50 protein-coding genes (2 of these 50 running past the window's edge) are annotated in these 56703 nt (G+C 67.8%); 27 read left to right on the top strand and 23 right to left on the bottom strand.

What is annotated here, in order from left to right; translation table 11 throughout:
* Positions 1-1141, bottom strand: partial view of an RsmB/NOP family class I SAM-dependent RNA methyltransferase gene (locus tag ACW178_RS02975; RefSeq protein WP_191559059.1) — the 5' portion only. Its footprint begins 215 nt before the window's first position; only the first 1141 of its 1356 coding nucleotides appear in the window; the start codon lies at positions 1139-1141; its stop codon lies beyond the left edge, outside the window.
* Between the two features lie 47 nt (positions 1142-1188).
* Positions 1189-3165: a potassium transporter Kup gene (locus tag ACW178_RS02970; RefSeq protein ID WP_287103662.1), complete on the bottom strand. Its 1977-nt coding sequence runs from the start codon at positions 3163-3165 to the stop codon at positions 1189-1191.
* Between the two features lie 167 nt (positions 3166-3332).
* On the opposite strand from ACW178_RS02970, the gene ACW178_RS02965 reads away from it, so the two are divergent.
* Together ACW178_RS02965 and ACW178_RS02960 are read left to right on the top strand one after the other, a co-directional pair.
* Positions 3333-3803: an Rrf2 family transcriptional regulator gene (locus ACW178_RS02965; protein WP_054766795.1), complete on the top strand. Its 471-nt coding sequence runs from the start codon at positions 3333-3335 to the stop codon at positions 3801-3803.
* A gap of 7 nt (positions 3804-3810) precedes the next feature.
* Positions 3811-4608 (top strand): SDR family NAD(P)-dependent oxidoreductase, encoded by a 798-nt coding sequence (locus tag ACW178_RS02960; protein ID WP_287103664.1) that lies wholly within the window; start codon positions 3811-3813, stop codon positions 4606-4608.
* A gap of 18 nt (positions 4609-4626) precedes the next feature.
* On the opposite strand, the gene lpdA is transcribed toward ACW178_RS02960, so the two are convergent.
* Genes lpdA through ACW178_RS02920 form a run of 8 tightly spaced genes read right to left on the bottom strand, consistent with a single transcriptional unit; the run spans position 4627 to position 11062 of the window.
* On the bottom strand, positions 4627-6024 hold the full coding sequence (gene lpdA / locus ACW178_RS02955) for a dihydrolipoyl dehydrogenase (protein ID WP_492024844.1): 1398 nt from the start codon (positions 6022-6024) through the stop codon (positions 4627-4629).
* On the bottom strand, positions 6024-6212 hold the full coding sequence (locus tag ACW178_RS02950) for a hypothetical protein (protein ID WP_287103668.1): 189 nt from the start codon (positions 6210-6212) through the stop codon (positions 6024-6026). The genes lpdA and ACW178_RS02950 overlap by 1 nt, the downstream gene beginning before the upstream one ends.
* Before the next feature lie 32 nt (positions 6213-6244).
* Positions 6245-6358: a 2-oxo acid dehydrogenase subunit E2 gene (locus ACW178_RS02945; protein WP_492025044.1), complete on the bottom strand. Its 114-nt coding sequence runs from the start codon at positions 6356-6358 to the stop codon at positions 6245-6247.
* Positions 6359-6375: 17 nt separating this feature from the next.
* Positions 6376-6741 carry a type II toxin-antitoxin system VapC family toxin gene (locus tag ACW178_RS02940; protein ID WP_492024843.1) on the bottom strand — a complete coding sequence of 122 codons (366 nt, stop codon included), beginning with the start codon at positions 6739-6741 and terminating at the stop codon, positions 6376-6378.
* Positions 6735-6953 (bottom strand): ribbon-helix-helix protein, CopG family, encoded by a 219-nt coding sequence (locus tag ACW178_RS02935; RefSeq protein WP_492024842.1) that lies wholly within the window; start codon positions 6951-6953, stop codon positions 6735-6737. Before ACW178_RS02935 ends, ACW178_RS02940 begins: the two co-directional genes overlap by 7 nt.
* A gap of 44 nt (positions 6954-6997) precedes the next feature.
* On the bottom strand, positions 6998-8686 hold the full coding sequence (locus tag ACW178_RS02930; RefSeq protein WP_492024841.1) for a dihydrolipoyl dehydrogenase family protein: 1689 nt from the start codon (positions 8684-8686) through the stop codon (positions 6998-7000).
* Position 8687: 1 nt separating this feature from the next.
* Complete coding sequence (locus ACW178_RS02925) at positions 8688-9812, bottom strand: alpha-ketoacid dehydrogenase subunit beta (RefSeq protein WP_224762295.1); 1125 nt, start codon at positions 9810-9812, stop codon at positions 8688-8690.
* Positions 9813-9814: 2 nt separating this feature from the next.
* Positions 9815-11062, bottom strand: coding sequence for a 3-methyl-2-oxobutanoate dehydrogenase (2-methylpropanoyl-transferring) subunit alpha (locus tag ACW178_RS02920; protein WP_191559063.1), 1248 nt, complete (start codon positions 11060-11062; stop codon positions 9815-9817).
* Positions 11063-11212: 150 nt separating this feature from the next.
* On the opposite strand from ACW178_RS02920, the gene ACW178_RS02915 reads away from it, so the two are divergent.
* The 6 genes from ACW178_RS02915 (at position 11213) to ACW178_RS02890 (ending at position 18496) form a co-directional block, all read left to right on the top strand.
* Entirely contained in the window at positions 11213-11701 is a 489-nt protein-coding gene (locus tag ACW178_RS02915; protein ID WP_054764449.1) for an Lrp/AsnC family transcriptional regulator, read from the top strand.
* Between the two features lie 39 nt (positions 11702-11740).
* Positions 11741-12679, top strand: a complete 939-nt coding sequence (locus ACW178_RS02910; RefSeq protein ID WP_287103640.1) for a pirin family protein — start codon at positions 11741-11743, stop codon at positions 12677-12679.
* 100 nt (positions 12680-12779) lie between these two features.
* Complete coding sequence (locus tag ACW178_RS02905; protein WP_287103642.1) at positions 12780-13745, top strand: WD40 repeat domain-containing protein; 966 nt, start codon at positions 12780-12782, stop codon at positions 13743-13745.
* Entirely contained in the window at positions 13745-14437 is a 693-nt protein-coding gene (gene mtgA / locus ACW178_RS02900; protein ID WP_152949282.1) for a monofunctional biosynthetic peptidoglycan transglycosylase, read from the top strand. The genes ACW178_RS02905 and mtgA overlap by 1 nt, the downstream gene beginning before the upstream one ends.
* 102 nt (positions 14438-14539) lie before the next feature.
* Positions 14540-16444: a M2 family metallopeptidase gene (locus ACW178_RS02895; protein WP_191554808.1), complete on the top strand. Its 1905-nt coding sequence runs from the start codon at positions 14540-14542 to the stop codon at positions 16442-16444.
* 111 nt (positions 16445-16555) lie between these two features.
* Positions 16556-18496, top strand: coding sequence for a pilus assembly protein TadG-related protein (locus ACW178_RS02890; RefSeq protein ID WP_224762294.1), 1941 nt, complete (start codon positions 16556-16558; stop codon positions 18494-18496).
* Between the two features lie 12 nt (positions 18497-18508).
* Here ACW178_RS02890 and ACW178_RS02885 read toward each other — a convergent pair whose 3' ends face one another.
* A complete protein-coding gene (locus tag ACW178_RS02885) occupies positions 18509-19420 on the bottom strand; it encodes an isopenicillin N synthase family dioxygenase (RefSeq protein ID WP_182715108.1) in 912 nt (303 codons plus the stop codon).
* Between the two features lie 229 nt (positions 19421-19649).
* On the opposite strand from ACW178_RS02885, the gene ACW178_RS02880 reads away from it, so the two are divergent.
* Both ACW178_RS02880 and ACW178_RS02875 read left to right on the top strand, forming a co-directional pair.
* On the top strand, positions 19650-20324 hold the full coding sequence (locus ACW178_RS02880) for a YiaD family glycine zipper/OmpA-like lipoprotein (RefSeq protein WP_287103646.1): 675 nt from the start codon (positions 19650-19652) through the stop codon (positions 20322-20324).
* A gap of 131 nt (positions 20325-20455) precedes the next feature.
* Positions 20456-20626 (top strand): hypothetical protein, encoded by a 171-nt coding sequence (locus ACW178_RS02875; RefSeq protein ID WP_191554806.1) that lies wholly within the window; start codon positions 20456-20458, stop codon positions 20624-20626.
* A gap of 186 nt (positions 20627-20812) precedes the next feature.
* Here the strand turns inward: ACW178_RS02875 and ACW178_RS02870 are convergent, their stop codons facing one another.
* The 3 genes from ACW178_RS02870 to ACW178_RS02860 form a co-directional block, all read right to left on the bottom strand.
* Entirely contained in the window at positions 20813-21973 is a 1161-nt protein-coding gene (locus ACW178_RS02870) for an outer membrane beta-barrel protein (RefSeq protein WP_492025043.1), read from the bottom strand.
* Between the two features lie 225 nt (positions 21974-22198).
* A complete protein-coding gene (locus tag ACW178_RS02865; protein ID WP_191558311.1) occupies positions 22199-22660 on the bottom strand; it encodes a MaoC family dehydratase in 462 nt (153 codons plus the stop codon).
* A gap of 66 nt (positions 22661-22726) precedes the next feature.
* A complete protein-coding gene (locus ACW178_RS02860) occupies positions 22727-23707 on the bottom strand; it encodes a threonine ammonia-lyase (protein WP_191558312.1) in 981 nt (326 codons plus the stop codon).
* Between the two features lie 58 nt (positions 23708-23765).
* Here ACW178_RS02860 and glpK point away from each other — a divergent pair, with 58 nt between their 5' ends.
* Both glpK and ACW178_RS02850 read left to right on the top strand, forming a co-directional pair.
* Positions 23766-25262 (top strand): glycerol kinase GlpK, encoded by a 1497-nt coding sequence (glpK, locus tag ACW178_RS02855; RefSeq protein ID WP_191558313.1) that lies wholly within the window; start codon positions 23766-23768, stop codon positions 25260-25262.
* 48 nt (positions 25263-25310) lie between these two features.
* Positions 25311-26402, top strand: coding sequence for a phosphotransferase family protein (locus ACW178_RS02850; RefSeq protein ID WP_492024840.1), 1092 nt, complete (start codon positions 25311-25313; stop codon positions 26400-26402).
* A 12-nt stretch (positions 26403-26414) separates the two neighbouring features.
* On the opposite strand, the gene ACW178_RS02845 is transcribed toward ACW178_RS02850, so the two are convergent.
* From ACW178_RS02845 to ACW178_RS02830, 4 genes are all read right to left on the bottom strand, one after another.
* A complete protein-coding gene (locus ACW178_RS02845) occupies positions 26415-27197 on the bottom strand; it encodes a DUF1223 domain-containing protein (RefSeq protein WP_054764438.1) in 783 nt (260 codons plus the stop codon).
* Positions 27198-27266: 69 nt separating this feature from the next.
* Positions 27267-29474, bottom strand: coding sequence for a prolyl oligopeptidase family serine peptidase (locus ACW178_RS02840; protein ID WP_492024839.1), 2208 nt, complete (start codon positions 29472-29474; stop codon positions 27267-27269).
* Between the two features lie 149 nt (positions 29475-29623).
* A complete protein-coding gene (locus ACW178_RS02835) occupies positions 29624-31783 on the bottom strand; it encodes a prolyl oligopeptidase family serine peptidase (RefSeq protein ID WP_492024838.1) in 2160 nt (719 codons plus the stop codon).
* 91 nt (positions 31784-31874) lie between these two features.
* The gene (locus ACW178_RS02830) at positions 31875-32669 is read right to left on the bottom strand and encodes a potassium channel family protein (RefSeq protein WP_287103777.1); all 795 of its coding nucleotides are present in this window, start codon (positions 32667-32669) and stop codon (positions 31875-31877) included.
* A 41-nt stretch (positions 32670-32710) separates the two neighbouring features.
* Between ACW178_RS02830 and dapF the strand changes: the two genes are divergently transcribed.
* The 5 genes from dapF (at position 32711) to ACW178_RS02805 (ending at position 38154) form a co-directional block, all read left to right on the top strand.
* The gene (dapF, locus tag ACW178_RS02825; protein WP_287103775.1) at positions 32711-33541 is read left to right on the top strand and encodes a diaminopimelate epimerase; all 831 of its coding nucleotides are present in this window, start codon (positions 32711-32713) and stop codon (positions 33539-33541) included.
* A 139-nt stretch (positions 33542-33680) separates the two neighbouring features.
* Complete coding sequence (locus ACW178_RS02820; protein WP_492024837.1) at positions 33681-36038, top strand: NADP-dependent malic enzyme; 2358 nt, start codon at positions 33681-33683, stop codon at positions 36036-36038.
* A 2-nt stretch (positions 36039-36040) separates the two neighbouring features.
* Positions 36041-36913 (top strand): 16S rRNA (cytidine(1402)-2'-O)-methyltransferase, encoded by an 873-nt coding sequence (gene rsmI / locus ACW178_RS02815; RefSeq protein WP_336969429.1) that lies wholly within the window; start codon positions 36041-36043, stop codon positions 36911-36913.
* Positions 36910-37329 (top strand): YraN family protein, encoded by a 420-nt coding sequence (locus ACW178_RS02810; RefSeq protein ID WP_007390284.1) that lies wholly within the window; start codon positions 36910-36912, stop codon positions 37327-37329. Before rsmI ends, ACW178_RS02810 begins: the two co-directional genes overlap by 4 nt.
* A 9-nt stretch (positions 37330-37338) precedes the next feature.
* The gene (locus ACW178_RS02805) at positions 37339-38154 is read left to right on the top strand and encodes a transglutaminase family protein (RefSeq protein ID WP_287106270.1); all 816 of its coding nucleotides are present in this window, start codon (positions 37339-37341) and stop codon (positions 38152-38154) included.
* Here the strand turns inward: ACW178_RS02805 and ACW178_RS02800 are convergent.
* Positions 38151-39404, bottom strand: a complete 1254-nt coding sequence (locus ACW178_RS02800) for a UbiH/UbiF/VisC/COQ6 family ubiquinone biosynthesis hydroxylase (protein WP_492024836.1) — start codon at positions 39402-39404, stop codon at positions 38151-38153. The two genes, ACW178_RS02805 and ACW178_RS02800, sit on opposite strands and share 4 nt — an antisense overlap.
* Before the next feature lie 133 nt (positions 39405-39537).
* On the opposite strand from ACW178_RS02800, the gene ACW178_RS02795 reads away from it, so the two are divergent.
* The 4 genes from ACW178_RS02795 to ACW178_RS02780 all read left to right on the top strand — a co-directional run bounded on the left by ACW178_RS02795 (position 39538) and on the right by ACW178_RS02780 (position 46763).
* Positions 39538-41973 (top strand): DNA translocase FtsK, encoded by a 2436-nt coding sequence (locus tag ACW178_RS02795; RefSeq protein ID WP_492024835.1) that lies wholly within the window; start codon positions 39538-39540, stop codon positions 41971-41973.
* Positions 41974-42160: 187 nt separating this feature from the next.
* Complete coding sequence (locus ACW178_RS02790; RefSeq protein WP_287104979.1) at positions 42161-42859, top strand: LolA family protein; 699 nt, start codon at positions 42161-42163, stop codon at positions 42857-42859.
* Between the two features lie 256 nt (positions 42860-43115).
* A complete protein-coding gene (locus ACW178_RS02785) occupies positions 43116-43913 on the top strand; it encodes an exodeoxyribonuclease III (RefSeq protein WP_152949271.1) in 798 nt (265 codons plus the stop codon).
* Positions 43914-44045: 132 nt separating this feature from the next.
* Complete coding sequence (locus tag ACW178_RS02780; RefSeq protein ID WP_287104977.1) at positions 44046-46763, top strand: TonB-dependent receptor; 2718 nt, start codon at positions 44046-44048, stop codon at positions 46761-46763.
* An 87-nt stretch (positions 46764-46850) separates the two neighbouring features.
* Here the strand turns inward: ACW178_RS02780 and yczR are convergent, their stop codons facing one another.
* Entirely contained in the window at positions 46851-48335 is a 1485-nt protein-coding gene (yczR, locus tag ACW178_RS02775; RefSeq protein ID WP_444571539.1) for a MocR-like transcription factor YczR, read from the bottom strand.
* Between the two features lie 60 nt (positions 48336-48395).
* Between yczR and yczE the strand changes: the two genes are divergently transcribed.
* Entirely contained in the window at positions 48396-49031 is a 636-nt protein-coding gene (gene yczE, locus ACW178_RS02770; protein ID WP_191558321.1) for a membrane protein YczE, read from the top strand.
* A 22-nt stretch (positions 49032-49053) separates the two neighbouring features.
* Here yczE and ACW178_RS02765 read toward each other — a convergent pair whose 3' ends face one another.
* Positions 49054-49740, bottom strand: coding sequence for a response regulator transcription factor (locus ACW178_RS02765; protein ID WP_054764424.1), 687 nt, complete (start codon positions 49738-49740; stop codon positions 49054-49056).
* A gap of 62 nt (positions 49741-49802) precedes the next feature.
* On the bottom strand, positions 49803-50543 hold the full coding sequence (locus ACW178_RS02760; RefSeq protein WP_287104300.1) for a YggS family pyridoxal phosphate-dependent enzyme: 741 nt from the start codon (positions 50541-50543) through the stop codon (positions 49803-49805).
* Here ACW178_RS02760 and ACW178_RS02755 point away from each other — a divergent pair.
* Positions 50542-51198, top strand: a complete 657-nt coding sequence (locus tag ACW178_RS02755) for a thiamine phosphate synthase (RefSeq protein WP_492024834.1) — start codon at positions 50542-50544, stop codon at positions 51196-51198. The two genes, ACW178_RS02760 and ACW178_RS02755, sit on opposite strands and share 2 nt — an antisense overlap.
* Here ACW178_RS02755 and ACW178_RS02750 read toward each other — a convergent pair.
* Positions 51188-51580 carry an NtrZ family periplasmic regulatory protein gene (locus ACW178_RS02750; RefSeq protein WP_287105454.1) on the bottom strand — a complete coding sequence of 131 codons (393 nt, stop codon included), beginning with the start codon at positions 51578-51580 and terminating at the stop codon, positions 51188-51190. The two genes, ACW178_RS02755 and ACW178_RS02750, sit on opposite strands and share 11 nt — an antisense overlap.
* A gap of 358 nt (positions 51581-51938) precedes the next feature.
* On the opposite strand from ACW178_RS02750, the gene ACW178_RS02745 reads away from it, so the two are divergent.
* The 4 genes from ACW178_RS02745 to holA all read left to right on the top strand — a co-directional run.
* Entirely contained in the window at positions 51939-52391 is a 453-nt protein-coding gene (locus ACW178_RS02745; protein ID WP_183216381.1) for a DUF3576 domain-containing protein, read from the top strand.
* Positions 52392-52646: 255 nt separating this feature from the next.
* Entirely contained in the window at positions 52647-55211 is a 2565-nt protein-coding gene (gene leuS, locus ACW178_RS02740; RefSeq protein WP_287105456.1) for a leucine--tRNA ligase, read from the top strand.
* Positions 55211-55690, top strand: a complete 480-nt coding sequence (gene lptE, locus ACW178_RS02735; RefSeq protein ID WP_287105458.1) for an LPS assembly lipoprotein LptE — start codon at positions 55211-55213, stop codon at positions 55688-55690. The genes leuS and lptE overlap by 1 nt, the downstream gene beginning before the upstream one ends.
* Positions 55687-56703, top strand: the 5' portion of a protein-coding gene (gene holA / locus ACW178_RS02730; protein ID WP_287105461.1) for a DNA polymerase III subunit delta. The gene runs 36 nt beyond the window's last position; 1017 of the gene's 1053 nt are visible here — the first part of the coding sequence; it begins with the start codon at positions 55687-55689; its stop codon lies off the right edge, out of view. Before lptE ends, holA begins: the two co-directional genes overlap by 4 nt.

Raw genomic sequence — 56703 nt, 5'->3', positions numbered from 1 at the left:
TGCAATAGACCAGACGGCCGCCCGGCTTGACCCGTTCGGCGGCGGCGTCGAGCAGCCGGTGCTGGACGTCGGCCAATTTGGAGACCTCGGCCGGCTTGGTGGCGCGCAGAACCTCCGGATTGCGGCGGAAGGTGCCGGTAGCGGTGCAGGGGGCGTCCAGCAGCACGGCGTCGAAGGCGCGGTCGTCGCCCCAATCCTCGGCCGGAACCGCTATGACCTCAGTGGTCAGGCCGGTGCGTTCCAGGTTCTGGGTCAGGCGTTTCAGACGCGGGGCCGAACGGTCCAGGGCCACCACCGAAGCGCCGGCGGCCGCCAGCTGCAGGGTCTTGCCGCCGGGGGCGGCGCACATATCCAGGGCGGTCTCGCCGGGCTTGACGTCCAGCAGGCGGCCGGGGACGGCGGCGGCGGCGTCCTGAACCCACCAATCGCCGGTCTCGAAGCCGGGCCAGGCGGCGACATCGCCGCGCCGGCCGGTGCGGACGGTTCCGCCCCCGCGACCGGCGTGCAGGACCTCGCCCTCAACCGCCTCTGCGACGGCGGCGGGATCGACGCCGGGCTTTAGGCTGAGATCGGTCGGCGGCTCCTCGCGCGCGGCCAGGGCTAGGCCGGTCAGGGCCGCCTCGCCATAGGTCGCCCGCCAGCGGGCGGCGATCCAGTCGGGCAGATTGCTCTCGGCCGTGGTCAGGCCGGGGCCGTCGCGGCCCACGCCGCGCAGCACGGCGTTGACCAGGTTCTTGTACGGCCGTGTCTTGGGGTCGCGTTCGGCCAGTTTCACGGCCGTGGAGACGGCGGCGAAGGCCGGGGTCTCCAGCACCAGGGTCTGGGCCAGGGCGATGCGCATCAAGGTGCGCACGGCCTCGGGTGGCGACTTCTTCAGACGCCGGTCCAGGATCTGGTCGATCTCGCCCAGACGCCGTAGGGCCGCCATGGCCACCGCCCGGGCGAAGGCGCGATCGACCGGCGCCAGGGCGCGGGCGGCCGGCTGGGACAGGGCTTCGTCCAGTCCGTTGCGTCGCTCCAGCGCCGCGTTCAGCAACAGGCCGGCGACGAGGCGGGCCTCCACCCCGATATCGTCCTGGTGCGGGGTTTCAGACAAGGCTTCCGAGGCAGAAGCGGGACGCGGCCTGCCCTTGGTCGCCATCCGGCGGCCCCGCGCCTCGGAGTTCTGGCCCGGCCGGGCGCCCGGCCTCAAACCGCCACCTGGGCGCCCAGCTCGACCACGCGGCCGGGCGGGATGTGGAAGAAGTCGGTCGGATTGGCGGCGTTGCGCATCAGGAAGATGAACAGCCGGTCCTGCCACAGGGGCATGCCCTGGCGCGCCGACGGGATAAGCGACCGGCGGCCCAGGAAGAAGCTGGTCGACATGATGTCGAACTTCAGTCCCTGTTTGCGGCACAGACCCAGGGCGCGCGGCACGTTCGGCGTCTCCATGAAGCCATAGGTGATGGTCAGCTTCTTGAAGTCGTCATTGATCGGCTCCATCCGCACCCGATCCGCCTCCTTGACTCGGGGCCGCTCGGAGGTGCGCACGGTCAGGATGACGTTCTTCTCGTGCAGGACCTTGTTGTGCTTGAGATTGTGCATCAGGGCGACCGGGGCGACGTCGGGATCGCTGGTCAGGAAGATGGCCGTGCCGGGCGCGCGGTGCGGCGGCCGGGCCTGAAGCATCTCGATCAGGTCGGTCAGAGGCAGGCTGTCCTTGCGGGTCTTGGTCGTCAGTATCTGAGTGCCGCGCACCCAGGTCCACATGATCAGCACCAGACAGGCCCCCAGCACCAGCGGCATCCAGGCGCCGTCGGGGATCTTCAGCAGGTTGGAGGTCAGGAAGACGCCGTCGATGAAGGCGAAGGGGATCAGGGTTCCGGCGACCGCCCACATCGGCCACTTCCAGCCCTTGGTGATCACCGAATAGCTCATCAGGGTGTTGACCAGCATGGTCCCGGTGACCGCCACACCATAGGCGGCGGTCAGATTGTGCGAGCTCTGGAAGACCACCAGCAGCAGCAGGACCCCGATCATCAGGAAGGTGTTGACCGCCGGCACGAAGATCTGGCCCGCCTGGGTTTCGGAGGTGTTGCGAATGTCGATCCGGGGCAGCAGGCCCAGCTGCACCGCCTGCTGGGTGACCGAGAAGGCTCCGGTGATCACGGCCTGGGAGGCGATGACGGTGGCGGCGGTGGCCAGGATCAGCATCGGCCAATAGGCTATCTCCGGCACCATGTTCCAGAAGGGATTCTCAGACGCGCCGGGATTGTCCAGGATCAGGGCGCCCTGGCCCAGATAGTTCAGGGTCAGGCAGGGCAGGACGAAGGCCAGCCAACCCATGCGGATCGGCGCCTTTCCGAAATGGCCCATGTCCGCATACAGGGCCTCGGCGCCGGTCACGGCCAGAAAGACGCTGCCCAGGATGACGAATCCCAGGAAGCCGTCATTGATCAACAGCATGACGCCGTAGTGGGGCGACAGGGCCCGCAGAATGCTGACGTCGTCGAAGATGTGATAAAGACCCAGCCCGCCGAGGCTGAGGAACCAGACGGCGGTAATCGGGCCGAAATATTTGGCCAGGCTGGCGGTGCCGCCCGACTGAGCCATGAACAGGGCCACCAGAATCCCGGCCGAGATCGGCACGATGAAGGGATCCAGACGTCCAGCCAGGCCCGGCGCGTCCTGAAGGCCCTCGACGGCCGACAGCACGGAAATGGCCGGGGTGATGATGCCGTCGCCATAGAAGAGGGCCGCGCCGCAGACGCCCAGAATGAAGATCCAGGCGCTGCGCCGTCCGACCGCGTGCTGGGCCAGGGCCATCAGGGACAGGGTGCCGCCCTCGCCCTTGTTGTCGGCCCGCATCAGGAAGAAGACGTATTTGAACGTCACCACCACCATCAGGGCCCAGAAGGCCAGGGAGACCACGCCGACCACGGCCAGGTCGCCGCCCACGCCCGACCGGGCATGGTCGATCGCCTCGCGCAGGGCGTAGAGCGGGCTGGTGCCGATGTCGCCGAACACCACGCCGATCGCGCCGACCGTCAGGGCCCAGAAGCCGCCGTGTTTGGCGATCTGGCCTGCTGGAGCTTGGGACTCGGGTCCCGTGGCGTGGGTGGACTTGTTCGGCGGGTTCGACGCGGCGGGGAGAGCGCCCGCGTCGTGGGGAGTGTCCCCGGCCATGCGTATCCTCCGGGTCGTCGACGACAGGTCGAGCCCTTCAAAGCGGCGAGCCTTTAGGCTCATTCCGCGTCCGCTTCAATCGCGGCGCGCGGGATTCGGTTTCTCCAGACGGGCGGAGATTTGTGATTCGGCGCGCGAACGCCTATTTTCCCTTCAGGAACACGATCATGTCAGACAGCCAGCGCTTCCCCGTCGCCGCCCACGCCCTGGCCTATATGGCCCACAAGGGCGCGTTTTCGCCTGACCGCGCGGCGCCCAGCGGCGTTCTGGCCTCCTCCATACCGACCAACCCGGTTGTGGTGCGCCGGGTCACGGCCCTGCTGGCCAAGGCCGGTCTGATCGCCACCCGCCCCGGCGCGACCGGCGGCTCCTGGCTGCTGCGTCAGCCGCAGGACATCCGGCTGGACGAGGTGTTGAAGGCCGTCAACGGTTGCGCCCACATCGGCTCGCCGCCGTCCGGCGCCAAGGGCTGCCCGATCAGCGAACATATCCCGCGCCAGGTGGCCAAGGCCCTGACCGCCGCCGACGAGGCCGCGACCGAGGCCCTGTCCAAGATCACCATCGCCGATCTGCTGGCGGAAAATCCTGTGTCCCTGGCGGCCTTTACGCCGCACAAGTCCTGCCCTGTCGCGGCTTGACGCCCCGATGAGCCGAACGGTCCTGATCACCGGCGCCTCGGCTGGCATCGGCGCCGCCCTGGCCCGGACCTATGCGGCCAAGGGCTGGAACCTGATCCTGACCGCGCGACGCGAGGGGCCGCTGACGAGGCTGGCGGACGAGTTGACCGCCGCCTACGGTGTGACCGCGACCGTGATCCCCGAGGATCTGTCCGATCCGACGGCCCCGCAACGATTGATCGCCGCCGTCGCGGCGCGGGGCCTGACGGTTGACGGCCTCGTCAACAATGCGGGCTTCAGCCGGGTCACAGGCTTCCTCGACACCGACCTCGCCGCCCACCGGGCCATGATCCAGGTCATGCTGACCGCGCCGGTGGAGCTGTCGCGCCTGGTCCTGCCCGGCATGGTCGGGCGGGGCTTCGGCCGGGTGCTGAACGTCGCCTCGCTGGCGGGCCAGATGCCGGCGACGGGCGGCGACACCCTGTATGGTCCGATCAAGAGCTTCCTGATCAAGGCCTCCCAGGGCCTGCATCTGGAGACCCTGGGGACGGGGGTCCATGTGACGGTGCTGAACCCCGGCTACACCCTGACCGAGTTCCACGACGTCAATGGGTCTCGCGATCAGGTGTCGCGCGCCTATCCGGCCTGGATGTGGATGGACGCCGGCCGCGTGGCGCAGATCGGCTACGACGCCTGCGAGGCGAACCGGGCCAGCGTGACGCCCGGCGTCATGAACAATGTCATGGCGGGCCTGGCGCGCGTCCTGCCCGACGGTCTGGCCCTGAAGATGGTGGCGAACCACGCCAGGCGGCTGGAGCGGCTGTAGGACCGCTCCAGGCCGAGGTCAGATATGGATCGCGTGGCCCAGGGCCCGCAGGGACGCCTCGTGGAAGGCTTCGCCCAGGGTCGGGTGGACGTGGATGGTCCCGGCCACGTCTTCCAGCACCGCCCCCATCTCCAGCATCTGGGCGAAGCTGTTGGACAGTTCCGACACATGCTGGCCCACGGCCTGGATCCCCAGCAGCCGGTGGTCGGCCTTGGAGGCGATCACGCGCACGAAGCCGCCGTCCTCGCCGGCCTCGATGGCCAGGGCCCGGCCGATGGCGGCGAAGGGGAAGACGGCGGTGATCACATCGTCGCGGCCCTCGACATCGCTGGGACCCAGACCCGCCGAAACAATCTCCGGCTCGGTGAAACAGACGGCGGCGATCGTCGTGGGATCGAACACCCGGTCGTGGCCGGCGACGATCTCGGCGACCACCTCGCCCTGGGCCGAACCCTTGTGCGCCAGCATCGGTTCGCCCGTCAGGTCGCCGACAGCCCAGACATTCTTCATGCTGGTGGCGCAGCGGTCATCGATCTTCACGAACGGACCGGCCATGGCCACGCCCATGTTCTCCAGACCCCAGCCCTGGGTGCGCGGACGACGGCCGACCGTGACCAGCACCTTGTCGGCCTCCAGCTGCAGCGGCTCGCCGTCCTTGGTCGTGATCGACAGTTTTCCGTCGCCGAAGCCGCCGGCCCGCGCGCCCAGGTGTAGCTCTACGCCGTGCTTCTCCAGCCATTTGGCGACCGGGTCAGTCAAAACCTTGTCATAGAGCGGCAGGATGCGGTCAGCCATTTCGACGATGGCGACTTCGGCCCCCAGCTTCCTGAAGGCGATGCCCAGCTCCAGCCCGATATAGCCGCCGCCGACGACGACCAGCTTCTTGGGGACCTCCGACAGGCTCAGCGCCTCGGTCGAGGAGATGACGTCGCCGCCGAACGGCAGGAAGGGCAGTTCGACCGGCTCCGATCCCGTCGCCAGGATGACGTGTTCGGCGGTGATGCGGATGTCGCCTTCGTCGGTCTTCACAACGCAGGTCTTGGCGTCCTCGAAGGCCGCCCAGCCCTTGATCACCCTGACCTTGGCCTTCTTCAGCAGGGCCGCGACCCCGGCGTTCAGCTTGCGGACGATCCCGTCCTTCCACGCGACCGTCTGTTTCAGGTCGATGGCCGGCTGGGCCGCCGTGATGCCCAGGGTCCCGCCCCCGGCCGCCTTGGCCACGGTCTCGAACTTGCCCGCCGCATGGATGATGGCCTTGGACGGAATACAGCCGACGTTCAGGCAGGTCCCGCCTAGCCCATCGCCGCCGTCCACCAGCACAGTGTCCAGCCCCAGTTGGCCGCAACGAATCCCCGCGACATAGCCGCCGGTGCCCGCGCCGATGATCAGGACTTTGGTTTTGAGATTCTGAGTCATTATTCGTCCGCCGCCAGTTGGAAGTAGCGTTTAGGATAGAGGTAGTCTTCGCCAGACAGATCCCACACACGCCACATGCCGCGTTCAAGAACCGGCGCAGCCCAGTAGACATCCCCAACGATGAGATCGATGTGGGGACCGTCATCTGGAGATGTCCCTTCCAAGATCACGTACTGCGCATTGTTCAAGCAGCGCACTCTGACTAGGCCGTCGGTTCGCATCACATCCACAGTGTCGCGGGCTGCTCCAGCAACCCCTTGATCCGCTGGACGAACACCGCCGCATCATGCCCGTCGACGATCCGGTGATCGAAGCTGGACGACAGGTTCATCATCTTGCGCACGACCTTCATCAGAGTTGGTAGGGCGCACGAACTCCCGGCTCATCGGCCGGAAAGTCCTTGGTGTTGCGGGTGACCAACAGCCGCCCCGTCGTCTGGGCGGCTGCCCAAATGACGGCGTCGGGGAATTTCAATCGGTAGGTCTGACGCAGAACGACCGCTCGCTCGGCCACAGCGTCGTCGAGGCCTATGACTATGAAGCCGTCCAAAAACTGTCGGGTATGGTTGTAGGACTCATCCGCCGCACCGACCATGACTTCAATCCAGGTCACGATGCTGATGGCCGGATTCTCGTAGCGTCCGATCTCGGCGGTCGCCTGTGGGTAGCCCTTCAGGTGATCGACGAGAATATTGGAATCCAGCAGGGCCGCTACCATTCGCTGCGGAGCCGCTCTTGGTAGGCGAGGCCGTCTTCACCGTCCTTGCCCCATATCCCGAAAGACTCTTCGAGGGTCGCTTTCCGACCGTTCCGCGCGACATAGTCGTCGATGGCGGCGCGGATCACGGCGGCGCGCGGCCGCTGCTCGCGCTTGGCGAGCTCGTCCAATGCGGCGACCTGGGTCTCATTGGCGTCCACGAGAATACGCATCTCAAGCCTCCATGATATATGATGTGTATATCATGTCTGCGCACTCACATCCACAAGGTCGCCGGCTGCTCCAGCAGCCCCTTGATCCGCTGAACGAAGACCGCTGCATCATGGCCGTCGACGATCCGGTGATCGAACGACGACGACAGGTTCATCATCTTGCGCACCACCATCTGGCCGTCCTTGACCACGACCCGTTCGGCGATCTTGTTCGGGCCGACGATGGCGACCTCGGGGTGGTTGATGATCGGGGTGTGGACCACCCCGCCCAGGGTTCCCAGCGAGGTGATGGTGATGGTCGAGCCCGACAGTTCCTCGCGCTTGGCCGAACCGTCCTTGGCCGCGCCGGAAACGCGGGCGATCTCCAGCGCCGTATCCCAGGCGTCGCGCGCCTCGGCGTGGCGGACCACCGGCACCATCAGGCCGTTCGGCGTCTGGGCGGCGATGCCCAGATGGACCGGAGCGTGCTGGGTCAGGACGCCCGCCTCGTCGTCATAGGTGGCGTTGATCTGGGGCTGGTCGCGCAGGGCGACCACGATGGCGCGGGCGATGAAGGGCAGGACGTTCAGCTTGGGCTGATCCTTTTGCTTCGTCGCGTTCAGGTGCGCGCGCAAGTCTTCCAGCGCCGTCATGTCGATTTCCTCGACATAGGTGATGTGGGGAATGCGGCGCACGCTCTCGGCCATCTTCTCCGCGATCTTGCGGCGCAGGCCGATGATCCTGACCTCGGTGGTTCCCTCGGCCTTGGTGAAGGTCGTGCCGCCTGAGGCGGGCGCCGTCGTCGGAACTGATCCGCCGCGGGCGATGAAGCCGTCCAGATCCTCGTGGGTGATCCGTCCGGCCGGGCCGGAGCCGGGTACGAAGGTCAGATCGACGCCCAGGTCGCGCGCGCGGCTGCGCACGGCGGGCGAGGCCAGGGGGCGTTCGCCGGGGGCCCGGCCGGTCAGGGCGGGGGCGGCCTTGCCCCCCTCCCCCGCTGCGCGGGTGCTCCCCCCAGGGGGGGGAGATTTCTGAGCGTTCGCCGGCGTCGATCCTCCCCCCTTGGGGGAGGCGACGGAGGGGGCCGGCGCCGGCGCCGCGACATTGCCCTTGCCCGCGACATTGAAGCTGACCAGGGGGCCGCCGACGGGGACGGCCTTGCCCGGTTCGCCGTGCAGGGCGACGACGACGCCCGCCACCGGCGAGGTGATCTCCACCGTGGCCTTGTCGGTCATGACCTCGGCCAGGATCTGGTCTTCCTCGACCGCATCCCCGACCTTGACGTGCCAGCCGACCAGCTCGGCCTCGGCCGTGCCTTCGCCCACGTCGGGCAGTTTGAAAACATGGTTGCCGGTGGGTGCGGCGTCAGCCCCCTCCGTCGCCTTCGGCGCCGCCTCCCCACTGGCGTGGGGAGGAGACGATGCGGCGACTGTCTCCTCCCCGCGCGTAGCGGGGGGAGGTGGCTCGGAGCGAAGCGGAGAGACGGAGGGGCTCTCCTCCGCATTCCCCGCCCCCTCGACCTCGAACTCGACCAACGGCCCGCGTACCGGAACCATGGCGCCGGGCTCGCCGTGCAGGGCGACGACCTTGCCGGACACCGGGGCGGTGATCTCGACGGTGGCCTTGTCGGTCATGACGTCGGCGACGATCTGGTCCTCGGAGACCGTGTCGCCGATCTTGACGTGCCAGCCGACCAGTTCGGCCTCGGCCGTGCCTTCGCCCACGTCGGGCAGTTTGAAGACGAAACGACCCATCTTATCGACCTCCCGACATGACGCTCTTCACGGCGTCTGAAACCCGTTGCGGACCGGGGAAATATTCCCATTCGAAAGCATGGGGATAGGGCGTGTCCCAGCCGGTGACGCGGGCGATCGGCGCCTCCAGGTGATAGAAGCAGCGCTCCTGCACCAGGGCCGACAGTTCGCCGCCGAAGCCCGAGGTCTTGGGCGCCTCGTGAACGATGACGCAGCGGCCGGTCTTCTTCACGCTGGCCTCGATGGTCTCGATGTCCAGCGGCACGAGGGTGCGTAGGTCGATGACCTCGGCGTCCACGCCCGCATGTTCGGCCCCGGCCAGGGCGACCCAGACCATGGTGCCGTAAGCCAGGATGGTGACGTCGTTCCCGTCTTGCATGACGCGCGCCTTGCCGATCGGCTCGACATATTTTCCGGTCGGGACCTGGGCCAGATCCTGCGCCTTCCACGGCGAGACCGGCTTTTCGTGCCAGCCGTCGAACGGGCCATTGTACAGGCGTTTCGGCTCGAAGAAGACGACCGGGTCGTCGTCCTCGATCGCCGCGATCAACAGGCCCTTGGCGTCATAGGGGTTGGACGGAATGACGACCTTGAGGCCCGCGATATGGGTGAACAGGCTCTCGGGGCTCTGGCTGTGGGTCTGGCCGCCGAAGATGCCGCCGCCATAGGGGCTGCGGACCACGATGGGGCTGGTGAACTGCCCGCCCGAGCGATAGCGCATCTTGGCCGCTTCGGAGACGATCTGGTCGTAGGCCGGGTAGATGTAATCGGCGAACTGGATCTCGACGACCGGACGCAGCCCATAGGCCCCCATGCCGATGGCGGCGGCGACGATGCCGCACTCGCTGATCGGGGCGTCGAAGCTGCGGGTCAGGCCGTGCTTCTGCTGCAGCTTGTCGGTCACCCGGAAGACGCCGCCGAAATAGCCGGCGTCCTCGCCGAACGACAGGACGTTCGGATCCTCGCCCATCTTGACGTCGATGGCCGAGTTCAGCGCCTGGATCATGTTCATCGGAACGACGCCGGCGCCGGTCGCCTCCGAGGCGGGAGCGGCGTTCTGATCGACCATGTCCGACTCGACGCCGTCGGTGCGATCCGCTTCGGTGAAGGTCGTTTGCTCGCTCATGGTCAGACCCCCACCTCGCGGCGCTGTTCGATCAGGCGCCAGTCTTCGGTCGCATAGACCTCCTCGAACATGGTCTTCACGCTGGGGCGCGACTGGCCCAGGGTGCCGATGGCCTCAGCCTCCTTGCCGGCGGCGCGAACCCGTTCGACCGCCTCCTTGAGCGCCGCCGTGTGGCGCTCGTCGTCCCATTCACCGATCAGCGTCAGATGCTGGCGCAGCCGCTCGATCGGATCGCCCAGCGGCCATTTCTCGTGCTCGTCGCCGGGGCGATAGCGGCTGGGGTCGTCGGAGGTCGAGTGCGGAGCGCCGCGATAGGTGAACAGTTCGATCACCGTCGCGCCCTGGTTCGAGCGGGCGCGCTCTTCGGCCCACTGGGTCGCGGCCCACACCGCAAGAAAGTCGTTGCCGTCCACCCGCAGGGCCGGCAGGCCGTAGCCGATGGCCTTGGAGGCGAAGGTGGTCTCCAGCCCGCCGGCGATCCCCTGGAAGGAGCTGATGGCCCACTGGTTGTTGACGATGTTCAGAATGACCGGGGCGCGATAGACGCTGGCGAAGGTCAGGGCGTTGTGGAAGTCGCCCTCGGCGGTCGCGCCGTCGCCGATCCAGCTGATGGCGATCTTGTCGTCGCCCTTGTAGGCGCTGGCCATGGCCCAGCCGACGGCCTGCGGCACCTGGGTGCCCAGATTGCCGCTGATGGTGAAGAAGCCGTAGTCCTTGGCCGAATACATGATCGGCAGCTGGCGGCCTTTGATCGGGTCCGCCGCGTTCGAATAGATCTGGTTCATCATCGCCGTTAGCGGATAGCCGCGCGCGATCAGCAGCCCCTGCTGGCGATAGGTGGGAAAGCCCATGTCCTCGCGGCTCAGCAGCATCCCCTGCGCCACCGCAATGGCCTCCTCGCCGGTGCACTTCATATAGAAGCTGGTCTTGCCCTGACGGTGGGCCCGATGCATCCGGTCGTCGAAGGCGCGGGTCAGCACCATGGCCTTCAGGCCCCGGCGCAGGGTTTCGGGGTCGAGCCGGGGGTTCCAGGGGCCGACGGCGTTTCCGTCCTCGTCCAGCACCCGGATCAGACGAAAGGCGTGATCGCGCATCTCATAGGGCGCCGTCGCGACATCCGGTCGATCTACGGCTCCGGCGGGGTCCATCGTCAGATGGCTGAAATCCGGCGCGTCGCCCGGTCGACCCGAGGGTTCAGGCACGCGCAAAGAAAGGGGGCGACTGTTCTTTTGGCTCATTTTGTCGTTCATGCGGGCGTCCGGTTCCGTTCGGAGGATGCGTCCGTGTTTCCTCTGGACGTGTGATAACACGGCCCCTAAGCAGGCGCTCGCTCAAATTGACCTTGCGAAATCCCGATTTAGGGTATTTTATTTCGCCATAACCATAATCGGAGAAACGCATTGGCGGACGAACTCGATCCCATCGACGCCCGGATCCTGGATATCCTGCAACAAGACGCCGGACTGTCGGTCGCCGAAGTGGCGGATCGGGTCGGCTTGTCGGCCTCGCCCTGCTGGCGGCGCATCAAACGGCTGGAAGATTCCGGCCTGATCACCAAGCGCGTCACCCTGCTGAACGCCAAGCTGCTGGGCCTGGATTTCGAGGTCTACGCCATCGTCAAACTGATGCTGCCCTCGGCCGAGAACCTCGACATCTTCGAGGCGGCGGTCGCCAAATGGCCGGAAGTGGTCCAGTGCGCCACCATCACGGGCCGCGAGGACTATGTGCTGCGAATCATCACCTCCGACATGCACGCCTTCGACAAGTTCCTGCGCGAAAAGCTGCTGGCCCTGGGCATCGTCTCAGACTGCGAGAGCCATATCGTCACCCGCGGCGTGAAGAATGTGACCGCCCTGCCTCTTGGCATAGTGACCCCTCACGTCGGATAAGACCGTTCGGCGGCGTCTTCCGCCGAGGGGATGCCGAACATGATCGAACTGGTGATCGACGCGCGCCGTAAGGACCTGGGCGGGTTCGAGGTCGGCCGCGTCCTGCCCTTCCATTCGCGCCGGATGGTCGGGCCCTTCATCTTTCTGGATCAGATGGGTCCGGCCGAGTTCGCGCCGGGGTCGGACGCCATCGACGTGCGGCCGCATCCGCACATCGGCCTGTCGACCCTCACCTATCTGTTCGAGGGCGAGATCCTGCACCACGACAACCTCGGCTATAACCAACCCATTCGCCCCGGCGAGGTGAACTGGATGACGGCCGGCAAGGGCATCGTCCATTCCGAGCGCACCGATCCACTGAAGAAGAGCCGCGGCGGGCCGATGCACGGCATGCAGGCCTGGGTCGCCCTGCCCGACGAGGCCGAGGAGATCGACCCCTCCTTTCATCATCTGGGCGAGGACGCCCAGCCTTCCTATGAGAACGGCGGCCTGTTCGCGCGTCTGGTGGCCGGAGAAGCCTATGGCGCCAAGGCGAGCGCGCCGGTGTCCTCGCCCCTCTTCTATGTGCACTGGGAGCTTCAGCCCGGCGTCCGCACCGCCCCGCCTCCGGGAAAGGGCGGCGGCGGCATGAGCGAGCGGGCCCTGTTCGTGGCCAAGGGGGCGATCGAAGTAGGCGACCGCACCTTCCATGAAGGCCAGATGATCGTTCTGGAGCCGGCGGCCGAGCCGACGGTCAAGGCCCTGACCCAGGCCAGCGTCATGGTCCTGGGGGGTGAGCCGGTGGGCGAACGGCTGATCTGGTGGAACTTCGTCGCCTCCAGCCAGGCCCGCATCGACCAGGCCAAGGCCGACTGGAAGGCCGGTCGGATGAAACTCCCGAGCGAGGACGATCTGGAGTTCATCCCCCTCCCGGAGGAGCCGGTCCAAGCCCAGGCCGCCCCGGCCCCGGTCGAACCCAAGCCGACGGATCCGGTCTGAGGGCGCAGCCGCATTCTCACTCCCCGTTCGGGGAGGGAGAAACGGATGACTTGTCCTCCCCCATTTGCCCCCGCCCCTGCAACCGGCTAACGCGTCGCGCATGAACTTCGCATTCGACGCCCAGGTCACCGCCGCCCTGTTCGACAACACCGGCGCCGTCTTCGCCCTCGGCGACGGCTCGGTCCGGTTCGCCGACGGCGCGACGGTCCAGGCGCATGACGGCGCCGTCCTGTGCGCCGCGGTCCATCCGTCCGGCGACGGCGTCGTCACCGGCGGCGACGATGGTCGGCTGGTCTGGAGCCGCCGCGGCGCCGAGCCGGCCGTCCTCGCCGAGGCGAAGGCCCAGTGGATCGACGCCGTCGACGCCTCGCCAGCGTCGGGCCTGATCGCCTTTTCCTGGGGGCGCACCCTGTCGGTGATCGATCCGTCCGAACCGGGTTTCCGGCGCGACTTCCAGCATGAACGCACCGTCTCCGGCGTGGCTTTCGAGCCCAAGGGGCGGCGCATCGCCGCCTCGACCTACGGCGGCGCGGCCCTCTGGTACGCCCGGATCGAGAAACAGCAGCCGACCAGGCTGAGCTGGGCCGGGTCGCACACCGGCGTGGCCTTCTCGCCGGACGGCGCCTTCGTCGTCACCACCATGCAGGACAATCAGCTTCACGGCTGGCGGCTGAAGGACGCCAAGAATCTGCGGATGGGCGGCTATCCGTCCAAGGTCCGCTCCCTGGCCTTCCTCGCCAACGGCCAACTCCTGGCGACGTCCGGGGCGCAGGGCGCCGTGCTTTGGCCCTTCATCGGCTCCAACGGCCCGATGGGCCGCGAGGCGACCGAGATCGGCTATGACGAGGCCAGCCTGATCAATCTGGTCTCGGCCCGCGTGAACCACGGCCTGTTGGCCGCCGGCCTGACCGACGGCCGGGTCTGGGTCGCCCATCCGGCCGCCCAGGGCCTGAACGTCGTCAAGGCCGACAAGGGCCCGGTCATCGTCGCCCTCTGCCTCAGCCCGGCGGCTGATACGGTCGCCTGGGCCGACGAGGACGGGGCCGCCGGGGTGGCGATCCTCTGATGGCGAGGTGGCCTCGTCCATCCTGGCTCCGGGCGGTCGTCATCGCCGCCGCCATCCTGACCGCCGTGCCGGTCGGCGGCGTCCTCTGGGTCGCCCTCTTCCCGCCCCTGCCCACCATCCTGATGCTGCGCCAGGCCGTGCGCGGCGAGGGGCTGGACTACCAGTGGCGCGGGCTGAAGCAGATTTCGCCCCATCTGGTCGACGCCGCCATCGCCGCCGAGGACGCCCGCTTCTGCAGCCACCACGGCTTCGACATGGAGGCCATCCAGAAGGCGCTGGATCATAACGCCGAGGGCGGGCGCATCCGGGGCGGCTCCACCATCAGCCAGCAGACGGCCAAGAACGTCTTCCTGTGGCCCGGCCGCGACTGGATCCGCAAAGGCTTTGAGGCGGGCTACACCGTCCTGATCGAGACCGTCTGGTCCAAGCGGCGGATCATGGAGGTTTATCTGAACGTCGTCGAATGGGCGCCGGGCGTCTATGGCGCCCAGGCGGCGGCGCAACACTGGTTCGGCAAGGACGCCGCCGACCTGACCCGGCGCGAGGCGGCGCGCCTGGCCGCCATCCTGCCCGCGCCGCGCCGCTACAAGGCGGCCGCACCCGGCCCCTATGTCCGTCGCCGCGCCGCCCGAATCCAGGCCGCCATGGGAACGGTGCGCAATGACGGACTGGACAGCTGCGTCCGGCTCTAGCAGGCCGCAGGCCGACAGCCTGCAACACAGTCGGCTGAACCGCCCCGCTTGACGCGGCGCCGCCCCTGGCCTCTCCTGCGCCCGCTGTTCAGGAGATCCATCATGAAGCGTCAGATGACGACCGCCGCTGCGGTCTGCGCCCTCGCCTTCGCCGCCGGCTGCGCCGCCGCCCCGACCCCGGACAAGGCTCTGCCGCTTCAGGCCGAAGCCGGCGCCCAGACCTTCACTCCCGCCCCGGTCACCGCCACCGGCCTGAGGGCCGACTACCCCACGACCGCCGAAGGCGCGACCCAGTTCGTCGCCGACGCCGAGGCCAAGATGCTGACCTTCGGCGAATACGCCGCCCGGGTGCAGTGGGCCCGGGCCACCAACATCACCTTCGACACCATGTGGCTGGAATCCAAGGTCAACGCCGAGGCGACCGAACTCCAGGTCCAGTTCGCCAACCAGGCGGCCAAGTTCAACGACGTCGCAGTCGATCCGGTGGTCCGTCGCAAGCTGAACCTGCTGCGACTGGGCATCGTCCTGCCCGCCCCCAACCGGGCCGGCGCGGCCGAGGAGTTGTCGCAGATCACCACCCGTCTGGATTCGACCTATTCGACCGGCAAGTTCGACTTCAAGGGACGGCAGATCACCCTGGACGAGGCCTCGCTGATCCTGGCCGACAGCCGCGACCCGAACGAAACCAAGGCCCTGTACGAGGGCTGGCGCACCATCTCGCCGGTGATGAAGAACGACTACGCCCGCATGGTCGAGATCGCCAACGAGGGGGCGCGCGAACTGGGCTTTTCCGACACCGGCGCCCTGTGGCGCTCGGGCTACGACATGCCCGCCGACGACTTCGCCGAGGAGACCGATCGGCTCTGGGCCCAGGTCAAGCCCTTCTACGAGAACCTTCACTGCTATGTCCGCGCCCGGCTGAACGCCAAATACGGCGACGCCGTTCAACCCGACCACGGCCCGATCCGCGCTGATCTGCTGGGCAATATGTGGTCGCAGCAATGGGGCAATATCTATGATGTCGTGGCCCCGACCAGCGGCGGCGCCTCCAGCTACGACCTGACCGAATTGCTCAAATCCGCCGACTACGACCCGGTGAAAATGGTCAGGACGGGCGAAGGCTTCTACGTTTCGCTGGGCCTCGATCCTCTGCCCCAGACCTTCTGGGAACGCAGCCAGATCGTGCGCCCCCGCGACCGTGAGGTCGTCTGCCACGCCTCGGCCTGGGATCTCGACAACGCCGACGACATCCGCATCAAGATGTGCACCAACGTCAACGGCGACGACTTCTACACCGTCCACCACGAGCTGGGTCACAACTACTACCAGCGCGCCTACAAGAACCAGCCGATGCTGTTCCGCAACGGCGCGAATGACGGCTTCCACGAGGCCATCGGCGACTTCGTCGGCCTGTCGGCCCTGACCCCCACCTATCTGAACCAGATCGGCCTTTTGAAGACGACGCCGGGGGCGGAAGAGGACATTCCCTTCCTGCTGAAGATGGCGCTGGACAAGATCGCCTTCCTACCCTTCGGCCTGATGGTGGACCGCTGGCGCTGGGGCGTCTTCTCCGGCGAGACCACGCCGGACCAGTACAACGCCGCCTGGACGGCGGACATGCTGAAGTATCAGGGCCTGGTTCCGCCCGGCCCGCGTCCGGCCAACGCCTTTGACCCCGGCGCCAAATACCATGTGCCGGGCAACACCCCCTACACCCGCTATTTCCTGGCCCACATCTACCAGTTCCAGTTCCAGCGCGCGGCCTGCAAGCAGGCGGGGTGGACCGGCCCGCTGCACCGCTGCTCGGTTTACGGGAACAAGGACGTCGGCGCCCGTTTCAACGCCATGCTGGAAATGGGCCAGTCCAAGCCCTGGCCCGAGGCGCTCGAGGCTTTCACCGGCGAGACGCGGAACGACGCCTCGGCGGTCGCCGACTATTTCGCCCCTTTGAATCAATGGCTGACGGTCCAAAACCGCGGCCATGACTGCGGTTGGTCGCAGGCCTGAAGACGGTCCTTAGGCCGGGTCTGTTAACCGCGATCCGTCAGCCTTCCTTTAACCGCATGAGGCCATTGTGGCCTCATGCGGGCGGCGCGCGCCTGTAAGGAAGCGACGACATTGGCGCCACAACCGATCCATAAGGTCCTCAGCGGCCTTCGGGCCCTGGCCTTCCGGCTGGGCGGCGACCGGCGCGGCAATGTAGCGATCATCTTCGCTCTCAGCCTGCCCGTCATCGTCATGCTGGCCCTGGGCGGCGTCGACATTCACCGCATAACCACGGCCAAGGCCCAGTTTCAGGACGCCCTGGACGCCGCCGCCCTGGCCGCCGCGCGGTCTCCCTATACGACGCCGGAAGAGCTGAAGAGCATCACCCTGGTCAATCTTCGCGCCAATCTGAAGGGGATTGAGCTCGAGCCGGTTCAGGACGGCGACGTTCAGGTCGCCATGAACGACAAGAGCGTCGTCATCGCCACCGCTCAGGGGCGGGTAAAGACCCTGGTCGCCAACATCGTGCTTCCGCCCTACGGCCAACTGCTGGACGACACCCTGCCCGTCTCGGTGCGATCCGAGGTCAACCGCTCCTCGCGCGATGTGGAGGTGGCCCTGGTCCTGGACATCACCGGCTCGATGAACGACTGCGCCGCCAGTTGCTCCAGCGGCCGCAAGATCGACAATCTGAAGTCGGCGGCCAAGGAGCTAATCGACATCGTCGTCCAAGACAACCAGTCGCCCTTCTATTCCAAGGTGGCCCTGGCTCCCTATTCCATGGGCGTCAATGTAGGCGACACCTATGCTGATAGGGCGCGCGGAGCGCTCGGCTCCAGCACCCAGTCCATCACCGCAGCGACCTGGCTGACGGGCTCGGTCAAGACGATCACCGGCATCACCCGCGCCTATACGGCCGTGGTCACCGCCTCTAACCACGGCTTCAAGAACGGCGACATCGTGACGATCTGGAGCGCGGAAACGATGGCACCCCTGAACGGCGTCGCCCTTACGGTGGGCAACGCCACGACCAACACCTTCAGCCTCCTCGGCAAGGACAGCCGCTACTATTCCGCCTTCTCAGGCCGGGCCTATGTCGCCAAATGCGCCCGGGCGGACTGCAACATCGTCATTACAATGGCCCGCCACGGCCTGTCGCCCGATGGGGACGCCGCTGTCCTGAGCGGCATGGGCGGCCTCAGCCAGTTGAATGACATCGGTTTCCGCGTCGCCGGCGTCAGCGCGACCACGGCGACCTTGGCGCTCGACGCCTCTCAAGCCCAATTGGCGAACGCCCCCATGGGCGGAGCCGCCTATACGTCGGGCGGCCAGCTGGTCTGCGGCGTGGACGGCTGTTCGAACCGAGATTTCGTCAATGCGGCAGGAACCTGGACGCGCTTTCCCGGAACGACCTGCGTGTCGGAAAGAGCCGGGGCGCAGGCCTATACGGATGCGGCCCCGTCCACCTCGTCCTGGGTTGGACGAAGCTACGCCGGAACCGGCAACGCCTGCCCGGCCTCCCGAATCGTCCCCCTGACCAACGTCAAGAAGACCCTGACCGACGCCATCAACGGAATGTCGGCGGTCGGATCGACGGCGGGCCATATCGGTTTGGCTTGGGGCTGGTATCTGGTTTCGCCGACCTTCGGCCTGTGGTCAGGCGCAGGCGCGCCCGCCGCCTATGACTCGACCAAGACCTTGAAGGCCGTCGTGCTGATGACCGACGGGGAGTTCAACACCCCCTATTTCCGGGGCGTGATCGCCGGAGACGCAGGGGTCGGCAGCGGCGGGGCGGACACCCATATCAACCAGCCCGCCACCAACGGCTCTTCCTTCGACCAAGCCTATCGGCTCTGTCAAAACATGAAGGCCGCCGGCGTCATCGTCTATACGGTCGGCTTCGATATCGGCGCAGCCCAGAATATGACCGGTCCGATCGATTCCGCCGGCGAGCTGATGGCGCGGTGCGCCACCAACCCCGACCGGGCTTTCCAGGCGTCCAGCTCCACCGACCTTTCCGACGCCTTCCGAGACATCGGACGGGACATCACCCGGCTGCGCATCTCCCGCTAGGGACGACTCGCCTCAGAGCAGGCGGATTTCGCGCAGACGTTCGGTCAGATAGTCCTCTGCCAGAATGGTCTTGCCGGCATAGCGATCGGGATTGTCCGGCGTGATCGTGCTCGGCAGCGTCTCAATCGGGAAGTCCGGGTTGAAATGCAGGAAGAAGGGCGTCGAATAGCGGGCGAAGCCCCGACGTTCGGGCGCGGGATTGACCACCCGGTGCGTCGTCGACGGCAGGACGTGGTTGGTTAACCGTTGCAGCATGTCGCCGATATTGACCACCAGGGCGCCCGCCGGCGGCGCAATGTCCAGCCAGCTGCCGTCCTTCTCCTTCAGCTGCAGCCCAGCCTCTTCGGCGCCCAGCAGCAGGGTGATGACGTTGATGTCCTCGTGGGCGCCGGCCCGCACGCCCGGCGCATCGGCGGGCACCGGCGGATAGTGCAACATGCGAAGGACGCTGTTGCCCATCTCGACCTTGTCGTCAAAATAGTCGTCGCTCAGCTTGAGGTACCGCGCGATGGCCCGGAGAATGCGCCGCCCCAGCGCGTCGAGATCCTCATACATGCCGTAAAGATGGTCGCGGAAACCGGGCACCTCCTCGGGCCAAAGGTTGTCTCGCATGAAGCGGCGGTACGGATGGTCCTGCGGCAGTTCGCGACCAACGTGCCAGAATTCCTTCAGATCCACGGCGGTCGCCCCCTTGGCCGCCTCGACACCGAACGGGGTCAGACCCCGCGCCCCGCCGGTTCCCGGCTGGTGGTACTGGCGTTTGGTGGCTTCCGGCAGGGCGAAGAAGGTCTTGGCGGCGTCGATCGCGGCGGCAATACGCACCTCGTCCAGACCATGGTCGGCCACAACCCCAAAGCCGAACCGGGTGAAGGAGGCGCCCAGCTCATCGCTGAACGCCTGAAAATCCTTGTCATACAAGGTCATGGAGACAGGGGTGATGGTTGAGGCGGCGGTTGGGGCCGAGATCGCGCTCACGGGCGTCGTCCTTGTTCAGACAATGTGCGGCGGTTCCTTACCCCCATTCCGCGCCCCTGTCAGGTTCAAGCCGTCGGTCCCGCAAGAACCGCTCGCCCGTTCACCTAAGGTACAGCTTGGAACCTAGACAGTAGGGGGGCGTTTCTCGCGCCAGACTGCCAATCGGAAGGACCAATCCATGCGCGCCAAGATTTTCGTCGCCGGTGTCTCCATCGCCGCCCTACTGGGCGCGGCGGCCTGCACCACCACCGACCCCTATCGCTCAACCCCCGTCCGCAACAACACCGGAACCGGCGCCATCGCGGGCGCCCTGGGCGGAGCCCTGCTCGGCTATCTGACCAATACATCCAACGGCGAACAGGGTCGTAAGAACGCCCTGATCGGCGCGGGCGTCGGCGCGCTGGGCGGCGCTGCGGTCGGTCAGTATATGGACCGCCAGCAACGCGCCATGGAGGCTCAGCTCTCCGGCACCGGCGTCGGCGTGGCGCGCCAGGGCGACAATCTGGTGCTCCGCATGCCGTCCGACGTCACCTTCGCCACCAACCAGTATTCGATCGACCCGCGCTTCCTGCCCGTGCTCGATGACGTCGCCCGGGTGCTGCAGGAATATGATCGCTCCACCATCGACGTGATCGGTCATACGGATTCCTCGGGTGGCGATGCGATCAACCAGCCCCTGTCGGAGCGCCGCGCCAGCAGCGTGGCGGCGGAACTCGTGCGTCGCGGCGTCCTGGCCGAGCGCCTCTATGTCGCCGGCGCCAGTTCCCGGAAACCCGTGGCGTCCAATGCGACTCCCGAAGGCAAGGCCCAGAACCGCCGCGTCGAGATTCTGATCCGGCCTTTCACCGGCTGAGGCTTTCAGAACAATCCGCAATCCGGAAGGCGGCGTCTCGCGACGCCGCCTTTTGTCCGCCTGACACCGTTCCGTGACTTGCATCCCCGCGCGCGTCGTGATCCTCCCAGAAGGACGTCGGGGGAGGAACCATGACGCCGGATGACCGGGACCTGGCCAAGAGTCTGACACTCGCAGCAGTCGCTGTGATCTGCGCCGTCCTGAGCGCCACCCTCGTGATCACGGCCGGCGAGGCCCTTCTCGCCCCCTCTCTGCCTACATCCGCCGCGCAAGCTCCGGCTCTGGCCAGTACAGCCGGCTGAGACGCCGCGCCGCCCCTCCGTCCTCTTCGCCGCCACATGCTGGAAAACACGGCACGGGGGGCGACCTGTCGCAGACACCCCCTCCGCAAACAGAAACGCCGCCCCCTTTCGGAGACGGCGTTCAGCTCTTCAGCTTCGAGATCGGCGGGATCGACCCGGTGAAACCGGGTCGATCCTTCGCCTGTCTTAGAAGTTGATGTCGATGGTGGCGCGACGGTTGAGCGGTTCGCGCACGCCGTCGGCGGTGGGCTTGGCCAGGGCGGTTTCACCCTTGCCGTCGAGGGCGATGACGCCGCCGTTGACGCCTTGGGCGACCAAGGCGTCCGCGACGGTGCGCGAACGACGGTTCGAGAGGCCGAGGTTATAGGCGGCCGAGCCCGAGGTGTCGGTGTAGCCGACGATCAGGACGCGGGTCGGACGGCCCGTCTTGGCGTAGTTGGCGGCCTGGGTCACGACCGAGCGAGCCTCAGCCGTCAGGTCCGAGCGATCCCAGTCGAAATAGACCACGAACTGACGCGCGGCCGGGGTCTGCGGAACCGGCGGCGGGGGCGGCGGGGGCGGAGGCGGCGGAGGCGGCGGGGGCGGCGGAGGCGGCGGAGGCGGCGGGGCCGCTTCTTCGGCACCGAAGCTGTAGCGCAGGCCCAGGGTCACGGTGTGCGACTGGTCGTAGTCGCCGTCCCATTCGCCGAAGGCGGTGGCGCCGGCGCCCGTGCCGGCCGTGGTCGATTCCCACGAGGCGTCGCCCGTCAGATAGCGGTAGGTCAGGTCGATGTTGGCGCGGTCGCCAATGGCCCAGGCCAGACCGGCGATCGCCTGAGCGGCGAACTTGGTCGAGCTGTCGTCAATGGCGAACGCGGCGCCGCGGTTAGCGCGCAGATTGCCGATGGTGTCGACGTTGACGCGGTTCACGCCGGCGCCCAGGCCGACGAAGGGACGCACGCCCCAGGCTTCATAGCCGAAGTCATAGATGACGTTGGCCATCAGGGTGGCGGACTCGATGTCGCCTTCCGGAGAGAAGCAGCCGCCCGTCGCCGGGGTCAGGTTGCACAGGCCCTGGGTGCCCGAAACGGCGCGCACCTTGCCGATATCGCCCGAGCGGTAGCCGCCTTCGAGCTCGACGCGCCAGTTGGGGTTGAAGCGATAGCCGAGGCGAGCAAAGGCCGCCCAGCCGTCGTTCACTTCATAGTTCCAGTTCGCGCCGGTGGTCGACGACTCGGCGTTGATGTCGTCGATGATGTGGTAGCCGGCGTCGATCGCGCCATACCAACCGTTGGGATCTGCCGAGGCCGCGCCAGCCGACAGGGCCAGGGCGGCCGCTGCGCTGGAGGCCAGCACGATAGTCTTCATACGCATAGGGTATAGCCCTCCGCCTGTTAGAACCTAGGGCGGATCTTACCGCCTAGGCGGCTCTTATCAGCGTTGCCGTGGAAGGTCGAGGCTGAAACTTGACGACTCAAGCCTTGAAATGAGGCGCCGTGCCATTGATGCTACAGACGAAATTGGCCGTCACAAGCGGTTTTCGTCCGCGTTCAGCCGTTTTGGCCTCCGCCTTCCACAGCGGCGCGCAGGTCTTCAACTCGCCGGGGAAACGACCTGCATTCCCAGCCATTCCCCCACCAGAGCCGGCTTTTCGGCACCCTCGATCTCGATCGTCAATTCATGTTTAAGAAGCCAGCGCCCCTCGCCCTTGTCGGTTGCATCCAACAGGCGGAACCGGCCCCGCACGCGAGATCCCGCCGGGACGGGCGCCAGAAACCTCAGCCGGTCGAAACCGTAGTTGACGCCCATGGTCAGACCATCCAGCGGCGCCACGGCGTCATAGCTCATGGCGGACGCCAGACTCAGGGTCAGAAAACCGTGAGCGATGGTTCCGCCGAAGGGCGTCGTCCTCGCCGCCTCGGGATCGACGTGGATGAACTGATGGTCCTCGGTGCAGTCCGCAAAGGCGTCGATCCGATCCTGACCGATCTCGAACCATCGGGACACCCCGACTTCCTGACCGATCAAGGCGTGAAAATCCTGGGTCCGGGTCATGGCCGTCTTCTCCTCCGTCTCTCTATTTTCCAAGACCTTGACCCAGCTCCGGAGCAGTGAAAAGGGTCAACCCTCGAACCGCCCCTCAATGATCGCGGCGTAAAGCGCGGGATCGACATTGCCGCCGGACAGGATCAGGCCTGTCGTGCGGCCCGCGCCCTCGATCTTTCCGGCCAGCAGGGCCGCCAGGGACACCGCCCCGCCGGGCTCCACCACCAGTTTCAGATGGCGGAAGGCGAACCGCACCGCCTCGGCGACCTCGGCGTCGGACACGGTCAGGGCGCCGGCCAGGCGGCGGTTGATCGGCCAGGTCAGGACGCCGGGCATGGGCGCCATCAGGGCGTCGCAGATCGAGGGCGACCCCGCCGGGCGCCCGACCCGTTCCCCGGCCGCCAGCGACCGGGCCGTGTCGTCATAGGCGTCGGGCTCGACCACCAGGACGCGGGTCTCGGGGCTGCGCTCGGCCATGACCAGATTGATCCCGGCCATCAGCCCGCCGCCCGAGGCGCCGCACAACAGCTGATCCATCGGCGCGTCGGCCTGGTCCATCATCTCCAGCGCCGTCGTCCCCTGGCCCTCGATGATGAAGGGATCGTCGAACGGCGGCACCAGGACGCAGCCCCGCTCGGCGGCGATGGCGGCGCCGATTTCCTCGCGGCTCTCGGTCCAGCGATCATACAGCCGCACCTCCCCGCCGAAGCCGATCACCCCCTCGACCTTAACCTTTGGGGAATCGGACGGCATGACGATGATCGCCGGCGTCCCCACCAGGGCGGCGGCTGCGGCCACCCCCTGGGCGTGGTTGCCGGACGAAAAGGCCACCACCCCGCGTCTCTTCTCCTCGGCATTCAGCCGGCTGATGCGGTTATAGGCGCCGCGAAACTTGAAGGCCCCGGCGATTTGCAGGTTCTCCGCCTTCATCAGAACCCGGCCGCCGACCACGGCGTTCAGGGCCGGGCTCTCGATCAGGGGCGTGCGGACGGCGACACCGTCGATCTGGCGGGCGGCGTCGAGAACGCCTTCATAGCTGGGCAGGTGCGTCGTCATATGCTCCCCTTAGCCCGACCGCAGGCGTCGCCCAAGACGGCGCAGGGAGAGAAAGACAATGAGCCTGATCCTCGCCATCGACCAAGGCACGACCTCGACCCGGGCCATCGCCTTCGAGGTCCGGGACCACGACCTGCGCCCGGTCGCCGTCAGCCAGATCGAGCTGGCTCAGCATTTCCCCCGCTCCGGCTGGGTCGAGCATGACGCGGGCGAAATCTGGTCCGCCACCCTCCAGACCTGCCGCGAAGTGGTGCGCCAGGCGGGCGGGGTCGACCGGTTCGCCGCCGTGGGCCTGACCAACCAGCGCGAGACGTCGGTGATCTGGGACGCCGCGACGGGGGAGCCCCTGCACCGCGCCATTGTCTGGCAGGACCGCCGCACCGCCGAGGTGACCGCCCGCCTGACCGCCGAGGGGCGTGAGCCGGGTGTCCAGTCCGCCACCGGCCTGATCCTCGACCCCTATTTTTCCGCGACCAAATTCGCCTGGCTGCTGGACGCCGTGCCCGGCTCGCGCGAGCGCGCCGCGCGGGGCGAGGTGAAACTGGGCACGATCGACGCCTGGCTGATCTGGAAACTGACCGGCGGCCGAGTTCACGCCACCGACGCCGCCAATGCGTCGCGTACAGCCCTGATGGATCTGAAGACGGTGGAATGGCGCGACGACCTGTGCGCCCTGTTCGACGTGCCGCGCCAGGCGCTCCCCGCCATTGTCCCCTGCGCGGGCTGGATCGGCGAGACCGATCCGGCGCTGTTCGGCCGCCCCCTGCCCATCGCCGGATCGGCGGGGGATCAGCAGGCCGCCCTCGTCGGCCACGGCGCCCTTACGCCGGGCGACGCCAAGATCACCTACGGCACCGGCGCCTTTCTGGTGGCCAATGTCGGCGCCGAGCCGGTGGCCTCGACCCGCCGTCTCCTGGGCACCCTCGGCTACCAGGCCGAGGGCCGCACCGCCTATGCGCTGGAGGGGTCGATCTTCTCGGCCGGTTCGGCGATCCAGTGGCTGAGGGACGGGGTCAAGCTGATCTCCGAATCCCGCCAGTCCGAAGCCCTGGCCCAGAGCCTGGCCGACAACGGCGGCGTCTATCTGGTCCCCGGCTTCACCGGCCTGGGCGCCCCCTGGTGGGAGCCGGAGGCGCGCGGGACCGTGGTCGGCCTGACGCGGGATTCGGGCCCGGCCCATTTCGTCCGCGCCGCCTTGGAAGCCCTGGCCTATCAGACCCGCGACCTGCTCGACGCCCTGGCCCAGGACGGCGCTCCGCCCCTGAAGACTCTGAAGGTCGACGGCGGCGTCACCGCAAACAGTTTCGCCATGCAGTTCGTCGCCGACATCTGCGAGGTCGAGGTCGAACGTCCGGCCTTCCAGGAGATGACGGCCCTGGGCGCTGCGCGTCTGGCGGCCCTGGGCGTGGGTCTGATCTCTGATCTTCAGGCCTGTCCGGCCGAGGCCCCGGCCTGCTGGAAGCCCCGAATGAGGCCTCAGGAACGCGACCGTCTGCTTTCAGGCTGGCGTCGCGCGGTCAAGGCCGCCATCATCGCCGCGCCGGAGCGCGCCTAAGACGCGGGCGGCTCTAGGGAAACGCTGAAAGAACCGACTGGGCTGTACATGACCGACGCCTCCGCCGCCGACGCGCCTCTGCAGGATGCTCAAACCGCCTTTTCCGGCACGCGCGAGGTCGATCCCCGCTACCGGCTGGACGAGGCGGGGCTGGACGCCTGGATGACCGAAAACGTCGCGGGCTACGCCGGCCCTCTGACGGTGCGCCAGTTCAAGGGCGGTCAGTCCAATCCCACCTATGAGCTGACCACCCCGACCGCCGCCTATGTGCTGCGCCGCAAGCCGCCGGGCCTGCTGTTGCCCAGCGCCCACGCCGTCGATCGCGAATTCCAGGTCATCTCCGCCCTGGCCGCTCAGGGCTTTCCCGTGGCCAGGCCCCACGCCCTCTGCCTGGACGAGGGCGTCATCGGCTCGATCTTCTATGTGATGGACAAGGTGGAGGGCCGTATCTTCTGGGATCTGAAACTGCCCGGCCTCAGCCCCGCCGAGCGCCGGGCCATCTATCACGCCCAGACCGACGCCCTGGCCCGGCTTCATGCCTTCGATCCCGCCGCCATCGGCCTGGCCGACTATGGCAAGGCCGGCAACTATTTCGCCCGTCAGGTCGGCCGCTGGACCAAACAGTATCGCGCCTCGGAGACCGAGGCCGTTCCCGCCATGGACCGACTGATCTATTTCCTGCCGACCAGCCTGCCGCCGGAGGGTCCCTGCCGCATCGTCCACGGCGACTTCCGCCTGGACAATATGATCCTGGCTGAAGATCGGGCGGACGTCCGCGCCGTTCTGGACTGGGAGCTGTCGACCCTGGGCGACCCCATGGCCGACTTCTCCTATCTGCTGATCGCCTGGGCCATCCCCGCCAGCCTGCGAAACGGCCTCGCCGGCGCCGATCTGGAGGCCCTGGGCATTCCCTCGGTCGAGGAAACGGTGGACCGCTACGCCGCCGCCACTGGGATGCGACCTGCCGATCTCGAGTGGCTCTACGCCTATAATCTGTTCCGTCTCGCCGCCATCTGCCAGGGCATCGCCGGCCGTGTCCGCGACGGCACGGCGGCCAGCGCCCACGCTCGCAGCATGGCCGCCCAGGTCGGGCCGCTCAGCGAGGCGGCCTGGACGTTTGCCAAGAAGGCGGGGGCCTGATCCGCCTCGGCTTCAGCCGTCTCGATCCGCCCCGCCGGACCCGGAGGTCGGCCTGCGGACGGCGGCGCCCAGAATGCGCCGATCCGCCTTGTCCTGAATCATCACGACCACAGCGTCCTCGTCCCGCGTCTGAGGCAGGGGGTACAACATCGGCCGGCCCCGCCAGTCGCCCAGGCGCGTGACGTCGCGGACCACATTCAGCTGGCGCACCTCGCGGCCGCGGTTTTCGCCGCGACCGACCTCGACCACCTGGACGCCGGGCGTATAGGTGACGGCCAGAACCTCGGCCCCGCCCGCCGGGACGCGGCCCGAGCCGACGCCGACCTGATCGCCGCCTTGGCGGAACTCGATCTCGGGCGGCCAAGCGCGGCGGCCCGCCGCCTCGAGGATGGCGGTCTCAAGCTCAGGTCCGCGCACGCCCGAGACCTGTCGGCGGCCGTCGATGACCACCTGGGGCGTGGAGACGCCGCGCTGACGCAGGGCGGCGCGATAGGCCCGCTGGCGCTGAGAAAACTCAGGCCGGGCGAAGGTGTCGGTCCAGCCCAGATAGTCCCAATAGTCGACCCCGTAGGTCAGGGCGATGACGCGCGGCTCGGCCGCAGCCCGTTCGACCGTGGCATTGGCCTCCAGACAGGCGCCGCACCCCTGGGCGGTGAACAGTTCGACCACCACCGGCGGTCCGGCGGCGACGGCGTGCCGCCCCGGCCGCGAGGCGGCGGGCTGGGCGACCGATCCAGCGCATAGGGCGGCGCCCGCCGTGATTGCCGCTGCAATGATCCCGATCCTGTGTCTCATGGCGACGTTCTTAACCGCCGGGCGCGCAGGCGGGGGTCATAAGTGCGTGACCCTCGCCTGCGGCGGCGTTCAGTCCATCAGCTGCTGGGAGAGATAGACATAGTGGCGGGCCCAGCGCCGCGCGTTGGCCACGGGGTCGGCGTCGTTCGAATGGCCGCCGGCCGTGTCCTCATAATAGAGATGGTCGTGGCCCTGGTCGCCCAGCCGGGCGGCGAACTTGCGCGCATGGCCCGGATGCACCCGGTCGTCGCGGGTGTTGGTGGTGATGTAGACGCGCGGATAGTCCACGTCCGGCCGCAGCTGCTGATAGGCCGAATATCGGGCGATCCATTCCGCCTCCTCAGGAATGCGCGGATCGCCGTATTCGCCGATCCAGGAGGCGCCGGCCGGCAGCTCGTGATAGCGCAGCATGTCGATCAGCGGGCTCTCGATCACTGCGGCGTTGAACAGCTCCGGATGCTGGGTGATCGACACCGAGGTCAGGACCCCGCCGTTCGACCGGCCATAGATGCCCAGACGACGCGGGCTGGTGATCCCGCGCCGCTCCAGGTCGCGCGCCACGGCGGCGAAGTCGTCGAAGGCCTTCTGGCGGTTTCCGTCCAGGGCCGCCTGGTGCCAGTCGGGCCCGAACTCGCCGCCGCCGCGGATATTGGCCTGAACGAAGACCCCGCCCCGCTCCAGCCACAGCTTGCCCATCTCGGGCTTGTAGGCCGGGTTCAGACTGACCTGGAACCCGCCGTAGCCGAACAGGATCGTCGGGTTCGACCCGTCCAGCCTCATGTCGCGCGGGCGGGTGATGAAATAGGGGATCCTGGTCCCGTCGGTCGAGGTCGCCTCGTACTGCTCCACCACATGGGTCGAGGCGTCGAACTTGGCCGGGGCGGATTTCAGCTCGGTCAGGGTGGTGGAGCCGACCGAGGCGAGGCTCAGGGTCGGCGGGGTCAGGAAGCCCTGGGTCGAGACGAAGACCTGGCCCTTGGACTTGGAGGAGTCGCCCAGCCCCACCGCGATGTTTTCTGGCGTCGCCACATCCTGGCGGCGCCAGCCGAATTCGCCCCGGTTCTCGAAGATCGCCAGCCGCCCGGCCACATTGTCGGACAGGGAGGCGACGACCTGGCGATCCAGCACCCGCACGTCGCCCAACGACTGACGGGCGGCCGGCTCATAGATCAGAAGGGCCTGGTTGCTGACGCTCAGATCGTCGCGGTCGGACCGCAGATGGTTCAAGGGTATGGAAAGCAGGGAACCGGGCTTGTAGGCGAGGCCGTTGAAGGTCCAGGCCTCGTCATTCGAGACGATCAGCAGGCCCCCCTGCGCTCCGAAGACGCTGACCCGGTCCGGCAGGGCCAGTTTCACCGTCGATCCGTCATGGGCCATCATCCAGGTTTCGGAGCGGAAGGTGTCCAACGGGCGGGTGATGATCACCGCCGTGACCCGGCCGGTCTTGTCGCGATAGACCGCCGGGCTGACGCCGTAGCCGCCGTCCAAGGCGTCGCCGCGATAGTCTTCGACCGCCTGGGCCAGGGTCTGGCCCCGCTTCAGGGTCTTGACGATGAAGGGATAGCCGGACTCCGTCAGACTGCCGGGTCCGAAGTCGGTGGCGACCAGGAGCGTGTCGCGGTCCAGCCATTCGATCCGGTGCTTGCCCTCGGGCAGGTTGAAGCCCCCGTCCACGAAACGCTTGGTGGTCAGGTCGAACTCGCGCACCACCACCGCATCCTTGCCGCCGTCCGACAGATTGATCAGGCAGCGGGTCTCGTCCGGCGCCAGGCAATCGGCGCCCTTGAACACCCAGTCCTTGCCCTCGGCTTTCGACAGGGCGTCGATGTCCAGCAGGGTCTCCCACTGCGGGGTCGCGGTGCGGTAGCTCTCTAGCGTCGTGCGACGCCAGACGCCCTTGGGATTGGTCGCGTCCTGCCAGAAGTTGCCGACGCCGTCGCCGAGGAAGGACGGGCTGGGAATCCGGTCCGTGGCGGTCAGGATCGCCTGGGCCTCGGCCCGGAAGGTCTCATAGCGCGGGTCGCCGGTCAGGACGGCCAGGGACTTGCGGTTCTCCTCGGCCACGAAAGCCATGGCCTCAGCCCCGTCCACCTGCTCCAGCGCCAGATGGTCGTCGGCCGCCGCGACGCCGGCCGGGGTCAGGTCGCGGGGGAAGTGCGGCGGGGGAGCGTCGTTGGTCGATACGACGACTTCATCTGAACCGATCTCAACGGGCGTGCCCGCACAGGCCCCCATCAGAAGCGCCGGAATGGCGGCGGACAGGATCAGTTGACGCATCTAAAAACTCCGCTCATCCCGGCGAAAGCCGGGACCCAGATCTTTGGGCGTTCGGCGCCGCCCATTCGTACTGAACTCGATCCCAGCCGCCGAACCTCGCGAAAGCACTGGGTCCCGGCTTTCGCCGGGATGAGCGGAAAGAAAAGACCCTATTCCTTCGCCGGCGTGTCCATCAGCCGGCGCGACAGATAGGTGTATTCCAGCGCCAACCGCCGCGCCGTCTCTTGCAGGTTGGCCCCCGCCGCATGGCCGCCGTCGGTGTTCTCATAGAAGAGCACCGGATAGCCCAGCTCTTCCAGGCGCGCCGCCGCCTTGCGGGCGTGGCCCGGATGGACCCGGTCGTCCTTGGTCGAGGTGTGGATGAAGACCTCCGGATAGGGCTGGCCCGCCCGCAGGTTTTGATAGGGCGAATACTGCTGGATCCAGGCGCGCTGCTCCGGAATCTCGGGATCGCCGTACTCGCCGATCCAGCTGGCCCCGGCTAAGAGCTTGTGGAAGCGCAGCATGTCGAACAGGGGCACCTGAATGACGGCCGCATTGATCAGGTCCGGGCGCTGGGTCAGCATCGCCCCCATGAACAGGCCGCCCTGCGAGCCGCCCATGATCCCCAGCTTCGGCTGGCTGGCGATCTTGCGGGCGATCAGGTCCAGGGCCACGGCCTGGAAGTCCTCGTGCGCGCGCTGGCGGTTCTGCTGCAGGGCCGCCTCGTGCCAGCGCGGGCCGAACTCGCCGCCGCCGCGCGTATTGGCGATGACATAGACCCCGCCCCGCTCCAGCCACAGCTTGCCGATCGTGGCCGAATAGCCGGGCAGCAGCGAGCTTTCGAAGCCGCCGTAACCGTACAGCAGGGTCAGGTTGGACCCGTCCAGCGGCATGTCCGCCTTATGGACCACGAAATAGGGGATCATCGTCCCGTCGGCCGAACGGGCCTCGTGCTGCTCCACCGTCATGCCGGTGGCGTCGAACTTGGCCGGCATCGACTTGACCTGATCGACCGCTCCGGTCGCCGCATCGGCCAGCCACAGACTGGACGGGTTCAGATAGCCGGTGACGCTGACGAAGACCTTGTCGTCGATCTCCGAGGCCGAACCGACGCCGACCGAGACGTTCTGCGGCAGGTCCAGGGTCGAATAGGTCCACTCGCTCTCGCCGGGACGATAGACCCGCACCGAACCGCGCACATTGTCGTACAGGGCCACGACCAGGGTGTTGCGGGTGGCGTTCACCCCCTCGACCGCCTGACGTTCCGTGGGACGCAGCACCAGGACGGCGGGGGTGGCGGGGTCTTCCAGCCAGGCGTCCAGCGGCCAGGCGATCAGGTCGCCGCTCTTGAAGTCCTGCCCGGACGGCGCGGTCCAGTCCTGTTTCAGCGACACCACCAGCTTGCCGGCGACCAGGCCGGTGATGTCCGACTTGGCCGGCAGGGCCAGTTTGACCACGGCCCCATCGTCGGTGACGCGATAGGTCTCGGACGAATAGAAGTCGATCGACCGGTTGATCAGGGTCGCCTTCAGCACCCCGTCCGCGTCGCGCAGCGTATAGCCGGACACCGACACATCCGTCGGCTCGCCCATGAACAGGACGTCGGCCTGATCCAGATTCTCGCCGCGCCGCATCCGCTTGACCACCATCGGATAGCCCGAGTTGGTCAAGGTGCCGGGGCCGAAGTCGCGCGCGACCAGAAGGGTGTCCTTGTTGATCCAGCTCGCCCCGCCCTTGGATTCCGGCAGATAGATCCCGCCTTCGACGAAGCTGCGGGTCACGCTGTCGAACTCGCGCAGGGTCACCGCGTCCTTGCCGCCGTTGGACAGGCTGATCAGGCAGTAGCGCTCTTCGGGGGCCAGGCAGGTCGAGCCCTTGTAGACCCAGTTCGCGCTCTCGGCCTCGGCCAGGGCGTCGATGTCCAGAACCGTCTCCCACTGGGGCTCGGCGGTCTTGTAGGAGTCCAGGGTCGTGCGCCGCCAGACGCCGCGCACATGCTGGGCGTCCTGCCAGAAGTTGTCGATATGGCCGTCGTGGGTGAAGCCCGGCGCGGGGATGCGGTCGCGCGACTGGACGATCTCCAGCGCCTGCTGGTGCAGGGTTTCATAGCGGGGATCGCCCTGCAGCACGCCCAGGGAATGGGCGTTGTGCGCCTTGACCCATTCCATGGCCCGCTCGCCCTCGACCTCCTCCAGCCAGACATAGGGGTCGCTCGCCTCGCTGGTCGCGAAGGCGGGGGCGGAGGAGGCGGTCTGGGCCATGGATACCGAGGTCAGGCTGGTGGAGGCGAGAAGGGCCGCGAGCACGGCGGCGGATGAGCGGATCATGGACAGTCCCCGGAATTGAAGACCGGCACCTTAACGGCGGTCGGCCGGGCGACAAGGCGACGAATCCGCCCTTACGGTTTTGTCATCTTTCTCAACCCTCGTCGGGGATGCAGATCAGGTTCCCGCAGGCCTTGCAGTGCACCGCGTCGGGATCGTGCGTCTGGAGGCCGCAGCGGTCGCAAGGGTGGCGGACCTTGTGCGGCTTGATCAGGGCCTGGGCCAGACGCAGGAACAGGGTGATCCCCACCAGCATGATGGCGATGGACAGAAGCTTGCCCAGCGGCCCCGGCAGGGTGACGTCGCCGAAGCCGGTCGTCGTCAGGGTCGCCACGGTGAAATAGAGGGCGTCGATATAGCCGCTGATCCCGTCGTGTCCCCGGAAGGTCGCATAGACGAAGCCGGTCACGACGAAGACGAAGGTCACAAGGCCCGACAAGGCTCGCACTATGGCCTCGACGCGGGTGTCGTCGAACCGCGCGCCCACCGTGCGCCAGAAGAAGTCCGAGTTCAGCAGGGTCCAAAGCCGCAACATCCGCAGGAAGCCGAGATTGAACAGCCAGGCCGGGAACAGCAGGGTCGCCAGGACGAAAAGATCCAACCAGACGATCGGCTTCTTCAGCCAGTCGCGAACATCCGAATAGGCGTAGGCCCGCGCCGCCAGATCGGCCGCCAGCAGGGCGGCGATCAGATAGTCCAGAACATAGAAGGCCCAGCCCATGTTCTTCAGGATCGGAGCCGCCAGGAAGAAGGCGATGATGGCGAAGTCGATGACGATGACCGTCAGCCGGAACTTCACCGCCGCCGGCTGACCGCCGTGATAAAGATATCGGAGCCGTGCGCGCAGTCGCAGGCCGTCGTCCTTGGAGTCGGTTTCGGTCTGGGACACAGCGGTTTCCGGACGGCGGGGATTGAGCCTATATGGCCTGCATGACCCGTCCTTTCGTCAAGATGAACGGCGCCGGCAATGACTTCATCGTCATCGACGCGCTGAAAACCCCGTTTCGTCCGACCGAGGACCAGATTCGCGCCCTGGCCGACCGGGCCACAGGCGAGGGGTTCGACCAGCTGATCGCCATCGAACCGTCCGACACGGCAGACGCATTCATGCGGGTCTGGAACGCCGACGGCTCCATGGTCGAGACCTGCGGCAACGCCCTGCGCTGCGTCGGCTGGCTGTTGATGCAGGCCAAGGGTTCCGACCGGGTGGTCATCGACACCGCCGCAGGCCCGACCACGGCGTCCCGCGCCGGCGACCACAGGGTGACGGTCGATATGGGCCGGCCCCGGCTGAACTGGACCGAAGTCCCCCTGGCCGAAGAGATGGACACGCGCGGCATCGAGCTTCAGCTCGGCCCCATCGACGCGCCGATCCTGCACACGCCGGGCGCCGTCTCCATGGGCAATCCGCACGTCGTCTTTTTCACCGACCGGCAGGACGACGCCTTCGTGACCGGTTCCGGCTCCCTGGTCGAACACCACCCCCTGTTTCCCGAAGGGGTCAATGTCGGCTTCGCCCATGTGCTGGACCGGGGCCACATCCGGCTTCGGGTCTGGGAGCGGGGCGCCGGCCTGACCAAGGCCTGCGGCACCGGCGCCTGCGCGGCCCAGGTGGCGGCCGTCCGACGCGGTCTGACCGACCGTAAGGCCACGGTCGTGGTGGACGGGGGCGAGCTGACGATCGACTGGGACCCGGCGACGGATCATGTGCTGATGACCGGCCCGGTCGAGGTCGAACGCACGGGCGCGCTCGCCTTCTGAAAGCCCGGTGGTTGACGCTGACGCGAAGGGAAACTTGCGCGCGCGTCTGTGAACCTTCCGGGGCGTCAAGGCTTGGCGCGGCCCTTCCCAAGCTCTAGGACACGAACGGTTACAGCTGCGCCGAACCCTGGACGTCCCGATGCCCGATCTGACAGAAAAACAGACCTTCTCCGACCAGGAGGCGCTGGATTTCCACCGCATCCCCACGCCGGGGAAGATCTCGATGGCCCCGACCAAACCGATGGCGACCCAGCGCGACCTGTCGCTGGCCTATTCGCCGGGCGTGGCCGTGCCGGTCCTGGCCATCGCCCAGGATGCGGACAAGGCTTACGAATACACCTCCAAGGGCAATCTGGTCGCCGTCATCTCGAACGGCACCGCCATCCTGGGCCTGGGCAATCTGGGCCACATGGCCTCCAAGCCGGTGATGGAGGGCAAGTCGGTCCTGTTCAAACGCTTCGCCGATGTGGACAGTTTCGACGTCCAGGTGAAGACCACCGATCCGGACGAGTTCATCACCGTGGTGAAGAACATCGGCGACACCTGGGGCGGCATCAATCTGGAGGACATCAAGTCCCCCGAATGTTTCGTCATTGAGAGCGAACTTCAGGACCTGCTGGACATCCCCGTCTTCCATGACGACCAGCACGGCACCGCCATCATCTCCACCGCCGGCCTGATCAACGCCTGTCATGTCGCCGGCAAGCGGCTGGACGAGGTCAAGGTGGTTCTGGCCGGCGCCGGCGCCGCAGGCCTGTCCTCCATCGCCCTGATGAAGGCCGCCGGGGTCAAGGCCGAGAACACGGTCATCTGCGACAAGGACGGCGTGGTCTACAAGGGCCGCGAACACGGCATGGACCAGTGGAAGGCCGCCCATGCGACCGACACGCCCCACCGCACCCTGGCCGAGGCCATGGTCGGCGCCGATGTGGTGCTGGGCCTGTCCGCCAAGGGCGCGATCACCAAGGAGATGGTGGCCTCCATGGCCCCCAATCCGATCATCTTCGCCATGGCCAACCCCGATCCCGAGATCACGCCGGAAGACGTCAAGTCGGTCCGGTCCGACGCCATCATCGCCACCGGCCGCTCGGACTATGTGAACCAGGTCAACAACGTCCTGGCCTTCCCCTATCTGTTCCGGGGCGCCCTGGACGTGCGGGCGCGCCGGGTGAACCATGAGATGAAGGTGGCCTGCGCCCAGGCCCTGGCCGCCCTGGCGCGCGAGGACGTGCCGGACGAGGTCGCCGCCGCCTATCGCGGCCGCAAGCTGAAGTTCGGCCCGGACTACATTATCCCGACCCCCTTTGATCCCCGGCTGATCTGGTACATCCCGCCCTTCGTCGCCCAGGCGGCGATGGATTCGGGCGTGGCCCGCGTCCAGATCGACGACATGGACGCCTATCGCAATGCCCTGCGCTCGCGCGTCGATCCGTCCGCCGCCCTGATGCAGAAGATCAACTCGGCCGTGCGCGGCGGACCCAACAAGCGCATCGTCTTCGCCGAGGGCGAGGAGCCGGCCGTCATCCGCGCCGCCTGGGGCTTCAAACAGGCCGATCTGGGCACCCCCATCCTGGTCGGACGCGAGGATCTGATCCGCCAGAACGCCGCCGAGGCCGGGCTGAACTTCGACGATCTGGGCATAGAGATCACCAACGCCCGCGTCTCCGGCCACAATGTCGAGGACACCGACTGGCTGTACGAGAAGCTGCAGCGCCGCGGCTATCTGCGCCGCGACGTTCAGCGGATGATCAACCAGGACCGCAACTATTTCGCCGCCACCCTGGTCGCCAAGGGCCGGGCCGACGCCATGGTCGCCGGCGTCACCCGCAACTTCAACATGGCCCTGAAAGAGGTCCAGCGCGTCCTGGACGTGGACGACACCCTGATCGGCCTGTCGATCCTGCTGGCCAAGGGCCGGACCCTGTTCGTCGCCGACACCACCATTCACGAACTGCCGGACGCCGCTGAGCTGGCGGACATCGCGATCAAGGCCGCCGAGACGGTGCGCAAGCTCGGTCGCAATCCGCGCGTGGCCTTCCTCAGCTATTCCACCTTCGGCAATCCGCCCGGCGACCGGGCCGAAAAGGTTCGCGAGGCGATCCGCATCCTGGACAAGAAGGGCGTCGACTTCGAATACGAGGGCGAAATGCCCCCCGAGGTCGCCCTGGATCCGAAGGGCCATCCCGCCTACGCCTTCAACCGCCTGACCAAGCCGGCCAACGTCCTGGTCATGCCGGCCATCCACTCGGCCGCCATCTCGACCAAGCTGGTCCAGGCCTTGGGCGGCGCGACCGTCATCGGACCGCTGCTGGTCGGGCTGGAGAAGCCGGTCCAGATCGTCTCCCTGGGCGCTTCGGTCAGCGAGATCATCACCGCCGCCACCTTCACCGCCTATGACGCCGGCCCCGCCTTCCAGGGCTCGGGCCTGACCTCGGCGCCGCGTCCGCCCGCCGCCGTGGTCGAAAAGCCGAGCACGGCGGTGCCCCCCACCGTCTGATCATGAGCGAACCCGGCCTCTTCCCCCCCGCCGCCCCCCCGCCCCGGCGGGTGGAGCCGGGTCTCTATCTGGTGGCGACGCCGATCGGGAACCTGCGCGACATGACGCTCAGGGCGCTGGACGTGTTGGCCGCCGCCGACCTGGTCCTAGCCGAGGACACCCGCGTCACCGCCAAACTCCTGTCCGCCTACGGACTGAAGGCGAAGCTGGAACGCTGCGACGACCACGCTTCCGGTCGTGCGGCCGAACAGGCGATCGAGCGCCTCCGGAGCGGCGAGGTGGTGGCCTTGGTCTCCGACGCCGGCACGCCCCTGGTGTCCGATCCCGGCTTCGTCGTCGCCCGCGCCGTCATCGCCGAGGGCCTGCCGGTCCACCCCATTCCCGGCCCGTCCAGCCTGCTGGCCGCCCTGTGCATCGCCGGCCTGCCCGCTGACCGCGTCCTGTTCGCCGGCTTCCTGCCGCCCAAGACCGCCGGGCGGACCGCCGCCCTGGAAGGGCTGAAAGGCCAGCGCCAGACCCTGGTCTTCTTCGAAAGCGGGCCGCGCCTGCGCGACAGCCTGACCGACATGGCGGCCGTTCTCGGCCCTCGCCCGGCCGCCGTGGCGCGTGAATTGACCAAGCTGTACGAAGAATGCGTGCGGGGATCGCTGGACGAACTGGCGGTCGATCCCCGACTGGATGCGCCCAAGGGGGAGATCGTCGTGGTCATCGGCCCCGGCGAGGCGGAGGAGGCGACCCAGGCCGACGCCGACGCGGCCCTGACCGACGCCCTGACCCGGCTTTCGACCGGAGAAGCCGCCTCAGAAGTCGCCCGCGCCCTGGGCCTGAACCGCAAGACCCTGTACCGCCGCGCCCTGGAGCTTCAGGGCAAGTGAGCCCCCGCCTGCCCCGCCCGACGCCAGAGCGACGTCCGAAGGCGGCCTGGCGTCAGGCCAAGGGGGGCGCCGCCTTCAAGGCCGGCCATGCGGCGGAATGGATCGCCGCCCTCTGGCTGATGCTGAAGGGCTATCAGATTCTGGGGTTTCGGCTGAAGACCCGCTCCGGCGAGATCGACCTGCTGGCCCGTCGCGGCCGAATCCTGGCTGTGGTGGAGGTCAAGCGCCGCTCCCGGCTCGACCTCGCCGTCCTGGCGCTGAAGCCCACTCAGCACGATCGGCTGGTTGCGGCGGGCGAGGCCGTCCGCCGCAACCGCCCGGCCCTGCAACCCCTTGAACTGAGAATTGATATGGTGGCGCTGGCTCCCAGTCGATTTCCGCGTCATCTTCGCGGCGTTCAGAGGCGCGGGAACTGAAGGGATCGCATGACCCGGGAAGAAGCCGAGGCCATCCTGACGTCGGCCGGTGAGGGCGGCGACGAGGGCTTCCCCCTGCTGGAGGCGGCGATCGCCTGCGCCATCCACGATCATCCCTTCCGTGACCCCCAACCCGTCCGCACCCTGGCCCGCAGCGCCTGTGAAAGGCTGAAGGAGCGGGTCGGGGGCGAAAGCCCGGACGAGGCCCTGTCCGAAACCATGGCCGCCGACCTGCGTCTGAACGGCGACCTGCTCCATTACGACCATCCCGCCAATACCGACCTGATCGAGGTGGCCGAGCGGCGGCGCGGCCTGTCCGCCGCCCTGGCGGTCTTCTATCTCCACGCCGCCCGTGCGGCGGGGCTGAAGGCGGCGGGTGTGGACTTCCCCGGCCATTTCCTGGTCCGCGTCGAGACGGCCGAGGGTCCGGTCGCGCTCGATCCCTTCAGCCAGGGTCGGCTGGTCCTGCCCAGCGAACTGACCCGGCGGGCGCTTCGGGCCGGTCTGACGCCGCACGTCGCCGACCGGCTGGACCTGTTGATGGCCCCGGTCAGCGACCGTCAGGCCTTGATCCGGCTGCAGAACCTGCTGTTCAGCCGCGCCATCCGCAGCCACGACTATGAGGCGGCCGAACGCTCGGCCCTGCGCCGGGCCCTGCTGGACCCGCAAGACCACCGGCCCTGGCTGGACGTCGCCGCCGCTCGCGAGAAACAGGGCGCCCTGACCGGTTCCCTGGAGGCCCTGTCTCGGGCGCGCGGCCTTGACGGCGTCGAAGAAGCGCGTCGATCGACGACCTTCGAGCGCGTCCGAATGCGGCTGAATTAGACCGGTTCGCCGCGCAGCAGCCGCGGCAGGTCGCCGGTCGCCCCGCCCGCCTCCTGCATGAAGGCCCGGCGCAGCGGCCCGATTCGGTTCACCGCCGCCATCCCCAGATCTCGCATCAGCCGGACCGGACCGATGTCGTTGGAGAACAGCCGCACGAAGGCGTCGAAGCCGGCCGCCAGGGCCGCATTGTCGAACCGGCGCCAGCGAGCGTAGCGTTCCAGCACCGTCTCGGCCCCCAGGTCCTCGCCCAGGCGCGCGGCCTCGGCCAGAACCTCGGCTAAGGCGGCGGCGTCCTTCAGCCCCATGTTCAGGCCCTGGCCCGCCACCGGATGCACCCCATGGGCGGCGTCGCCGATCAGGGCGAGGCGCGGCGCGACCAGTTTTTCGGCCAGGCTGAGCGACAGCGGATAGACGAAGCGCGGCCCCTCGACCGAGACCCCCTCCAGAAAATCCCCGAACCGCCGCATCAGATGCGACTGGAAGGCCGCGTCCGAGGCGTCGCGCAGGGCCTCGGCCCGCCGCGTCGTCTCGGTCCAGACCAGGCTGGCCCGCTGATCGGTCAGGGGCAGGATGGCGAAGGGGCCGCTGGGCAGGAAATATTCGTGGGCGACATTGCCGTGGTCGCGGCCCAGCCGGACCGTGGCCACCACCCCGCTCTGACCATAGCCCCAGCCGACCGTCTCGATCCCGGCGGCGCGGCGCACGATCGAGCCCCGGCCTTCCGCCCCCACCACCAGGGCGGCGGTCAGAATCGACCCGTCGGCCAGGGTCACGGTCGCCTTGCCCGCATCCCGCTCGACCGAGACGACCGAGGCCGGCGCCCGCACCTCGATCCCCGCCGCCGTCACCGCCTCGGCCAGGGCCGCGCGGATCCGCCGGTTCTCGACCATATAGCCCAGGGGCTCGCCCCCGGTTCGCCCACCGATCTCCTCGGCGTCGAAGCGCAGGAAGGCCGGCGACGCCGCCCGGCTGGCCGCGCCCGGCCGACGGCCGTCCGTGACGAGAATGTGATCCATCCGGCAGGCGTGGGGCCGCAGGGTCTCGCCCAGGCCCAGGGCGTCCAGCATGCGGAAGGTGGAAAAGGCGATCGCCGTCGAACGCCCGTCGAAACTCGGCGCCAGCTGGGCGCTGAACGGCTGGGGATCGACCATCACCACCTTCAGCCCGCCCTGCGCCGCCGCCAGGGCGAAGCTCGCCCCGGCCAGGCCCGCGCCGGCGATGATGATGTCGTAGCGTTCGGTCTCTGCCATGGCAGGCTTGTCGCGCCGCACGCTCAAAAGGTCCAGAGGACGGTTTGTCTCCGGCTCCTGGTAAATGAGCCCTTAACCCTGGGGATGCGACAAGGCGGGTCGAACGTCAGCCGCCCGGAAGGTCTCGCCTTTCATGTCCACCGCCCTCGCCGTCGGCCGCCAGGCCTGGATCAGCGCCCGCATCCTTTGGGAGGCGCCCTTTGTCGTGCGTTTCCGGGGTGTGCTTCAGGCCCTGCTGGCGACCCTGCTGCTGATCGCCCTGATCTCCTGGAATCCGGCGGACGCCAGTCTGAACGCCGCCTCCAGCCTGCCGACCACCAACTGGCTGGGGGCGAACGGCGCCCTGTTTGCGGACCTGTTCATGCAGTCCCTGGGCCTGGCCGCCTGGCCCGCCGCCCTGCTGGCGATCGCCTTCGGCCTGGCCCGCGCCATCGGCGACGCCATCCAGCAACGTCTGAAACCCAGCCCGATCAAGGCCCTGTCGGCCACGGCCGGAACCCTGCTGTTGTCCGGGGCCCTCGCGGCCCTGGCCGCCCCCGCCGCCTGGCCCTTAGCCGCCGGCCTGGGCGGTCTGTGGGGCGACGCCTTCACCGGCCTGACCGCCCAGGGCCTGGCCGCCCTGAGGATTCCCGGCGGGCGGATCATCGCCGGATTGCTGTTCCTGGGCGGCGGCCTGTGGCTGACGGGCTTCGCCATCGGCTTGCGCGCCATGGACTTCATCGACGCCCTGCACTGGGGCCGCTCGCTGCGCGCCCCCGCCGCGCCCCCGCCTGCCGTCGCTGCCAAAAAGCCGCGCGCCCCCGCACGCGAAAAGGCGGCGCCCAAGCCCGAGGTTCGCACGCCCGCCCCCGCCCCGGACGCCGCCGTCGCGCCGGATCAGGACGCCGACGGTCCCCAGACGGCCTATGACGACCTGCCGCCCTGGGAGGAGGAGCCCGCCCCCGCCGCCCGCGCCGCGCCGCGGGCGGTCGAACCCCGCGTGGCCGCGGTCAAGGCGCCCAAGCCGCGCAAGGAAGATGTCGATCAGCAGGCCTTCGTCTTCGACCGTCCCGAAGGCGCCTTCGACCTGCCGCCGCTGGGCATCCTCACCAAGCCCGCCCAGCGCGTCGGTTCGGTGGATGAGGACTCCCTGAAGCAGAACGCCAAGATGCTGGAAGGCGTGCTGCAGGAATTCGGCGTGCGCGGCGTGATCGACCAGATCCGCCCCGGCCCCGTGGTCACCCTGTACGAGCTGGTCCCCGCCCCCGGCGTGAAACACGGCCGCGTGGTCGCCCTGGCCGACGACATCGCCCGCTCCATGTCCGCCCGCGCCTGCCGGATTTCGGTGGTTCAGGGCAGGAACGCCATCGGCATCGAACTGCCCAACGCCAAGCGCGAGACCGTCTATCTGCGCGACCTTCTGTCCAGCGCCGAATACGACAAGAAGGGCCACCTGCTGCCCCTGGCGCTCGGCGAGACCATCGGCGGCGAACCCTATGTCGCCGACCTGGCCCGCATGCCCCACCTCTTGATCGCCGGCACCACCGGCTCGGGCAAGTCGGTCGGGGTCAACGCCATGATCCTGTCGATCCTGTATCGCCACAGCCCGGCCGAGTGCCGCTTCATCATGATTGACCCCAAGATGCTGGAGCTGTCGGTCTATGACGGCATCCCGCACCTGCTGGCCCCGGTCGTCACCGATCCGAAGAAGGCCGTCGTGGCCCTGAAATGGACGGTGCGCGAGATGGAGGACCGCTATCGCCGCATGTCCAAGCTCGGCGTGCGCAATGTCGCCAGCTACAACGAGCGCGCCCGCGAGGCCCAGGCGAAGGGCGAGCATTTCGAGCGCACCGTCCAGACCGGCTTCGACGACCAGGGCCGCCCCGTCTATGAGTCCGAGAAGATCCGTCCCGAGCCCATGCCCTATCTGGTGGTGGTCATGGACGAGATGGCCGACCTGATGCTGGTCGCTGGCAAGGATGTGGAAGGCGCCGTCCAGCGCCTGGCCCAGATGGCCCGCGCCGCAGGCATCCACCTGATCATGGCGACCCAGCGCCCGTCGGTGGACGTGATCACCGGCACCATCAAGGCCAACTTCCCGACCCGGATTTCTTTCCAGGTCACCTCCAAGATCGACAGCCGGACCATCCTGGGCGAACAGGGCGGCGAACAGCTGCTGGGCCAGGGCGACATGCTCTATATGGCCGGCGGCGGCCGCATCACCCGCCTGCACGGCCCCTTCGTCGACGACAAGGAGGTCGAGGACGTCTGCAAACACCTGAAGGCCCAGGCCGAGCCCGACTATCTGGACCTGATCACCGACGAACCGGACGGCGACGGGGACGGCGGTTTCGACGAGGGTGGAAACGGCGGCCCAAATGGGAGCGGGAGCGACGATCTGTACGACCGCGCCGTCGCCGTCGTAACCCGCGACCGCAAGGCCTCGACCTCCTACGTCCAGCGTCGTCTGCAGATCGGCTACAACCGCGCAGCCTCCCTGATCGAACGGATGGAGCAGGAAGGCGTGGTCAGCCCCGCCAACCACGCCGGCAAGCGCGACGTTCTGGCCGGCCCGCCGCCGATGGTGTGAGCCAAGCCGAGGAACGGCTGCGCCTTCGAGCCGTTGTCTGACCCGCCGTCGCGTCCAAGCTTCAGCATTTTGATGAACAGGGCTTCATCGGAGCGCCGGAATATGGTCAGGCTCGCGTCATTCCGACGCCAAGCCGATCGGGCAAGACGGCGGCATCGCTGACCATCCCGAACGGGAGACTGACTTCATGACCACCACCGCCGTCGCCGAGAGCCTCGCCGCCCCGATCGACGCCGCCGTCGATTCCCAACGCCGCGCCCTGCTGCTGGGCGCCGGACTTGTGACGGGCTTGGCCGCCCTGGGGATGTTCGACGCGGCCCAGGCCCAATCCAATCTATCGGCCGAGGATCGGGCGGTGGTTCAACGGGCCCAGACCTATCTCCAAGGCCTGACCTCGGCCCAGGGCACGTTCGTCGAGACGGGTCCGGGCGGACAGCGCCGCGAGGGCCGGTTCTATCTGCAGCGCCCCGGCAAGATGCGGTTCGAATACACCAATCCGGCCGGTCTGCTGGTCGTGTCGGACGGCTACAACGTCAAACGCTATGATCCGCGGCTGAACAATTTCCAGCAGGTGCCGCTGGGACGGACGCCCCTTTCGACCTTCCTTGCGCGCAATGTGCGGCTGGACCAGGGCGTCCGGATCGACCGCGTCACGCGGATGCAGTCCGGCGCCTTCGCCATCACCGCCCGCGACGCCAATCGGCCCAACGACGGCCAGGTGGTTCTGGCCTTCGCCGGTGATCCGATCCGCCTGCACGAATGGACCATTTCCGACGCCCAGGGATCGCGGACCCGCACTCAGCTGACCTCGCTTCAGCCTGCCTCCGGCTTGGCGGCCAGCCTGTTCCAACTGCGAGACCCTACCCGCCGACCCGGTCGGAACTAGCGCCTGTAAGAGCGGAAGTCGCGAATCACCGGTATCCGTCCGTTGCCGGAGAATCACGGCCAAGCGAGAAATGTGACAATTTGACCTTTTCCTTCGGTCGTGACATCTAGAACACAGAGCGGCGGCGGCCGCTCTACCGCCCGGATGCATCCCCCTCCCCGGCGGCGAGAGAGACGAAACTGGATCGGCCCGGCCCGCAGAGGCCGGGCCTTTTTTCTGGGTGGTTCTTCCGGAGCGCGGCCTGTTAAAGCGAAGCATGACCCTTCGCCTCGCCACCTGGAACATCAACTCCGTCCGCCTGCGCATCGATCAGGTCGCCCGGTTCGTCGCCGAACGGGCTCCCGACGTTCTGATGCTGCAAGAGATCAAATGCACGACGGATCAGTTCCCGCGCGCCGCCTTCGAAGAGATGGGCCTGCCTCATATGCGTGTCGCCGGCCAGAAGGGTTGGCACGGGGTGGCGATCGCCAGCCGCCTGCCGCTTGAGGACAGCGAGACCTTCCAGGTCTGCAAACTGGGCCACGCCCGTTGCGTCTCGGCCCGGGTCGCCGGGATCGACGTTCAGAACTTCTATATTCCCGCCGGCGGCGACGTGCCCGACCGGACGCTGAACCCCAAGTTCGATCACAAGCTCGACTTCTACGAACAGCTGACCGAGATCGTCGCCCGACAGGATCGGTCTCGCCCCCTGGTCATGGCCGGCGATTTCAACATCGCACCGGGCGAGGGCGACGTGTGGAACCACCGCTACATGTCCAAGATCGTCAGCCACACGCCGATCGAGGTGGAGGTGCTGAACCGACTTCAGGCTACAGGCGGCTTCGCCGACGTGCTGCGCGACCGTTTCCCCGAACCGCAGAAGCTGGCCAGCTGGTGGAGTTATCGAGCCGCCGACTTCCGCAAGTCGAACCGCGGCCTGCGCCTGGATCATATCTGGACCTCGCCCGGCCTGACCCCGGCCGTCATCAAGGACACGGCCCGGATTCATGATGACGTCCGCGAGTGGGACCGGCCGTCCGACCATGCGCCGGTGACGGTCGATTTGTCCGTCTGACCCCGACAACTGTCCCACAAGCGTCGCACAAGCTTAGCCTTTCAGGCGCATAGCTTTAGGCAGCCTGTCATTGACCCGCACTAAGGAGCCCGCGCCGCCCATGGGGGCGCGGCCTCATTAATCGGATTTCCAATGACCATTTCAGGTTCGTCCACTCGGCGCGCCCTTCTCGGCGTTTCCTGCAGCCTCGCCGCGCTCTGCGCCGGCGGTTCGGCCTGGGCCCAGTCCGAGACCGCTACCGGCCCAGCCACCTTGCAAGAGATCGTCGTGACCGGCGCCCGGCGCGCCCAGACGGTTCTGGTCGAGGAACGCCAGGCGACCGGCGTCGTGGACGCCATCGCCGTCGGCGACGTCAGCCTGAACCCCCAAACCACCATCGCCGACCTGGCCAAGCGCCTGCCCGGCGTGTCGGTCAGTCAGGACCAGGGCCGCAACCAGTCGGCCACCGGCGAAGCCCAATACGTCGCCATCCGCGGCTTCGACACCAGCTTCAACGCCTATACGCTGGACGGCCTGCGCCTGCCCCAGACGGCCGGCGGCCGCTCGATCTCGCTGAACCTGTTCAGCCCCTTCGCCATCCAGACCATCGGCATCGAAAAGACGCCGGATGCGACGCTCGACGCCGACGCCATCGCCGGTATCGTCAATCTGGTCACGCCGACCGCCTTCGACTTCGGTGACCAGATGCTGCGCCTGCGCGCCGTCGGCCAGATGGCCGAACTGGCCGAGGATCGCGGTCAGGACAGCCTGGGCGGCGCAGTCGGCGTGGACATGGCGCGTCGCTTCGCCGACGGTCGCCTGGGCGTCTATGCTTCCGCCTATTACGAGCAGAAGGACAGCGCCGCCGAAAGCGTCGCTGTTCAGAACGACTACAAGACTTCCAGGGCCAATGTCGGCTCGGCCCGCGAGAATGAGAACGCCCTGTCGGCGGACGGTCTTCAGTGGAACTTCTTCAACTCCACGGTGGAACGCTACGGCGCCACGGCCTCTCTGGACTATCGCACCCAGCCCTTGGACCTGTTCGCCCGGGTCAACTATGCGACCTACACCAACACCAATACGATGAACCAGACGGGGCTTCGCAGCGAGCGGACCTCGGGCCAGACCAATCCCAATCCGGGCGGCGCCAACTACAACGCCGCCGGCGACTACACGCCCTACGGCATCAATCCGGCCAACTATTTCCGCGTCGAGGACGTCGAACAGGAGCTGCTGTCGGTCCAGACGGGGGGCAAGCTGCGCTTCGGCGACTTCACCGCCTCGCTGGAAGCCGCCTATGCCGACGGCCGTCTGGACTCGCCCAATACGATCGAGGCCGCCTGGCGAGGCGTCGCCTATAACGGCGCGACGGGCAATACCGGCGCCTCGACCGAAGGGCTGAAGCTGGACCTGTCGGACCCTCGCTGGCCCATGCCGGTGCTGTCGGCCGGCGCGACCGCCTATGTCGCCAGCCAGGACCGTCCCAGCCAGATCTATGTCCAGCAGGGCTACGGCTATCTGTCGGAGGTGAAGAAGACGGTGAAGGGCGACCTGACCTGGGCCGGTTCCGGCGTGCTCGCCAGCGCCTCGGTCGGCGGCTTGTACGAGACGGCCGATCAGGACGGCCGCAGCCTGGCCCCGGACGACACCCGCTACCGTTTCCGCACGTCCTTGCAGGCTGGAACCGTGGACGGCCCGTCGATCGGCGCGACGCCCGGCCGCCTGATCACCGACTTCATGGACCACGGCACGGTGCGCCCGGTGAAGCTGGTCGATCGCCGCTTCGTCGAAAACGAACGCGATCTGTACGGCTCGACCGTGGTGGTTTCGCAAGAGAAGCTGAACCAGGGCCTGTCGGACAGCCGGGAAGACCGGACGGCCGCCTTCGCCGCCGCCACCCTGAAACTGGCCGGCGGCGCCCTGGAGATCACGCCGGGGGTCCGCTACGAGGACAACCACTTCGAAGCCCGCTTCTTCGTGAAGGACGCCGACGGCGCCCGTTTCGCGACCGCAGATCGGGATTACGACCATGTCGATCCCAGCGTCATCGCCGCCTGGCGTCCCAGCGACGCCCTGGTGGTGCGGGCGGCCGCGCGTTCCAGCTACAGCCGGCCCGCGGGCAGCCAGCTGGCGGGTCCGACCACCGTCAGCCGCGACCCCGTCACCAACGCCGTCATCAGCATCAGCCAGCCCAACCCCGATCTGAAACCGGTCGAGGGCTGGAGCTATGATCTGGGTCTGGAATGGTACGCCGTCGGCTCCAACCTGCAACTGGCCGTCTACCACAAGGATCTGGACAATATCGTCGTGCCGACCGCCCTGCGGACGGGCACGAGCAAGACCAGCGACGGCGTCATCCTGATCAAGCCGTTCAACGGCCTGGGCGGCTCCGCCACCGGGATCGAAATGGGCGGTCGTTATGTCCTGCCGGTCGACGGCTGGATGGACGGCCTGTCGCTGGGCGGGAACCTGACCTATCAGCAGACGGAGGCCGAATACCGCCTCTCCTCGACCGACATCCGCAAGAGCGACCTGCCCCAGGCGCCCGAGCTGATGTACAATCTGGAGGCCGGCTATGAGCATGGGTCGCTGCGGGCCAGCCTCTGGTACAACTACACCGGTCGTCGCCTGGACACGGTTCAGGACAGCCAGCCCGACATCTACATCCAGCCGTCCAAGGAGCTGAACCTGGGCGTGGCCTTGACCCTGGCGCCCGGACTGGAAGTGGGGGCTGCGGTCCGCAACCTGACCGACGAACCGACCCGTTGGTCGACCGTCGGGGCGGGCGAACGCTATGTCTCGCCCGACCGCAAGGGCGGCTATCTGGAAACCGGCCGGGTCTTCCAGGTCAGCGTCAACGCCACCTTCTGATCCTTCGGGCCCAGTCGATTGACGCTCAGGAGGGCGGCGGAGCAAATCCGCCGCCCTCTATCGTTTCCGGATAGGCGAACCGGGCCTTCAATAGACGGCGACGCGACGGGGCGGGGGCGCGGAAACCGGCCGTGTCTTGCGCTCCAGCGCCTCGGCCGCCTGAGCCAATCGCTCGACCGCCACGTCCAAAACAGGCTCCGGCAGAGTATAGGGCAATCGCAGCCGATGTTCGAAAGCGCCGTCCACGCCGAAGCGCGGACCGGACGCCAATCTCAAGCCGCGCTCGGCCGCCTGGACCGCCAGGGCCGAGCTGATCGGCGCCGGCAGTTGCGCCCAGACGGACAGGCCGCCCGCCGGCCGGGGACAGACCCACTCCGGCAGCCGTTCCGCCAGCCGCATCCGCAGATGGTCGCGTCGCGCTCGCAGCAGAGGCCGTCGCGCCGCCAGACCGGCGCCGCCGTCGCCCAGCAGTTCGACCGCCGCCAGCTGCTCCAGGATCGGCGCGCCCAGGTCGAAACTGGCGCGGCTTTGGGCCAGGCGCTGGATCACCGCCCGGTCCGCGCGAATCCACCCGATGCGCAACCCGCCCCAGACGCTCTTGGACAGGGAGCCCAGGCGCACGACACGCGGCGCATCGACCGCCGAGGCCGTCAGGGCAGGCGGGCCGCTGAGGGTCAGCTCCACCAAGGTCTCATCCAGCACCAGCAGAGTCTCGCACCCTTTCAGCCCCGCCAGAAGCCGCAGCCGATCCGCCGCCCGCATCATCCGCCCGGTCGGATTGTGATGGTCTAGGACCAGATAGGCCAGGGGCGCGCCACTGGTCCGACAGGCGGCGATCAGACCCTCCACGTCCCACCCCTCAGTCCCCGCTCCCGCCCCGGCGTCGTCCGGCAGGGCGACCGGCGTGGGACGCGCGCCGGCCGCGAGAATGGCGTCCAGCGCCTGCGGATAGGTGGGATGGTCGAAGACGACCGGCTGACCCGGCCTGACCATCAGCCGCAGCAGATGAACCAGTCCATTGTGAGCCCCGTGGGTGATCAGGATCTGGGCGGGCGAGGTCGGCAAGCCGCGCCGCCGATAGGCGGCCGCCACCGCCTCGCGCAGGGCCTCAACCCCCGAGGCCTCATAGCCGTGGCCCGGCAAACGGGTCGGCAGCCGCTCCAGAGCCCGGACATAGGCGGCGTGAACGCTGGGATCGGCCGGCAGGACGGCGGCGGTCAGGTCGAGGACCTCGTCCGCGCGGGAAGAGGTTCTGGCTTCAGTAAGGCCGCGCGAGCCGCCCGTCGGCGCCTCACCCGGCAGGCTGGTCCGCGCCGAGGCGCCGCGTCCCCCTGTAAGAAACCCGTCATCCCGCAGTCGTCCATAGGCGGCCGACACGGTCGTACGGCTCAAACCCAGCGCCTGCGCCGCTTCGCGCTCTCCCGGCAGTCGCGCCGCCAGAGGAAGCCGTCCGTCCAGGATCAAAAGTCTGACCGCTCCGGCCAACTGACGGTAGGCCGGGCCGGCGCCCGGCGCGCGCCAAGCGCCCAGGTGGCGGATCAGAGAGGCTGTACCGATAGACCGCGAGGACATGGGGCCAGAATGACAGAACTGGACCTTTTTTCCAAAGCCAGTTTAGGCGAAACGCCGCTCATGACCCGCCGCCTGATCCAACTCTTCCTGGGCCTGAGCCTTTACGGCCTGTCCATCGGCCTGATCGTCAGGGCGGATCTGGGTCTCGACCCTTGGGACGTCCTGAGCCAGGGCATTTTCGAACGATTCGCCGAACCGGCCGGTCTCGGCTTCGGCATGGTGGTCAATCTGATCGGTATGGCCGTGCTGCTGCTGTGGATTCCGCTGCGCCAGAAGCCGGGAATAGGCACGATCGCCAATGTTCTGGTCATCGGCTCGGTCGCCGGCCTGGCGCTGAGATACATTCCGGCGGACCCGGTCCTACCGGTTCGGAGCCTGTTCCTGGCGACGGGGATCGTGCTGAATGGCGTAGCGAGCGGCGCCTATATCGGGGCGGGCCTGGGTCCAGGACCGCGCGACGGCCTGATGACAGGTCTGGTCGCCCGCACCGGCTGGCCGATCAAGGCCGTGCGGACCGCCATCGAACTGACCGTCGTCGCCGCCGGCTGGGCCCTGGGCGGCTCGGTCGGGGTCGGGACGATCCTCTACGCCCTCGCCATCGGCCCGCTGGTCCAGATCTTCCTTCCGGCGTTCACGGTCGGAAAGGAGGACGGGCGGAAAACGCTTCCTGGCGGAAAACCGACGCGTCCAGCCTAACGGGCGCCTTGTTCGGAACCCCTCAGGGCTGGAGCCGATAACCGCCCGCGTCGGTCAGCAGAAGCCTGGCCTGACCCGGCTCAGGCTCGATCTTCTGGCGCAGGCGATAGATGTGGGTTTCCAGGGTGTGGGTGGTGACACCGGCGTTATAGCCCCAGACCTCGGTCAGCAGCTCCTCGCGCGACACGGGCTTGGCGCCGGCGCGGTAGAGATACTTCAGGATGTTCGTCTCTTTTTCCGTCAGCCGCACCTTCTTGCCCTTGGCGTCCATCAGAACCTTGGCGGCGGGCCGGAACTCATAGGGGCCGATGGAGAAGACGGCGTCTTCCGACTGTTCGTGGCTGCGCAGATGGGCGCGGATGCGAGCCAGCAGGACCGCGAACCGGAAGGGCTTGGTGACATAGTCGTTGGCGCCTGCGTCTAGGCCCAGGATGGCGTCGGCGTCGGCCGACTGGGCGGTCAGCATGATGACCGGGGTGGAGACCCCGTCCTTGCGCAGCAGGCGGCAGGCCTCGCGGCCGTCCATATCGGGCAGGTCGACGTCCAGCAGGATCAGGTCTGCACGGATCTCGCGCCCCATACGGACGCCGTCCGCTGCGGTCGAGGCCTGCTGGGTCTTGAACTCTTCGTGCAGATTCAACTGCTCGGCCAAGGCCTCGCGCAGGTCGTCGTCGTCATCGATGATCAGGATGGTCTTGGGCGTGGGCATGGACAGACAATGGCGAGGCTTGGCCCCCGCGCCAAGGCTTGGGGGTGCGAATTCACGTCGAGTTACGGCCTAGAGACTGTTTCGGATGGTTTTCGTTCCCCGAACAACGCCGTTCCCAGCCGGACATGGGTGGCGCCGCAGCGGATCGCCGTCTCGTAATCTCCGCTCATCCCCATGGACAGGACCGACAGGCCATTGTCCTCGGCCAGCCGCGCCAGAAGCCGGAAATGGGGTTCAGGCGGCTGATCGGCGGGCGGAATACACATCAACCCCTCGACGGTCAGCCCATAGGTCTTCTGCGCCGTCGCGATCAGAGCCTCGGCGGCGTCGGGCAGGACGCCGGCCTTCTGCGGCTCCGCCCCCGTATTGACCTGGATCAGCAGACGAGGCGATCGGCCCCGTTTCGCCGCAGCCTCGGCCAGGGTCCGCGCCAGCTTCTCCCGGTCCAGGGTCTCGATGACGTCGAACAGGGCCACGGCGTCTTCAGCCTTGTTGGTCTGGAGCGGCCCGATCAGACGCAGCTCCAGCTCCGCCCCGCCGGGGCGGCCGTACAGGCCGTCGGCCCAACGTCCCTGGGCCTCCTGCACTCGGTTTTCGCCGAACACCCTCTGGCCCGCCGCCCTCATGGCCGCGATGGCCTCCGGCGGCTGGGTCTTGGAGACGGCGGTCAGAACGACGGTTTCGGGATCGCGCCCGACGGCGCGACAGGCCTCTGCGATACGGGCGCGGACGACGGCCAGCCTGTCGGAGATTGCGGCGGCATCGGTGGACGGAGACGCCGAAGCGGGAGAAGAAGAGGTCATGATCCTGCCGGCCGGTTACAGCGACGATGCGCGCATGCTCTGGGATGCGGCCACCGCTCTAAACCGCGCCGCCGCCGCTGTCAGCCCGGCGGCGGCGCGTCTGCCGCCGCTGCTGTTCTTCACCGACCCGGCGCGCACCCCCCGCCCCTGGGAGACGGCGGCCCGCCTGCCGCCGGGATCGGCCGTCGTCTATCGCGCCTTCGGCGCCGATCAGGCGGTCGAGATCGGCCGTCGCCTGCGCGCCGCGACGCATGAGGCCGGGGTTGAACTTCTGGTCGGAAAGGACGCCGATCTCGCCGACGCCGTATCGGCCGACGGCCTGCATCTGCCGGAGAGAGAAGGTGATCGCGCCGCCGATGTGCGAAGACGGCGCCCGGATTGGCGGCTGACGGCGGCCTGGCACGGCGCCGGACCGCCGGCTTCAGGCGTGGAGGCCCTGATCCTGTCGCCGGTCTTTCCGGCTGGGGGCGCGTCGGCGACCAAGCCGGCCCTGGGGGCGCCGGCGTTCAAAACCCTGGTCCAAAGCGCCGGGGTTCCTGTTTACGCCCTGGGAGGATTGCGTCCGGACCGGGTTGCTCTGCTGACGGGATCGGGCGCCTGTGGCCTGGCGGCGGTGGAGACGATCCAATCCGCCTTCGGCGGCGTCAGAACTTGAAGATTGTTTCCAGACGGACGCGGGGCTGGGTGCGGGCGCTGGTTTCCGGCGCTCGGGCAGGATCAGCCTCCGGCGAGGCCACAGCCGCAGCGGCGCCGACGCGCAGACGGTCGTTGAGCCGGTAATAGGCGCCGGCTTCGACGTCTCCCCAGTCCGTCTCGCGGCCCACAGGCTGGTTCAGATTGAAATCCAGGGCCCAGCGTCCGCTGTCGTTCAGACGCAGGCCGCGACGCTGCTGCGCGGGGGCGTGGCGCTGAGCCGACTGGGCTTCCGACAGGGACAGGCCCGAACTGCGTGACGCTGCGCTCTGCGCAAGCACAGGCGTGGCGGCGAGCACAGCCGTCGCCGCAACCAGTCCAGCCGAGAAACCGCCGAAACGCATTCCAAACCCTTCGAACGCCGCCGACGGCGACGCCTTCAACCCTGCCCCGGCGCTTTGGGCCGTGAACGCCGCGATTAGACACCGGGGGCGCTTCCGGTCAACGCAACGTTGGCGCCGGGGCGGGGTTCCTCTGCATTGTTGCACCGCGATGTGGCTCAAGCGTCACGAGATTCTGGCCAAAACCGTCGTCTCCTCCGCCGCGAGACCGCTCCCGCGACGTCTCACGGCCGAGTTCGCCTTGTCATCGCCCCTTTTGCCCGTGTTATAGAACAGCGCAACGGCGCAGACCGTCAGAGCGACGCCGCGCGCGCGTGGGGGCGAGGGCCTTCACGTCCCTGAGTTTACGGAGACTTCCTTGATGAGCCTCAACAAGGCCCTGGTTCGCGGCGTCGCTGTCGCCTTGGTCTCAGGCTTGGCCCTGAGCGCCTGCTCCAGCCTCCCCTTTGTCGGAAACGGCAAGAAGAAGGCCAAGACGGACGTGCAGCAGGGCATCGGCGTCAACGGCTATCTTTGGCGCGCCTCGCTGGACACCCTCAGCTTCATGCCCCTGCTGACCGCCGATCCGTGGGGCGGGGTCATCAACTATGACTGGTACATCAACCCCCAGACGCCGAACGAGCGTTTCAAGGCCACCGTCTTCATCCTGGACACTCGCCTGCGCGCCGATGCGCTGAACGTGACCGTGACCAAGGAGATCAAGGGCGCCGACGGTCAGTGGACCGCCGCTCCGGTCGCCGCCCAGACCGAGGCCGACCTGGAAAACGCCATCCTGACCAAGGCGCGCCAGCTGAACCTGTCTAATGCGGGCTAAAGCAGGCTAACGCCTGCTTTAGCTTTCCCTGTAGGTGCTACCGCCCTTCGGGCTACTTGAGCGCTTTTTTGGTGCTGTCGCTCTTCGGGCTGTTTGAGCACTTTTTGGGTGCTACTGCCCTTCGGGCTACTTGAGCACCCTTTTGCGCCTGGCGCCGCCCGAAAGGCGGTTTGAGCGCAAATCTGCTTGGGCGCTGTCGTCCTTCGGGCTAGTGAGCCGGGAGGGCGGCAGCGCCCTTTTGACTTCAGGACGACCGTGGCCCGTTACGAACCCAAGACCGCCGAACCCCGCCAGCAGGCCCGCTGGGCCGAAGCCGCCGCCTTTGTGACCAAGGACACCGGCCGGCCGAAATACTATGTGCTTGAGATGTTCCCCTATCCGTCGGGCAACATCCACATGGGCCACGCCCGCAACTATGTGATGGGCGACGTGGTGGCGCGGTCCAAGCGCGCGCAAGGCTATGACGTCCTGCACCCGATGGGCTGGGACGCCTTCGGCATGCCGGCCGAGAATGCGGCCATGGAACGCGGCATCCACCCCAAGGGCTGGACCTACGACAATATCGCCCAGATGCGGGACCAGCTGAAGCTGCTGGGCCTGTCGCTGGACTGGTCGCGCGAATTCGCCACCTGCGACCCCGAATACTACGGCAAGCAGCAGGCCTGGTTCCTGGAGCTGTATCGGCGCGGTCTGGTCTATCGCAAGGACGGGGTGGTCAACTGGGACCCGATCGACAACACAGTCCTGGCCAATGAGCAGGTGATCGACGGGCGCGGCTGGCGTTCCGGCGCCGTGGTCGAGAAGCGCAAGCTGAACCAGTGGTTCCTGCGCATCACCGACTATGCCGACGACCTGATCGACGGGCTGAAGACCCTGGACCGCTGGCCCGAGAAGGTCCGGCTGATGCAGGAGAACTGGATCGGCCGCTCCAAGGGTTTGCAGATGACCTGGGCCTTCTCCGGCCAAGCCCCCGCCGGTTACGAGACCGGCGTCGAAATCTACACCACCCGGCCCGACACCCTGTTCGGCGCCAGCTTCCTGGGCCTGGCCCCGGATCACCCCATTTCGAAGCAACTGGCCGAGGCCGATCCGCGCGTCGCCGACTTCATCGCCGAATGCCGCAAGGGCGGCGCCTCCCAGGCCGAGATCGAACAGGCCGAAAAGATCGGCTGGGACACGAGTCTGAAGGTTCTGCATCCCTTCACCGGCGCCGAAATCCCCGTCTGGATCGCCAACTTCATCCTGTCGGAATACGGCACGGGCGCCATCTTCGCCTGCCCGGCCCATGACCAGCGCGACCTGGACTTCGCCCGCAAATACGACCTGCCGGTGATCCCGGTGGTCCGCCCCGAGGGCGCCGGCGACGACTTCGCCGTGGGCGACGAGGCCTATACGGGCCCCGGCTCCATCTTCCATTCCGACTTCCTGGACGGACTGGACATCGAAACCGCCAAGGCCGAGGCGATCCGCCGCGTCGAGGCGGCCGGGACCGGCCAGGGCGCGACCATCTATCGGCTGCGCGACTGGGGCGTGTCACGCCAGCGCTACTGGGGCTGCCCCATCCCGATCATCCACTGCCCGTCCTGCGGCCCGGTGGAGGTTCCGGCCGACCAGCTGCCGGTCGAACTGCCCGAGGATGTGACCTTCGACGTGCCCGGCAATCCGCTGGACCGCCATCCGACCTGGAAACACGTCAAATGCCCGTCGTGCGGCCAGGATGCGACGCGCGAGACCGACACGCTCGACACCTTCGTCGACTCCAGCTGGTATTTCGCCCGCTTCACCGACCCGAAGGCGGCCGAGCCGATCAACACCGAGGCGGCGAACCGCTGGCTGGCGGTGGATCAGTATATCGGCGGGGTCGAGCACGCGGTCCTGCACCTGCTGTACGCCCGGTTCATCACCCGCGCCCTGTCGGACGCCGGCATGCTGGCGGTGAAGGAGCCGTTCGCGGGCCTGTTCACCCAGGGGATGGTGGTCCACGAGACCTATTTCGAAGGCCAGGACGAGGTCGGAAAGCCGCGCTGGGTCGAACCCACCGACGTCCGCATCGAGACGATCGACGGCCAGCGAGTCGCCACCCGCCTGTCGAACGGCGCGCGTCTTTCGATCGGCGACATCGAGAAGATGTCCAAGTCCAAGAAGAACGTCGTCGCGCCTCAGGAAATCCTGGAAAGCCACGGGGTGGACGCCGGGCGTCTGTTCGTCCTGTCCGACAGCCCGCCCGAGCGGGACGTGCAATGGACGCCGGGCGGGGTCGAGGGCGCCAGCCGGTTCGTGCAGCGGACCTGGAGCCTGTTCGACGCCTATGACCCCGGCTTCGCCGGCGAGGACAAGGCCAACGCCGAACTGCTGCGAGAGACCCACAAGGCCATCAAGGCCGTGTCCGAGGGGGTCGAAGGCTTCCGCTTCAACTCGGCCATCGCCAAGCTCTACGCCTTCGTCGCCGCGGTGCGTGACAGCGCCCAGGCGGGCGGCGAGGCCAAGCGTCAGGCCCTGTCGGCCCTGGCGCGCCTGATCGCCCCCTTCACCCCCCACCTGGCTGAAGAATGCTGGACCCGGCTGGGAGAGGACGGGATGGTTCTGGACGCGCCCTGGCCGGTGTGGGACGCTGCGCTCGCGGCCGACGACGAGGTGGTTCTGCCCATCCAGATCAACGGCAAGCGTCGGGCGGAAATCCGCGTCGCGCGCGGCATGGAGCCGGCCGAGGTCGAGGCCCTGGTTCTGGCCGACGAGACGGTTAAGGCGCGTCTGGAGGGTCTGAGCGTGAAGAAGATCGTCGTGGTCAAGGACCGGATCGTCAATCTGGTGGCCGGCTGATGCGCGTCCCAACCAGTCTTGCCCTACTAAGCGTCCTGGCGCTCTCCGCCTGCGGCTTTACGCCCATGTACGCCGAGCCGGGCATGGGCTCGCCCCTGCGCCGGATCGCGGTGACGGCCCAGGACGACCGACTGGGCTATCGCCTGCGTGAACAGCTGGAGGACGCCCTGGCCTGGGACCGGTCTGCGGCGCCGCTTTACCGGCTGACGACCCGTGTCGAACAAAACCGGCGGCCCCTGGGGCGCCGGATCGACGACACCGCCACCCGCTATGAGCTGACGGTCAAGGCGACCTGGACCCTCACGCCCGTCGCTGGAGGCGCGCCCGCGACCGGGGTGGAGACCGTCACCACCACCTACGCCGCCGACGACCAGCCCTACGCCGCCATCGCCGCCCAGCAGGACGGTGAAGAACGCGCGGCCGCCGAACTGGCGCGTCTGATTCGGCTGGACCTGATGCAGGCCCTGTCGAACCGGTGATTCTAGCCAAACGCCCCGAGATCGACCGCTTTCTGAAGGCGCCCGATCCGGCGATCCGGGCGGCGGTGATCCACGGCAAGGATCGCTCGGGCGTCGCCGAACGGGCCGAGATCCTGTGCAGGGCGATCACCCCGGACCTGAACGACCCCTTCAACGTCACCGTCCTGACCGACAGCGACATCGACAGCGACGAAAGCAGGCTGGAAGAGGCCCTGACGGCCATGTCCCTGATGGGCGGTCGCCGCCTGGTGCGGATCCGGCTGTCGGCGCTGAAGCCCGGGGTGGACAAGGCGGTGGCCGCCGCCGTCAAGATCCATGCCGAGGGCGGCTATAATCCCGACGCCATACTGGTGGTCGAGGCCGACCAACTGGGTCGTGAGTCCGCCCTGCGCAAGACGGCCGAAAAGGAAAATGGGGCCGTCGGCATCGTCTGCTATGAGGATGAGACTGGCGACGTGGCCCGAATGACCCGCGAGGCCTTGGCGGCCGACAAGGTGGGGCTGACCGCCGACGCCCTCGATCGTTTCGTGGCTCGCCTGCCGCGTGAGCGGGGTCTGATGCGCCAGGAGATCGAACGCCTGGCCCTGTTCATCGGTCCCGGTTCCGGGCGGACGATCGACAGCGAGCTTCTGGACCAGCATCTTGGGGTCGAGCCGGACGCCTCCCTGTCCGACGCCGCGCTCCAGGCCTTCGGCGGGCGGCCCGGCCCAGCTCAAGCGGGTCTGCGTCGCGCCTTCGCAGAGGGGGAATCCTCGGTCCTGGCCGTCCGATCCGCTGCCCTGCATCTGGGGCGGCTGCGGCGGATCAATATTCTTCAGGCCAACGGGGCCGGCGCCAAGGAGGCGGCCAAGGCGGCGGGCGTCTTCTGGAAACAGGAGGCGGAGATGCTGCGTCAGGCCCGCGCCTGGCGTCTGGAGGCGCTGGACGAGGTGCTGGACAGCGTCAACACCGCCGACGTCGCCACCAAGACGACCGGCATGCCCGACCAGCTGATCGCCGAACGCCTGCTGCTG

The organism is Brevundimonas sp. AVps4, assembly GCF_058681525.1.
This window is presented reverse-complemented; position numbering and strand designations above follow the sequence as displayed.

What these genes read in the sequence shown, in the direction of transcription:
- ACW178_RS02895 (WP_191554808.1), top strand. Translation starts at nt 14,540, where the DNA reads ATGAAGCGTCAGATGACGACCGCCGCTGCGGTCTGCGCCCTCGCCTTC.
- ACW178_RS02925 (WP_224762295.1), bottom strand. Translation starts at nt 9,812, where the DNA reads ATGAGCGAGCAAACGACCTTCACCGAAGCGGATCGCACCGACGGCGTC.
- ACW178_RS02840 (WP_492024839.1), bottom strand. Translation starts at nt 29,474, where the DNA reads ATGCGTCAACTGATCCTGTCCGCCGCCATTCCGGCGCTTCTGATGGGG.
- ACW178_RS02865 (WP_191558311.1), bottom strand. Translation starts at nt 22,660, where the DNA reads ATGACCCGGACCCAGGATTTTCACGCCTTGATCGGTCAGGAAGTCGGG.
- ACW178_RS02945 (WP_492025044.1), bottom strand. Translation starts at nt 6,358, where the DNA reads ATGATGAACCTGTCGTCCAGCTTCGATCACCGGATCGTCGACGGGCAT.
- ACW178_RS02880 (WP_287103646.1), top strand. Translation starts at nt 19,650, where the DNA reads ATGCGCGCCAAGATTTTCGTCGCCGGTGTCTCCATCGCCGCCCTACTG.
- ACW178_RS02805 (WP_287106270.1), top strand. Translation starts at nt 37,339, where the DNA reads ATGACCCGGGAAGAAGCCGAGGCCATCCTGACGTCGGCCGGTGAGGGC.
- ACW178_RS02755 (WP_492024834.1), top strand. Translation starts at nt 50,542, where the DNA reads ATGATCCTGCCGGCCGGTTACAGCGACGATGCGCGCATGCTCTGGGAT.
- ACW178_RS02845 (WP_054764438.1), bottom strand. Translation starts at nt 27,197, where the DNA reads ATGAGACACAGGATCGGGATCATTGCAGCGGCAATCACGGCGGGCGCC.
- ACW178_RS02835 (WP_492024838.1), bottom strand. Translation starts at nt 31,783, where the DNA reads ATGATCCGCTCATCCGCCGCCGTGCTCGCGGCCCTTCTCGCCTCCACC.
- ACW178_RS02970 (WP_287103662.1), bottom strand. Translation starts at nt 3,165, where the DNA reads ATGGCCGGGGACACTCCCCACGACGCGGGCGCTCTCCCCGCCGCGTCG.
- ACW178_RS02800 (WP_492024836.1), bottom strand. Translation starts at nt 39,404, where the DNA reads ATGGCAGAGACCGAACGCTACGACATCATCATCGCCGGCGCGGGCCTG.
- ACW178_RS02875 (WP_191554806.1), top strand. Translation starts at nt 20,456, where the DNA reads ATGACGCCGGATGACCGGGACCTGGCCAAGAGTCTGACACTCGCAGCA.
- ACW178_RS02790 (WP_287104979.1), top strand. Translation starts at nt 42,161, where the DNA reads ATGACCACCACCGCCGTCGCCGAGAGCCTCGCCGCCCCGATCGACGCC.
- ACW178_RS02780 (WP_287104977.1), top strand. Translation starts at nt 44,046, where the DNA reads ATGACCATTTCAGGTTCGTCCACTCGGCGCGCCCTTCTCGGCGTTTCC.
- ACW178_RS02965 (WP_054766795.1), top strand. Translation starts at nt 3,333, where the DNA reads ATGTCAGACAGCCAGCGCTTCCCCGTCGCCGCCCACGCCCTGGCCTAT.
- mtgA (WP_152949282.1), top strand. Translation starts at nt 13,745, where the DNA reads ATGGCGAGGTGGCCTCGTCCATCCTGGCTCCGGGCGGTCGTCATCGCC.
- ACW178_RS02935 (WP_492024842.1), bottom strand. Translation starts at nt 6,953, where the DNA reads ATGCGTATTCTCGTGGACGCCAATGAGACCCAGGTCGCCGCATTGGAC.
- ACW178_RS02750 (WP_287105454.1), bottom strand. Translation starts at nt 51,580, where the DNA reads ATGCGTTTCGGCGGTTTCTCGGCTGGACTGGTTGCGGCGACGGCTGTG.
- dapF (WP_287103775.1), top strand. Translation starts at nt 32,711, where the DNA reads ATGACCCGTCCTTTCGTCAAGATGAACGGCGCCGGCAATGACTTCATC.
- ACW178_RS02745 (WP_183216381.1), top strand. Translation starts at nt 51,939, where the DNA reads ATGAGCCTCAACAAGGCCCTGGTTCGCGGCGTCGCTGTCGCCTTGGTC.
- ACW178_RS02885 (WP_182715108.1), bottom strand. Translation starts at nt 19,420, where the DNA reads ATGACCTTGTATGACAAGGATTTTCAGGCGTTCAGCGATGAGCTGGGC.
- ACW178_RS02960 (WP_287103664.1), top strand. Translation starts at nt 3,811, where the DNA reads ATGAGCCGAACGGTCCTGATCACCGGCGCCTCGGCTGGCATCGGCGCC.
- ACW178_RS02910 (WP_287103640.1), top strand. Translation starts at nt 11,741, where the DNA reads ATGATCGAACTGGTGATCGACGCGCGCCGTAAGGACCTGGGCGGGTTC.
- ACW178_RS02870 (WP_492025043.1), bottom strand. Translation starts at nt 21,973, where the DNA reads ATGAAGACTATCGTGCTGGCCTCCAGCGCAGCGGCCGCCCTGGCCCTG.
- ACW178_RS02820 (WP_492024837.1), top strand. Translation starts at nt 33,681, where the DNA reads ATGCCCGATCTGACAGAAAAACAGACCTTCTCCGACCAGGAGGCGCTG.
- glpK (WP_191558313.1), top strand. Translation starts at nt 23,766, where the DNA reads ATGAGCCTGATCCTCGCCATCGACCAAGGCACGACCTCGACCCGGGCC.
- yczR (WP_444571539.1), bottom strand. Translation starts at nt 48,335, where the DNA reads ATGTCCTCGCGGTCTATCGGTACAGCCTCTCTGATCCGCCACCTGGGC.
- ACW178_RS02850 (WP_492024840.1), top strand. Translation starts at nt 25,311, where the DNA reads ATGACCGACGCCTCCGCCGCCGACGCGCCTCTGCAGGATGCTCAAACC.
- ACW178_RS02765 (WP_054764424.1), bottom strand. Translation starts at nt 49,740, where the DNA reads ATGCCCACGCCCAAGACCATCCTGATCATCGATGACGACGACGACCTG.
- ACW178_RS02795 (WP_492024835.1), top strand. Translation starts at nt 39,538, where the DNA reads ATGTCCACCGCCCTCGCCGTCGGCCGCCAGGCCTGGATCAGCGCCCGC.
- ACW178_RS02905 (WP_287103642.1), top strand. Translation starts at nt 12,780, where the DNA reads ATGAACTTCGCATTCGACGCCCAGGTCACCGCCGCCCTGTTCGACAAC.
- rsmI (WP_336969429.1), top strand. Translation starts at nt 36,041, where the DNA reads ATGAGCGAACCCGGCCTCTTCCCCCCCGCCGCCCCCCCGCCCCGGCGG.
- ACW178_RS02920 (WP_191559063.1), bottom strand. Translation starts at nt 11,062, where the DNA reads ATGAACGACAAAATGAGCCAAAAGAACAGTCGCCCCCTTTCTTTGCGC.
- ACW178_RS02760 (WP_287104300.1), bottom strand. Translation starts at nt 50,543, where the DNA reads ATGACCTCTTCTTCTCCCGCTTCGGCGTCTCCGTCCACCGATGCCGCC.
- yczE (WP_191558321.1), top strand. Translation starts at nt 48,396, where the DNA reads ATGACCCGCCGCCTGATCCAACTCTTCCTGGGCCTGAGCCTTTACGGC.
- lptE (WP_287105458.1), top strand. Translation starts at nt 55,211, where the DNA reads ATGCGCGTCCCAACCAGTCTTGCCCTACTAAGCGTCCTGGCGCTCTCC.
- ACW178_RS02860 (WP_191558312.1), bottom strand. Translation starts at nt 23,707, where the DNA reads ATGACGACGCACCTGCCCAGCTATGAAGGCGTTCTCGACGCCGCCCGC.
- ACW178_RS02785 (WP_152949271.1), top strand. Translation starts at nt 43,116, where the DNA reads ATGACCCTTCGCCTCGCCACCTGGAACATCAACTCCGTCCGCCTGCGC.
- ACW178_RS02940 (WP_492024843.1), bottom strand. Translation starts at nt 6,741, where the DNA reads ATGGTAGCGGCCCTGCTGGATTCCAATATTCTCGTCGATCACCTGAAG.
- lpdA (WP_492024844.1), bottom strand. Translation starts at nt 6,024, where the DNA reads ATGACTCAGAATCTCAAAACCAAAGTCCTGATCATCGGCGCGGGCACC.
- ACW178_RS02930 (WP_492024841.1), bottom strand. Translation starts at nt 8,686, where the DNA reads ATGGGTCGTTTCGTCTTCAAACTGCCCGACGTGGGCGAAGGCACGGCC.